Below are 57,216 nucleotides of genomic sequence, written 5' to 3' on the forward strand. Positions count from 1 at the left end.
CTGACGCTGGCGGTGCTGGACGGCATGGTGGTCGGCGCCGATGAGCAGACGCTGGTCGCGCCGCTGGCCGCCATCGTCGAGAGCCTGACGCCGAACGAGGCCGATATCCATTACGTCGGCGGCGTCGATCCGGTGCTGCGCTTCCGCGAGGCCTTCGTGCCGCTGGTGGACGTGGCGCAGGTCATGGGCTTCCGCGACGCGCCGACGCCGCTGAAGGGCGGGGTGGTGATGATCGTCGAGACCGAAAGCCGCCAGCGCGCGGCCCTGCTGGTCGACGCCATCCACGGCCAGCGTCAGGTCGTCATCAAGAGCCTGGAATCCAACTACCGCCACGTCGAGGGCGTGGCTGCGGCCACCATTCTGGGCGACGGCCGCGTGGCCCTGATCCTGGATATCGACGCCCTTGTAACGGCCAAGCGTACCCGAACCCCGTCACGTTCCGACCTGCAGATGGCGAGCTGAGACCATGACCCCGATTGAGCAATCCTTGACCCCCAATGTCGCCGGGACCGATCGCGAGCTGATCGCCTTCCGCATCGGCGAGCAGGAATTCTGCGTCGACATCATGAATGTACGCGAGATCCGCGGCTGGACCCCGGCCACGCCCCTGCCGCGCTCGCCCGTCTATATGAAGGGCGTCATCAACCTGCGCGGCGTGGTGCTGCCGATCATTGATCTGGGCGCGCGTTTCGGTCTGGTCACGACCGAGCCGACCGAGCGTCACGTCATCATGGTGGCCCATGTCGGCTCGCGCCTTGTCGGCCTGCTGGTCGATGCGGTGTCGGACATCGTGCAGTTGTCGGACGCGGCCATCCAGCCGACGCCGGACGTGGCCAGCGATCAGGTGAAGGCCTTCGTGAAGGGCATCTTCGCCGTCGAGGGCGGCCGGATGATCAGCCTGATCGACCTGGATCACGTCCTGCCGGAAAGCGAGGCCGAAGCCGCATGACGACCGTCGCCGGGCGGGAAGCGCTGGTCGAAGGCGAGTTCGTCTTCACCGCCGATGATTTCCGCCACATCGCCCAGACCCTGCACGCCCATGCCGGCATCGCCCTCAGCGAGGGCAAGGCGGCGCTGGTCTATTCGCGGCTGGCCAAGCGGCTGCGCCTGCTGGGGCTGCGCAGTTTCCGTGACTATTGCGCCCTGATCGACGGCGCGGAGGGCGTGGACGAGCGTCAGGCGATGATGGCGGCCCTGACGACCAACGTCACCCGCTTCTACCGCGAGCCGCATCACTTCGATCACCTTCGCGACAGGGTGATGCCGGAACTGGCCGCGCGGGCGCGGGCGGGCGGGCGGGTGCGCCTGTGGTCGGCCGCCTGCTCGAACGGGCAGGAGCCGTATTCGATGGCGATGACCGTGCTGGACGTCCTGCCGGAAGCGGCCGATCTGGACGTGCGCATCCTGGCCACCGACATCGACCCCAACATGGTCGCCGAGGGCGCGGCGGGCGTCTATTCCGAAGACCTGCTGGCCCCGGTCCCGGCGGCGTCGCGCAGGCATTTCGAGCCGGTGGCGGGCGCGCCCGGCCGGTTCAGCGCCGATGCGGCCCTGCGGCGTCTGGTGACGTTCAAGGAGCTGAACCTGATCGGCGACTGGCCGATGCGCGGCCGCTTCGACGTCATCTTCTGCCGCAATGTGGTGATCTATTTCGACGACGCGACGCAGGAGAGGATCTGGAGCCGCTTCGCCCCGATCATGACCCCCGGCGGCGTTCTCTATATCGGCCATTCCGAGCGGGTGACGGGACCGGCGGCGCAGCTGCTGCAGCCTGCGGGCCTGACCACCTACGTCAAGGAGGGGGCGGCATGAGCGCCATTTCCGTCCTGGTGGTGGACGACAGCGCCACCATGCGCAGCCTGATCAGCGCCGTGCTGCGCCGCGATCCTGAGGTCAATGTGGTCGGCACGGCCGCCGATCCGCTGGAGGCGCGCGCGAAGATCAAGGAACTGAACCCCGACGTCATCACCCTGGACGTCGAGATGCCCAATATGAACGGGCTGGAGTTCCTGGAGAAGATCATGCGGCTGCGGCCCATGCCGGTGGTCATGGTCTCGACCCTGACGCAGGCGGGGACCGATGTGACGCTGGCGGCGCTGGAGGTCGGGGCGGTCGACGCCGTGGCCAAGCCCGCGCCGGGCGTGCCCGCCGCCGAGGCCTTCGCCGATCTGGCCGAAAAGGTGAAGATCGCCGCGCGCTCGCGCGTCCGTCCGCTGGAAACGCGCACGGTCAAGGGGCATGAGGGCGCCTATCAGGCCGCGCCCGAACATGTGCTGGCGATCGGTTCGTCGACCGGCGGGGTCGAGGCCCTGCTGACCATACTGTCGGCCTTTCCCGCCGACTGCCCGGCGACGATCATCACCCAGCACATGCCCGCCAGCTTCACCCGCAGTTTCGCCGCGCGTCTGAACAAGGCGTCGGCCGCCACGGTGACGGAGGCCGAGGACGGCGCCCCGCTGAAGCCGGGCCATATCTATCTGGCGCCGGGCGGCGAGACGCATCTGGCCGTATCGGGCGGGCGCTGCCGTCTGGTCGTCGCCGATCCGGTCAACGGACACCGGCCCTCGGTCGATGTGCTGTTCGGCTCGGTCGCCCAGCTGGGCCGTCCGATGACGGGCGTCATCCTGACCGGCATGGGCAAGGACGGGGCCAAGGGGCTGCTGGCCATGCGTCAGGCGGGCGCCCGCACCCTGGGCCAGGACGAGGCGTCCTGCGTCGTCTACGGCATGCCGCGAGCCGCCTTTGAGCTGGGCGCCGTCGAGCGCCAGCTGCCCCTGTCCCGCATGGCCCCGGCCATTCTTGAAAGCTGCGCGGTCCGTGCGGCTTCCTCTTCATCCGTCGCGTAAGGACGATCATGCCCGCCGCCTCCTCCATCCGCACCCTTGTCGTTGATGACCAGCTGACGATGCGTTCCCTTGTCCGCGCCAGTCTGCAGCAGATCGGCGTGCGCGAGATCGAAGAGGCGCCAGACGGCGAGGCGGCCCTGCGTTCGCTGCTGGTCCAGCCGGTGCATCTGGTGATCTCGGACTTCAACATGCCCAATCTGGACGGCCTCAGCCTGCTGCGGGCCATCCGGGCTCACCCGCCGATCTCGAAGACGGCCTTCATCATGCTGACCGGCCGGGCCGACCGCGAACTGGTCCAGCGCGCCGTGCAGTTCGGCGTGAACAACTATCTGGTCAAACCCTTCACCACCGCCCAGCTGAAAGAGAAGCTGGAAGCGGTGTTCGGCCCGCTGACGTGATCGGCGCGGCCGCTCAGCAGCCGGTCGAGCGGCGCGTGCACGTGGGGCAGGGCGATCACTATGTGTCGTCCGATCCCGACGTCGTGCTGACGACGGTTCTGGGCAGCTGCGTGGCCCTGTGCCTGCGGGATCCGGCAGCCGGGGTCGGCGGGATGAACCACTTCCTGCTGCCCGAGGGCGCGGGGGCGGACTCCGGCGCCGGGCACCGCTATGGGGCCTATCTGATGGAAGTCCTCATCAATGACGTGCTGAAGGCGGGCGGTCGGCGCGACCGGCTGGAGGCCAAGCTGTTCGGCGGGGGGCGCATGTTCGACGCCCTGACCGACATCGGCGCGGCCAACGCCGCCTTCGCCGAGCGCTTCATGGCCGATGAGGGCATCGCCGTCGTCGGCGGCAGTCTGAGGGGCGCCGGAGGGCGTCGACTTCATTATTGGCCGGTCAGCGGTCGGGCGCGGCAACGCGCGGTGAGCGATCAGGCGGCCCTGCCGCCCTCGACGCCGCGCACGCCGCCTCTGGCCAGCGCCGGGGATCTGGAGCTGTTCTGAAATGGCCGAGACAGACCATCGCGACCTGCTGACCGCCATGGCGGCGGAACTGGCGGACATCCGCGCCGGAATAGAGGCGGCGGGCGGACTGGTGTCCGAAGTCCTGCGTCAGCTGCCGCCCGGGACGCGGCTGGGCTATCTGACGCGCAGCCAGACGTTCGACGTCCTGACCCAGCGGGTCGAGGCGCTGGCCGGTCTGGCGCAGGCCGTGGCCGAGGATCAGCCGATGGACACCGCCCTGGCCGCCCTGCCGCTGGCCGAGATGGCCGAACGGATGCAGGAGACGGCTCACCGCGCCCGACGCCCCGCCGCCGATGCGGAGCGCGACGAGCCCGCCCGCGCGGCGGGCGAACTGCACCTGTTCTGAGCCATGGCCGAAGACCGCATCAATCTGGAGCAGTCGACGGTCCTGCTGATCGATGACACGCCGCAGGCGCTGGATATGCTGGGCTCGATCTTCCAGGGCTTCGGCGTGCGCGAGCAGGTCAAATGCGCCTCGGCCGTCGAGGCGGTGAAGGTGCTGCAGCAGCGCACGGTCGATCTGATCGTCATCGACTGCGCCGACCCGGAGATGGACGGCTACGCCTTCACCCGCTGGCTGCGGCGCGACACGCCCGCGCCCATGCGCCACACGCCGGTCATCCTGGTGACGGGCCACGCCTCTCAGGCCAAGGTGCAGGAGGGGCGCGACTGCGGCGTCAGCTTCGTCATCACCAAGCCCCTGACGCCTGCGGTGCTGCTGAAGCGCATCCTGTGGCTGGGCGCGGACCAGCGCGAGTTCATCGAGTGCGAGACCTATGTCGGCCCCGACCGGCGCGTGCGTAACTTCGGCCCGCCGGTGGGCATGGCCGGGCGGCGCAAGGGCGACCTGTCCGCCCACGTCGGCCACGCGGTCGAGGAGAATATGGATCAGGCCGACATCGACATGCTGCTGAAGCCGCAGAGGGTGTCGCTGTGATCGACGGGCCGAAGATCGAGAAGGTCACGACCCGTCTGGCGCAGCAGATGGCCCAGCCGGGCGGCCGCACTCTGGTCGATGTCGAACGCCGCGCCAGGGAGCGGCTGGTCCGTCACAAGGGCGAGGTCATGGCCGGGATCGATGCCGCCATCGTCGAGCTGGAGGGCCTGTGCGCCGCCCGGCCGGACGGGGCTGCGGCCGAAGTCTATCGGCTGGCGTCGCGGGTGCTGGATCTGGCGGGGTTCTTTGATACGGGGCCGCTGTTTGAGGCGGGCTACAGTCTGGCCGATGTGGCGGACCGGATGGCCGTCGCCGACGCCTGGGACTGGCCGTCGGTCGAGGTGCATGTCCAGGCCCTGCGTCTGATCCTCAACGGCGGCTGCGAACGCAATGCGGCGACCGACCGGATGCTGGCCGGTCTGAAAGCCGTCGCCGTCAAAACCCGCACCTGAACCCTTCTCCCACAAGGGGAGAAGGATTTAGCGTCCGTAGCGGGCGATGCCGAGGTCGGCGGATTCGATGTCGGGGGTGCGGCCGTCGATGATGTCGGCGATGACGCGGGCCGAGCCGCAGGCCATCGTCCAGCCCAGCGTGCCGTGGCCCGTGTTCAGGAACAGATTGTCCAGCTTAGTCCGGCCGATGACGGGCGTGCCGTCCGGCGTCATCGGGCGCAGGCCGGACCAGAAGGTCGCCGCCTTCAGGTCGCCCGAGCCGGGGAACAGCGAGCCGACCGAATGCTCCAGCGTATTGCGGCGGCGCTCGGGCAGGGCGTCGGAGAAGCCGGCGATCTCGGCCATGCCGCCGACGCGGATGCGGTCGCCCAGACGGGTGATGGCCACCTTGTAGCTCTCGTCCATGATGGTCGAGACGGGGGCGGCGGGCTCATTGATGATCGGGGCGGTGATCGAATAGCCCTTCACCGGATAGACCGGCAGGGTCATGCCCAGCGGCTTGACCATCATCGGCGAATAGGAACCCAGCGCCAGCACATAGGCGTCGGCCGTGACCACGCCCTTGTCCGTCTTGACGCCGGTGATGCGGCCGCTCTCGGCGATCAGGGCCTGAATGGTCGTGCCGTACTGGAACGTCACGCCCTGCGACGCCGCCGCATGATCGGCCACGGCGTTGGTGAATTTGAAGCAGTCGCCCGTTTCGTCGCGCGGCAGGCGCAGGCCGCCGACGAACAGGTCGCGCGTGGCCTTCAGCCCCGGCTCGGCGCGGATGCAGCCGTCCTGATCCAGCACTTCGAACGGCACGCCGCCTTCGCGCAGGACCTCGGTGTCCTTGTAGATGCCGTCCAGCTGTTTCTGCGTGCGGAACAGCTGCAGCGTGCCCTGGGTGCGGTGGTCGTACTCAAGGCCCAGTTCATCGTTCAGTTCGGTCTGCACGACCTGGCTGTATTCGGCCAGACGCACCATCCGCGCCTTGTTCAGCGCATAGCGGCCCGAGGTGCAGTTGCGCAGCAGCGCCAGCAGCCAGCGCACGGTCGGGGCGTTGATCTGGGGGTGCAGGATCAGCGGGGCGTGGCGCATGAACAGCCACTTTACAGCCTTGGCGGGAATGCCCGGCGCCGCCCACGGCGAGGAATAGCCGGGCGAAATCTCGCCCGCATTGGCGAAGCTGGTCTCCAGCGCCGGGCCGCTCTGGCGGTCGATGACGGTGACTTCATGCCCCTGGCGGGCCAGGTAGTGGGCGGTGGTCACGCCGATGACGCCGGCGCCGAGGATTGCGATCTTCATATACTTGACCTTACGCGAACCAGACGCGTGGCCTCCTAGAACAGATTTTGCAGCCCTTGTGCAAGTCGCAGTTTGTGTGCGCCGCAGTATTGGCCGAGGGCGCACGGACCCGCTGTGACTAACCGGCCACGGTCGATTATTTGCTCATGATATCAGGCAGGCGTGAAAACCCGCCTATGAAGACCGTGTGGGGTCGGTCAAAGGCTCTCCGAAATGGCGGTCGCCGTGCAGATTCGCGGCCAGGGGCGCGGTGGTGCGCTCGATCATGCGATGGACGACGGGCTTGTCCGGCCCTTGATGCAGGGCGCGGATGCTTTCGTTGACGGCGGCGTCGGCGTGGGTGATCCGCTGGTTGTGCCGGATGTAGTCCAGCCAGGTCGGCGTCTGGTATTTTTCAACCCAGACGTCAGGCTCGGCCAGATCGCGCATCAGATGCCACTGGCGCGCGCCGTCGCGGCGGCGGATGCGGCGCCGCTCGTCCATCAGGGCCAGGAAGGCGTCGATGTCCTCTTCGCGGATACGGTAGGCGATGGTGACGACCACGGGGCCGCTGCGGGGTTCGATCGCCAGCGTCGTCTGCGGCTCGGTCCAGCGGCGCAGCAGGTCCATGTTCAGATTGGCGGTCGAGGGCAGGGGCACCTTCAGCCCGATCAGCACGCACAGCGTCAGCACGCCCGCCGACACGGCCAGCGCCGTCTCAACGCCATAGGTCTGGGCCAGACCGCCCCACAGCCAGCTGCCGCCCGCCATGCCGCCGAAGGCCGCCATCTGATAAAGCGCCAGCGCCCGCGCCACGACCCAGCGCGGCACCGACATCTGCACCGTGACATTGAAGCTGGACAGCACCAGCACCCAGCCCGCCCCGGCGATCATCAGCGCAGGCAGCGTCACCACCAGCCAGGGCGCATAGCCCAGCCCCAGCGCCGCCGCCGCAAAGGCCAGCGCGGCGACGCGGACGATGGTCTCCGTCTCATATTTCGCACGCAGCTGGCCGACGAACAGGGCGCCGCCCACGGCGCCGACGCCGAACGATCCCAGCAGCAGACCGAACACCAGCGGTCCGCCGCCGCTCTCACGCGCGACCACGGGCATCAGGGCCTGTATGGCGCTGGCCCCCACGCCGAACACCACGGCGCGCAGCAGCACCGCCGTCACGCGCGGCGACAGGAAGGCGTAGCGCACCCCGCCCGCCATCGCGGGCAGCAGACGCTCGCGCGGCAGGGTCTGTTTGGGGCGCTCGGGCTTCCAGCGGAACAGGACGATCAGCAGGCCCAGATAACTGAAGGCGTTGACGGCGAAGGCCGCCGCCGCGCCCGCTGCGGCCACGATCAGGCCGCCCAGCGCCGGGCCGACGCTGCGGGCCATGTTGAAGCCCATGGAGTTCAGGGTCACGGCCCCGGCCAGATCCTGACGCGGGACCATGTCGCCGACCGACGCCTGCCATGCCGGGCCGTTGAAGGCCGTGCCGCAGCCGATCAGGAAGGTGAAGGTCAGCAGCACCCACGGCGTGATCCAGCCCATCCACGTCATCGCCGCCAGGCCCGCCGAAACCAGCAGCATGAAGGTCTGGGCCGCCAGCATGATCTTGCGTCGGTCCACCGTGTCGGCCAGCGCCCCGGCCGCCAGCGACAGCAGCATGATCGGCAGGGTGACGGACGCCTGCACCAGAGCCGTCATCTGGGCCGAGGCGATGGAAGTCATCATCCACGCCGCGCCGACCGACTGGATCAGACCGCCGAAATTGGTGATCAGGCTGGTGATCCACACCGCCCGGAAGATCGGGTGCCGCAACGGCGCCAGGGCCGAAACCCGTGCGGGCGGGGGTGGAGGCGTGGATGTAGCGGCGTCGGTCGAACTCATGCGGGGCGCGTCCTCGCACGGACGATACGGAGCGAACGGGAACCGACAACGACCATCTGGCCAATCCACACGGCTTCGACGCCGGACGCAAGCGATGACACGGTCACTCTCGGTTCCATATTATTGGCGTCGCAGGAGACGGCGCCCGGGGCTATAGGAAGGCCGTGACCGCATCCGATGTTCCCGCCATGACGCCTTTCACCGTCGCCGCCCTGTATCGTTTCGCCCCCGTGGCCGACCCGGCGGCGCTGCGCCTGCACCTGCTGGACCTGTGCGGGGATGATGTGCGCGGCACGCTTCTGGTGGCGCATGAGGGCATAAACGGCACCATCGCCGGGCCGGAAGCCGACATCGCCCGCGTCATCGACGGCGTGCGCGCCCTGCCGGGCTTCGAGCGGCTGGAGCTGAAATATTCGACCGCCTCGGCCATGCCCTTCCACCGCATGAAGGTGCGGGTGAAGGCCGAGATCGTCACCATGGGCCAGCCGGACATCGACCCGGTCGAGGGCGTCGGAACCTATGTCTCGGCTCAGGACTGGAACGCCCTGATCGCCGACCCGGACACGGTCGTCATCGACACCCGCAACGACTATGAGGGCGAGATCGGCGCCTTTGCCGGCGCGGTCCAGCCCAACACCCGCACCTTCCGCGAGTTCGCCGACTGGTTCCGCACCGAGGGCCGCGCCCTGCTGGACCGACCGACCCCGCCCAAGGTCGCTATGTACTGCACCGGGGGCATCCGCTGCGAAAAGGCGACCGCCTTCCTGAAGGCCGAGGGGGTGCGCGACGTGCATCACCTTGAGGGCGGCATCCTGAAATATCTGGAGACGGTGCCGGAGCCGGAAAGCCTGTGGCGCGGCGAATGCTTCGTCTTCGACGAGCGGGTGTCCGTGGGCCATGGACTGGTCGAGGGCGACCACGCCCTGTGCCGCGCCTGCCGGATGCCGGTCAGCCCCGAGGGCCGCCGTTCGCCGCGCTATGTCGAAGGCGTATCCTGCGACCGCTGCCACGACAGCCGTGACGCGGCACAGCGCGAGGGTTACGCCGAGCGGCAGAAGCAGATGGAGATCGCCCGCGCCCGCGGCGTGGCGCATGTGGGAAACAGGCAATAAAAAAGCCCCCGCGCGATGCGCGAGGGCTTTTTCCCGGTCATAGGGGGCTGGCTTACCGCGCGGGGCGGATGCGCATGACCGAGTCGTTGCCGTCGGTGGTCCAGCCGGACTTGACGGCGACATAGACGTTGCCGCGACCGTCGGTCGAGACGTGGTTGGCCACCGGCGGAGCCGGCAGGTTGGCGACGATGCGGCCGTCGACGTCCGTGACCGGCACCGTGCCTGCGCCGAAGGTGCTGATGAAGACGCGACGCGACTTCGGCTCGAACACCACGTTCAGGGCGCCTGCGCCGACCGGCGTGTCGGCCACGACCGAGCCGTCCGAACCGTTCAGCACTACCAGGTTGTCGGAGCCCTGGCCGACGGCGAAGATGCGGTCGGTCTGCGGGTCGTGCGAGACGCCGATCACGGCGCGCGCGCCCGGCACGGGGAAGACGTTCAGGACGGTGTCGTTGGCGGCGTCGATGACCGCGACCTCATTGGTCGAGTTCGAGGCCACATACAGACGACGCGACGCCGGATCATAGGAGACGCTGGCGGCCGAGAAGTTGCCGCCGCGAACGGTCGAGTCGATCTTGATGCGCTTGGCGACGCTCAGGGAGGCGGTGTCGAACACCACGACTTCCGGCTGGAAGGTGGCGCTGACGTAGGCCTTGCCGTGCTCCTGGTCGATGACGACGTCGCGGGCGTGGTTGACCGTGCCCGGCTCGAACTGGCGCACCAGGGCCAGGTCCGACTGACGATAGACGGCGACCGTGTTCTGGCGGCTGTTCGTCACCCAGACGGTGTCGTTGGCGTCATCGACGCCGACGCCGTAGACGGCGAAGACGCCGCCGTCCTGAACCTGGCCGTCACGGCCCGGGCGGCCCGGCGCGGCGGCCGGGGTGATGCGGGCTTCGACCGCCAGGGTGTCGGCGTTCAGGCGCAGCAGTTCCGACTGGCTGACCGGCGGACGGCCGACGGCCGAGGCGGCGAAGACGGCGTTGCGCTTGGCGCTGTAGGCGGTCTGATACAGGCCGCGCGTCGGCTGGACGCTGGTGATCCGATAGGCCGACTGGTTCGACAGCGGCACGTCCGGCGAGATCTTCAGATTGGCCAGGACGGCGTTGTAGGGCGATTGCGACACCGCCACGATCGGGTGGTTGCCCGGCTGGGCGCTGGCCGGGATCGTCAGGCGGGTTTCAAACCCGCCCTCGGCATTGGCCGTGATCGCGCCGGTCGACAGGGCGGTCTGGCCGTACATCAGCACGACGCTCTGGCCCGGACGGAAGCCGCGGCCGGTGGCGACGACGTCGCTGCCCGGAACGACAGGCTTGCCGCGCTCGGCGCCGGCGAAGCTGACCTGGCCCTCCTGGGTGCGCTCGGGCGCCGAGAAGAGGGCCTGGGCCGAAGCGACCGCCGGAACCGCAGCAGCCGAGGCCGCCAGAAGGGCGCCGAAAGCGGCGCCGCGAAGGGATTTGCTCGAGATGGTCATGATCGCAGTTTCTCCGGATCAGAAGCGGGTGGTCAGGCCAACGAAGAAGCGGCGGCCGGGAGCGTAGTAGCCATCGCCGTTGCTGCCGGTGATGGTTTCAGAGAACAGGTTGGTGATGCCGGCCCGCAGCGTCACCGATTCCGAAGCGTCAAACGCAGCGGTCAGATCGAACTCGGTGTGATCGTTGGTGATCGTCGATCCTCCGCCCAGTTGTTCCCCGGTGTACTGGCCCGAGAGCATGATGCCCAGACGCTCGGTCGCACGCCAGTCCAGAGAGGCGTAGGCCGACCATTCAGGCGTGGTGATCAGGGTCGCGCCAGTATCGAGGTTCTTGGCCTCGATCATCCACGTGGCGTTTCCGCGCAGGGTCAGGTCATAGGGCAGCTTGGCCAGGCCGGTCAGTTCCAGCCCCTGGGTGCGAGCCTTTTCGACGTTTTCGTTCTTCGTCCACCAGCGGCCTTCATAGTAGCCGAGCGGCGCGTATTGGATCTTGTTCTTGAAGTCCGTGTAGAAATAGGTCGCCCCGAAACGATAGTTGTCGGTGTCGTACGAGAAGCCGATTTCGTAGCTGGTGCTTTCTTCCGGGCTCAGATCGGGGTTGCCGGCCATCCAGCAGCCGCCGGTCTTGTAGGTCATGGGCAGGCCGTCGGCGTCCAGGATGACGTTGCCGTTCTTGTCCTTGGCGATCAGGCCCTTCAGGCCATTACAGCCGTTCCCGCGCGAGTTCGTCGCGGCGCCGGGGCTGTTTTCCTTCAGCGAAGGCGCACGGAAGCCTTGCGAAATGCCGCCGCGGATCGTCCAGGTTTCGGCCGGGTGCCAGACCAGATAGGCGCGGGGGCTGAAGTGCTCGCCGTATTTGTGGTGGCTGTCGAGACGGCCGCCCAGGGTCAGCAGCAGGTTTTCACGCAGCGTGATCTGATCTTCGGCGAACAGGGCGGCGGTGTCGCCCTTCAGCGTCGCGCCATCAACCACATGACCTTCATAGTCGACCGGAATGGTGCCGATCGTCTGGGTGTTGGTCAGTTCTTCTTCGCGATACTGCGCGCCGATGGCGAACTTATGATCCCAGATGAAGTTCTTTTCGAACTTCAGCAGGCCGTCGATGATGAGCTCTTCGAACTCTGCGGTGCCGCCGCCCGAGGCCTGATCCTTGTTGGTGAAGGCGTTTTTGTAGATGTCGATGCGGGATTCCCCGAACGACCATTTGCCTTCATGGCCCAGACGATAGGAGGTGCGTTCCGTCTCGGCGCCCCAGCTGGACTGATCGCCGCCGGTGGCCGTCTTGGCGCTGGGCGCGATGGGATCTTCGAGGCCGTAGCTGCCTTCCAGCGAGAAGCTGTGGTCAGCGACGGGCGCCCAGGTCAGCACGCCGTTCAGATTCTTGGAGGTGACGCCGGCCGTGCCGTTGTTGCTGCCGATGACGACTTCGTCAGGGTTGGAGCGGGCATAGGTGGCGCCCAGGCGCAGGCCCAGGGTGTCGGTGATCGGTCCGGCCGCATTGACGCCGAACTGATAGGCGTCGCCGCGATTGGAGTTTTCGTCCCACGTATAGCTGGTGTTGGCCGAGCCGCGCCACGTCGGGGCGATCTTGCGGGTGATGATGTTGATGACGCCGCCCATGGCGTCAGAACCGTACAGCGACGACATCGGGCCACGCACCACTTCGATGCGCTCGATCATGTCGGGCGAGATCCAGTTCAGATCCTGGCGGCCCAGGTCGGGACGGTAGCTGATGTCGCGGGCGTTGCCGATGCGGCGCCCGTCGACCAGGATCAGGGTGTAGTTGTCCGGCAGGCCGCGGATGGTGATCTTCGACATGGCGCCGGTAGGGCTGATGCCGCCCGTTACGCCCGGCAGGCGACCCAGCAGTTCGCCCAGGCTCTGGACCGGCTGGCGCTCGATCTCGTCGCGGGTGATGACGCTGACCGAGGCGGGCGCGTCACGCACATCGACGCCCGTGGCGGATGCAGTGACGACGACGTCGTTGACCGAGGTCGCCTGCGGATCGACGCTCGATGCGTCCGGCAGGACCGTCTCGGCCAGAACCGGCGAGGTGGCGAGGAGGGTGGATGTCATCAGGCCCAGCCCGATGCTGCGTTTCGATATGTGCATCTGCGCCCCCAAAGGCGTACGGTTAGGCGGGCGACGAGCGCCCGGGAGGGGAGGAAAGCTCGACCGTGCGAGCGACGGCGCTCCTAATAATCATTCGCATTATTGTCTCAATGCCGATTACGACATGAGGCGCATTCGCAATTGGGCATGATGTTGGCGCTGCGGCGGCCGACAGGCGGCCGGGCGCTCGGACCTTGCGAAAGGTTCGACGCAAGTGTTGCAATTAAGATGCGTTCTTAATACTTCCGGGGCGGCGCGTCGGGGCGTCACTCAAGGCGTCCGCCTGGGGCGTCATGCAGCGAGGCCTTATGCCGGGGCGGTTTCTCAATCGCGTTGATTTCACCCTGCTCCAGCATCTTCAGGTGCTGATCGAGCAGCGCAGCGTCTCGCGCGCGGCGGAAAAGCTGGGCATCGGCCAGCCCGCCATGAGCCGCATTCTGGCGCGCCTGCGCGATCAGTTCGACGATCCGCTGCTGGTGCGCGGTCCGCGCGGCATGATGCCGACCCCGCGCGCCGAGGCCCTTTACGCCCCGCTGCGGGCCTGGCTGGAGGCGGGCGAGAGCCTGCTGCGCGATCCGGTCGAGGATGTGGGCCGGATGAAGCGGATGTTCCGCATGGCCTCGACCGACTACGGCCTGCTCAGCGTCCTGGCGCCCGCCATCGCCCGCATCGGGCAGGAGGCCACAGGCGTCGGCCTATCGGTCGAACCCCTGTCCGACATGAGCTTGAGACGGCTGGAGGACGGCCGTCTGGATCTGGTGCTGACGGGCTGGAGCCCAGAGGGCTCGGGGCTGAAGTCGCGCTGGCTGTTTCAGGAGACGCAACTGGGCCTGGCGCGGGCGGATCATCCCGTGCATCAGGCGCGGCCGACGCATTCAGACCTGTTGCAATGGCCGCATGTCGTCTGTTCAGCGGGCGACGGTTTCGGCGACTGGGTGGCCGAAGACCTGCCGGACATGGCCGAGCGCCGCGTTCTGGTGCGCGCCGAGAGCTTCTCGCTGGCGCCCTATCTGTTGCATGAGGGGGATGCGGTCGCCCTGTTGCCGCGCCGCGCCGCGCGCCGGTTCGCCGCGACGCACGGCCTGCGCACCTTTCCTGCGCCCGAAGGAATGAAGCCCTTCGACTATCATCTGGTGTGGCACGAACGCTCTGACGGCGACGTGGGCACCCGGTGGCTGGTCGACGCCCTGTCTGCGGCCTTCGAGGCAGAGCAGGGCGACGCCGCCTTCGCCTGACGCGGTTTATTATTCAGCCGAGGCGCGTTCTGCCGACAGTCGCGTGGCGGGCCACAGGGCGGCGATCAGGATCATCACCGCCGACAGCGCATAGGGCGCGCCGTGGGCCACCTGATAGGCCAGGGTGGCGCCCAGCGGGCCGATGACCGCGCCCAGACCCTGGGCCGCGCCCACGGCGCCGGCGGCGGCGCCCTGTTCATGGGCCTCGACGGCATTGGCGGCCAGGGCCGATTGCGACGGATAGACCCAGCCCATGCCCGCCGCGATGACGCCATAGGCCGCCCACAGCTGCAGCGGGGTGGCGGCGAAGACGGCGCAGACGAAGCCGACGGCGGCGATGCTTCCTCCGATGCGGATGAAGCGCGAGGGCGGCCAGTTCAGGCGGCGCAACACCATCTGGGCCGAGAACAGCACCACTCCGACGACGGCCAGGGCGATGCCCGCCGTGCGCGCGGCTTCGTTCGGCGACAGGCCGAACCGGTCCAGCGCCAGGAAGCCGACCACCACCTGACAGACCACGACGCCGCACATGGCGAAGAAGGCGGTGGCGACGGCGCGGCGGATGCGGACGTCCGACAGCTTCAGCATGGATTTCTTGCGCGTTTCATGCGGCGCGTCCGTCGGCAGGAAGCGCCACACGGCGATGAAGGCCAGCACCGGCAGGGCCGAGATGATCAGCAGGGAGGCGCTGAGGCTCCAGCCGGCCAGCAGGCCCGCGGCGCCGGGCCCGAAGACGATGCCCAGAGAACTGGCGGCGCCGACGGCGCCCATGGCGCGGGCGCGCTCGTGCGGGGCGGTGTTGTCGGCGACCACGGCGGCGCAGATCGGCGGCACGGCGGCGTAGAAGGCTCCGGCGGCGGTGCGCGCCGCCGTCATGCCGACAAAGCTGATGATGGCCGCGGGAACCAGCGCCAGCGCCGCGCTCATGAACAAGCCCAGGAAGGCGTAGCTGACGGCGAAACCGGCCAGGGCGGTCAACAGCACCCGGCGCCGTCCGATCTCATCGCTGCGCGCGCCCCAGAAGCGGGCCATCAGCATCCACGCCAGACCCGCCGCCGTCACCGCGGCGCCGACGTGCCACGGCTGCAGGCCCAGGACGCGCGCCATCGGCCCGACAACGGCGACGAAGGCCATCATCGACATGCTGCCCACGCCCGCCGTGAACAGCAGGGGCTTCAGGCTGAAGGCGCCGCCGGGCGCCGCCTCGGTCGCGGATACAGTGGTCATGGGCGGCTCCTGAAAGACGTGAGGCGGCTTACTCAACCAAGTGCGAATGAATTGCAACAAGGCGCCTGTTGGCCTTCGTCGTCCTTACGCGCGCGTTGCAGGCAGGAGTCAGGCGCCCGGCAGGGTCAGTTCCACCGCCAGTCCCGGCTGGTTGTCGTCCAGCCGCAGCGACCCGCCATGCGCCCGGACCACGGCGGCGACCATGGCCAGACCCAGACCGGCCCCCTTGGTGCGCTCGCTCCCGTCCTGATCCAGCCGATAGAAGCGGCGCAGCACCTTTTCACGCTCGGCCTCCGGCACGCCAGGGCCGTGGTCGGCGACGCGGATGACGGCCTGTGCGTTCTCGCGGCCGGTGGAGAGGCTGATCCGGCCGCCGCCGTGGAAGACGGCGTTCTCGATCAGATTGGCCAGCGCCTGCTGCAACAGGGCGGGGTCGGCCTCGACCGTGCCGGTGGGATTGAGGGCGAGCGTCAGCTGTCCGCCCGCCTCCTCGACGAAGGGGGCGTAGATGTCGGCCACGGCGCCGGTCAGGGCGGCCAGGTCCAGCGGCTCGGTCTTCAGGGCCGCGTCGCCGCTTTCGATCCGCGCCAGCGTCAGCAGGGCCTCGAACAGGGCGCTGACCTGATCGGTTTCTTCCAGCGCGCGCTCGACGGCGGCATCGCGCGATGCGGCGTCGTCCATGTCGGCGGCCAGATTCTCCAGCCGGTTGCGGACCCGGTTCAGCGGCGCGCGCAGTTCGTGGGCCACGCCCTCGGACAGGGTCTTCAGCGTCGTCAGCGCCGCCTCCTGCCGGTCCAGCATCCGGTTCAGATTGGCTGACAGCTCATCGAACTCGCGCCCCAGGCCGACAGCGGGCAGGCGGGTTGAATCCTGACCGGCGATGATGCGGCCGACCGCATGGTTGACTCCCTCCAGTCGTCGCAGGAACAGCCGCCCGGCGGCCCAGCCCCCGGCCAGCGCCAGCAGGATCAGGGCGATCCCGCTCATCAGGGCGTAGCGGCGGATGCCGCCGCGCAGTTCGTCCAGATGCTGGATGTCGCGCCCCACCGCCAGCAGGCCGCCGTCGGACGCCTGGGCGCTGAGCACCAGCATATTGGGCGTCTGGTCGGGCCAGCGCGCGGGCCGCGCCTTGTTGGGCAGATTGCGCCGGAAACCGCTCTGGTTCACCGCCAGCCGCGTCAGGCCGTTGGAGAAGCTGCTGCCGTCCGGCGCCTCGACCAGCAGCAGATAGCGGCGGGCGTCGCGGTTGCGGGCCTCGGCGTTCAGTTCGTCGACCAGCTGGGCCGTGCCGTGCCGGTTGGCGTCGGCGCGCATGACGTCCATCTGGTGGCTCAGCCCTTCGCGGACCTCGGCCTCGGCGAAGCGCATCAGCCCATAGTCCACGCCCGCGATCATCACCGCCGCGCCCAGCCCGAACAGGGCCGAAAAGGCGACGGCGTAGCGCAGGCTGGCCGTGGTCCAGACGGACGGGCGCTTGGGCTCAGTCCGGGGCCTTGAGGACATAGCCCACCCCCCGGATGGTGTGGATCAGCTCCTGATCGAAACCGCGATCGACCTTGGCGCGCAGGCGGCTGATGTGGGCGTCGATCAGATTGGCGCGCGGGTCGAAGTGAAAGCCCCACAGGCTTTCCAGCAGCATGGTGCGCGTCACGGCGTGACCGGCGTTGCGGGCCAGCCGCTCCAGCAGTTTGAACTCATGCGGGGTCAGGTCCAGCGTCTGGCCCGCGCGGGTCGCCCGGTGGGCGGCCACGTCGACTTCCAGATCAGCGACCCGATGCCGCGTCGTCGCCTCGGCCAGCGGCGGGCGCCGCACCAGCGCCTGCAAGCGCGCGCTCAGTTCGCTGAAGGCGAAGGGCTTGACCAGATAGTCGTCGGCGCCCGCGTTCAGCCCCGCCACCCGGTCGTCGACCGAGCCCAGCGCCGTCAGCATCAGCACCGGCGTCTTCAGCCCGCTCGCGCGCATGGCCTGCACGGTTTCGATGCCGGGCAGGCCGGGCATCATGCGGTCGACCACGATGGCGTCGTATTCGCCCTCCATCGCCATGTGCAGGCCGGCCTCGCCGTCGCCCGCCTCATCGACCGTATGCCCCTGCTGGCGCAGGCCGTCGGCCACGAAGGCGCGGGTTCGGGCATCATCGTCAATGACAAGCATTCGCATGAGCGCCCTTCTAAACCTCTGCGGCGAAACGACCAGACCGGGCTTGGAATTAATCTCGCCGCAAGACAACGCGAAGGTTGCTCGGCTATAGGCCGGTTGTTGCGAATGATATGCAACAGCTTGAGCGCGACAGGGATCGTCATGGAGTCGAGAGTAGCGGAGTTCTGGGGCGCGCCCGATCTGTCGGTTCAGATCGGCGGCAAAAGCGTATCCGAACGCCATGAGGCCGCTGCGCCGAAGAATGAGATGGATTGGGCGTTCGGACTCAGCACGCCGGAACTGCGGCTGTTCACCACGGGCCTGAAGCAGCGCCTGACGCCGGGACCGGCGGCGACGCTGGGCGCGCGGGTGCGCGGTTTCTTCGCCGATCTGCCGGTCGCCCCCGAAACCGATGAGCCGTCGCCGCGCCTGCTGGTCGGCGCCCTGCCGTTCGACCGCCGCGCCGACGACTGCCTGTTCCTGCCCGAGCGGGCGGCCAACCGCATCTGGGACATGCCTTCGGGCGCGCACCGGCCCGCGATCCGCGCCCTGACGCCCGAGCCGTCGCGCGCGGCCTATGAGGCGGCGGTGACGCAGGCGCTTGAGGCCATGCGCGCCTCTCAGGGCGGCGCCGAGCCGGTCGACAAGGTGGTGCTGTCGCGCAGCCTGAAGGTTCAGGGCGACGGCGCGATCGACCCCTTCGCCCTGTGGCGCGACCTGAAGGCCGACCCGACCGCCGCCCGTTTCCTGACGCCGCTGGGCGAGGGCCAACAAACTGGACAGGGCGGCGCCATGCGCCGTCTGGTCGGCGCCACGCCGGAACTGCTGGCGTCCAAGCGCGGCCCGGCCGTCTTTTCTCACCCGCTGGCCGGATCGGCCCGCCGCAGCACCGACGTGGTGCAGGACGAGGCGGCGGCGCAGAGCCTGCTGTCCTCCGACAAGGATCGCCGCGAGCACGCCCTGGTGGTCGAGGCCATCATGGACCTGCTGGCGCCCTGGTGCAGCGACCTGCGCGCGCCTCCGGGACCGGCCCTCGTCTCGACCCGGACCATGTGGCACCTGGGCACCCGTATCGAGGGGCGGCTGCATCGTCCCGATGAAACCTCCGCCGCCGAACTGGCCGCCCTGCTGCATCCGACGCCTGCCGTCTGCGGCTCGCCGCGCGACCGGGCGGCCGAGATGATCCACGCGCTTGAAGGCTATGACCGGGCCTTTTATGCCGGGGCCGTGGGCTGGACCAACGCCTTCGGCGACGGGGCGTGGTACGTCTCGCTGCGCTGCGCCGAGACGTGCGGCGATCAGGCGCGTCTCTATGCCGGGGCGGGCATTGTCGAAGGCTCCGACCCCGCCGCCGAGGCGGACGAGACGTCAGGTAAGTTCCAGGCCGTCCTGCGCGCCCTGGGCGTGGATGAGGCGAGCGTATGATTCCCCTGCAACAGATCTGGCCGGACGACATGGCGGCGCGTTATCGGGCCAAGGGCTATTGGCGCGGCGAGACCTTCTCCCAACTGCTGCGCAGCCGCGCAGAGGCGCAGGGCGACGCCGTCGCCGTGGTCGGCATGGACAAGCGCTGGACCTATGGCGAACTGCTGGAAAAGGCCGAGACGGCCGCCGCCGGTTTCCTGGCGCTTGGGCTGAAGCCCGGCGACCGGGTGGTGGTGCAACTGCCCAATCTGCCCGAGTTCCTCAGCGTGGTGTTCGGCCTGTTCCGGGCCAAGCTGATCCCCGTCTATGCGCTGCCCGCGCACCGTTCCAGCGAGATCGTCCACTTCCTGACGCGGGCCGAGGCCTCGGCCTATGTGGTGGCTGACCGGCATGAAGGCTTCGACTATCGCGCCCTGGCCCGCGCCGTTCAGGCCGAGGTTCCGAACCTGCGCCATGTGGTCGTGGTGGGCGAGGCCGAAGAGTTCGCCTCCTTCGACGGTTTCCGCTCTGATCCGGCCTCCCTGCCGACGGATGATGTCGATCCGTCCGACGTGGCCTTCCTGCAGATTTCGGGCGGGTCGACCGGCCTGTCCAAGCTGATCCCGCGCACCCACGACGACTATCTCTACAGCGTGCGTGAAAGCGCCGACATCTCGGGGCTGGAGCCGGAGAGCGTCTATATGACGGCTCTGCCCGCCGCGCATAATTTCCCGATGAGCTCGCCCGGCTATCTGGGCGCCCTCTATGTCGGGGCGACGGTGGTGATGGCGCCCTCGCCGTCGCCGGACGTCTGCTTTCCCCTGATCGAGCGCGAGGGGGTGACGATCACCGGCGTGGTGCCGCCTCTGGCCCTGCTGTGGATGCAGGCGGCGGCCAAGAAGACCCACGACCTGTCCAGCCTTCAGGTGCTGCTGGTCGGCGGGGCCAAGTTCCTGCCCGAGGCGGCGCGGCGCGTGCGCGCCGAACTGGGCTGCACCCTGCAACAGGTGTTCGGCATGGCCGAGGGGCTGGTCAACTACACCCGGCTGGACGACCCCGAGAGCCTGATCGTCGAGACGCAAGGACGCCCCATCAGCCCCGATGATGAAATCATGATCGTCGACGACGCGGGCGCGCCGGTGGCCGAGGGCGAGCCGGGCAATCTGCTGACGCGCGGGCCCTATACGATCCGGGCCTATCACAACGAACCGGCGGCCAATGCGCGGTCCTTCACCGACGACGGCTTCTATCGCACCGGCGACGTGGTGCGCCGCACGCCCGAGGGCTACCTCGTGGTCATGGGCCGGGCCACCGACCACATCAACCGCGCGGGCGAGAAAATCTCGGCCGAGGAGGTCGAGGATCATCTGCTGGCCCACCCGGCCGTGTTCGACGCCGCCGTGGTGTCGGTGCCCGACGACTATCTGGGCGAGAGGATCTGCGCCTTCGTCATCCCCAACGGCGCCCCGCCGCGCGGCGTCGAGCTGAAGGCCTGGATGCGCAAGCGCGACATCGCCGACTTCAAGGTTCCGGACCAGATCGTCTTCGTCGACGACTTCGCCGTGACCGCTGTGGGCAAGGTCAGCCGCCGCGAACTGCGCGCGGCGCTTCGCCAGCGCATTCTGGAAGACGAGGGCAAGGCGTGAGCGCATCCTCTGAAGAATCTGGCAAAGGCCTCCCCACCGTCCCGGCCTACGCCCTGCCGACCGAGGCGGATATCCCCGCTTCGCGCGCCCAGTGGACGCTGGAGCGGGATCGCGCCGCCCTGCTGGTCCACGACATGCAGCGCTATTTCATGCGCCCCTATGCGCCGGGCGCCGAGCCGCTGCCCGGCCTGATCGCCAACATCGCCCGCCTGATCGCGGCGGCGCGGGCGGCGGGCGTTCCGGTCTTCTATACCGCCCAGCATGGCGATCAGGATCGCCGCGACCGGGGTCTTCAAGCCGACCTGTGGGGGCCGGGCATGAGCCGCGCGCCCGAGCACGAAGAGATTTTGCCCGAACTGGCCCCGGCGCCGGGCGACTTCCCTCTGGTCAAGCACCGCTACAGCGCCTTTCAGCGCAGCAACCTCGAGACGCTGATGCGCGTGCGGGGGCGGGACCAGCTGATCGTCTGCGGCGTCTACGCCCACATCGGCTGTCAGCTGACGGCCGCCGAGGCGTTTCAGCGCGACATTGAACCCTTCTTCGTCGCCGATGCGCTTGGCGACTTCTCGCGCGACAAGCATATGGGCGCAGTGGCCTGGGCCGCCGACACCTGCGCCGTGGCCCTTTCGACGGCGCGCGTTCTGGAACGACTGACATGACCAAGCTGACCCCGCAGGATCTGACGCTGGAACGGATGCGCGCCGATGTCGCCGCCGTGCTGCACGAAACGCCGGACTCCATTCTGGACGACGACAATCTGATGGACCTGGGCGTCGATTCCTTGCGCGCCCTCAACCTGTCGCTGGCGTGGAGCGAGGCCGTGCCGCTGGAGTTCAGCGAACTGGCCGAACACACCACGCTCGCAGGCTGGTGGAGCGTGGTTCAGGCGCGCCTGCGCGCCGCCGGTCACGACGCCTGACCTGACATCATGGACGACGGACGCATGGCGGCGGCGCTGGAATACCCGCTGACGGAAGCTCAATCCGGCCTGTGGTTCGCCCAGAGGCTGGACCCGGCCAATCCGATCTTCAACACGGCCCACTATCTCGACATCCGGGGCGATCTGGACGTTGAAGCCTTCCGCGCCGCTGTCGATCAGACCGCCGCCGAGGCCGAGGCCCTGTCGCTGCGTTTCGTCGAGAAGAACGGCGAGGTCGTCCAAACCCTCGACCCGACCCATCGGCCGCTGCTTCAAATCGTGGACGTGTCCGCCTCCGCCGATCCGGTCGCTGAGGCCATGGCCGCCATGCGCCGCGACCATGAGACGCCGCTGGACCCGACGCGCGATCCGCTGGCCGCCAACATCCTGTTCCGCATGGGGCCGCAACGCTTCCTTTGGAGCCTGCGCGTTCACCATCTGGCCACCGACGGCTTCGGCATGGCCCTGTTGACCAACCGCGTGGCGGAACTCTACAACGCCGCGCGCGGCGGCCCGGCGCCCGGCCCGGTCTTCAACCCCATCGCCAAGGTGTGGGACGAAGACGCCGCCTATCGCGCCTCGGACAAGCGCACGGCCGACGCCGCCTACTGGCGCGACATCATGGGCGACGCGCCCGAGGTCGCCTCCCTGGCGCCCGGCAAGGCCACGACCGCCCACCGCTTCCATCGCATCGAGCGCGCCCTGCCGCCTGAGGTCACGGCCCGCCTGCGCGCCCGCGCCGACGCCGGGCGCCTGTCCTGGCCCGACGTGCTGACGGCCATCGGCGCCGCCTATGTCCGCCGTTTCTCGGGCGCGGAAGAGGCCGTGATCGGCGTGCCGTGGATGGGCCGTATGGGCAGCGCCTCGGCGCGCACGCCGGCCATGATCATGAACGTCCCGCCGCTGCGCCTGACGCTGGACGAGGACGCGCCGCTGGACGAACAGCTGATCGCGGCCTCCAAGGCTCTGATCAAGACCCGCCGCCACGGCCGTTACCGCAGCGAGCAACTGCGGCGCGACCTGGGCCTGATCGGCGGGGCGCGGCGTCTGTATGGGCCGCTGGTCAACGTCCTGCCGTTCGACCTGCCGCCGCGCTTTGCCGGGCTGGACACGACGCTGAAGGTGCTGGGCACCGGCCCGGTGGACGACATCAGCTTCACCTTCCGTGGCGACGCCGCCCCGGCCCTGACGTTGGAGGTCGACGCCAACCCCGACCTCTACACGCTGGAGGAGGCTGCCGCCCACGCAGAGCGTCTGGCCGCCTTCCTGACGAACGCGCTGGACGCCGAGACGCTGGGCGAGGTTCCCATCGCCACGCCGGGCGAAGCCGCGCGCGAACTGGAAGCCTTCAACGCCACCGCCCATCCGGTGCCCGACACGACGCTGACGGCCCTGCTGGAGGCGGCGATAAAGGCGACGCCGGACGCCCCAGCGCTGACCTTCGGCGAGCAGACCCTGACCTACGCCGAGCTGGACCGCCGCACGGCGGGGCTGGCCTCGTCGCTGGCGGCGCGCGGCGTGGGGCGTGAAAGCCTCGTCGCCGTAGCCCTGCCGCGTTCGCTGGAACTGGTCATCGCGCTCGTCGCGACCCTGCGCGCAGGCGGCGCCTATCTGCCGCTGGATCTGGAGCATCCGGCCGAGCGCATCGCCGCCATCGTCCGCGCCGCCGGGCCGGGCGTCGTGCTGGCTCATGAAGACATCGGCGGCGCGTTTGGCGAAACCCTGCTCGCGCCCGCTGAGTGGCCCCTGGAGTGCGCGTCGCCGGTCGTCTATCAGGCGGGCGAGGACGCCGCCTATGTCATCTACACCTCGGGGTCGACCGGCGATCCCAAGGGGGTGCTGGTCGAGCATCGCGCCATCGTCAATCGCCTGCTGTGGATGCAGGCCGAGTACGGCATCGGCGCCCAGACCCGCATCCTGCAGAAGACACCCGCCACCTTCGACGTGTCGGTATGGGAGTTCTTCCTGGCCCTGATTTCGGGCGGCGAACTGGTCGTGGCCCCGCCCGGCGCGCACCGCGATCCGGCGGCTATCGCCGGGCTGATCCGCCGCCATGCGATCACCGATCTGCACTTCGTCCCCTCCATGCTGTCGGCCTTTCTGGCCGACCCGGCGGCCAAGGGAATCGCGGTCGCCCACGTCTTCTGCAGCGGAGAGGAACTGCCCGCCGAGCTGCGCGACCGTTTCCACCAGACGGTGAGCGCCGAACTGCACAACCTCTACGGCCCGACCGAGGCGGCGGTGGACGTCAGCTATTGGGCCGCCGGGCCGGACGATACGTCCCGCCCCATGCCGATCGGCTGGCCGGTATGGAACACGCGGCTGGTCATTCTGGACGAGCGCCTGCGCCCCGTGGCGCCCGGCATGGGCGGCCATCTGCATCTGGGCGGGGTGCAGCTGGCGCGCGGTTATCTGAACCGGCCCGACCTGACCGAGGACCGCTTCATCCCCGACCCGCACCATCCGGGCCAGCGCCTGTATCGCACCGGCGACGTGGCGCGCAGGCGGGCCGACGGCGCGGTGGTCTATCTGGGCCGCAGCGACCATCAGGTGAAGATCCGCGGCCTGCGCATCGAACTGGGCGAGATCGAAGCCGCCGTCATCGCCAGCGGTCTGGCGCGCGAGACGGTGGTGCTGGCGCGCGAAGACCGCCCCGGCGAGCGCCGTCTGGTCGCCTATCTGGTCCCGGCCGAGGGCTATGACCCCGCCGCCCTGAAGGCGAAACTGGCCGCGCGCCTGCCCGACTACATGGTGCCTGCCGCCATCGTGGCGCTGGACGCCCTGCCGACGACCTCCAACGGCAAGCTGGACCGCAAGGCGTTGCCTGCCCCGGTGTTCGAGGCTGCTGCAGGCCGTGCGGCCGAGACGCCGACCGAGAAAATCATCGCCGAACTGTTCGCCGAGACGCTGGGCCGGGCCGAACCGGCGGGCGCCGACGACGACTTCTTCACGCTGGGCGGCGACTCCCTGCTGGCGGTGCATCTGATGATGCTGATCCGCGAGCGGCTGGGGCGCGATCCGGGGCTGGGCGCTCTGTTCGACCGGCCGCGCGTGGCTGAACTGGCCGCCCTGATCGACGCCGAGGCGCTGGACTTCGACAACGGGCTGGGCGTGCTGATCCGTCTGGCCGAGGGCGATGCGGCCCTGCCGCCGCTGTTCCTGATCCACCCGGCGGGGGGGCTGTCGTGGGGCTATCGCACCCTGGCGCGCGCCCTGTCGCCGCGCCGCACGGTGTGGGGCGTGCAGTCGCCCGCGCTGGACCCGCAGAACGCCCTGCCGGACGGGATCGACGCGCTGGCGTCCGTCTATGTCGATCATATTCTGGCCTTGGGCGCGCCCGGTCCGGTCCACATCGCGGGCTGGTCCGTCGGCGGCATCATCGCCCAGGCGGCGGCGGTCGAGCTGGAGCGGCGCGGCGTCAAGGTCGGGCTGATGGCCATGCTGGACTCCTATCCGGCCGAGTGCTGGCGCGCCGAGCCGGACCCGGATCCGGTCGACGCCATGCGGGCCCTTCTGGCCATCGCCGGATACGATCCGACCCAGTATCCCGAGCTGCGCAGCCGCGCGGCCATTGTCGCCTTCCTGAAGGCGGGCGACAGCGCTCTGGGCGGCCTGCCCGAGGCGGCGCTGGACGGGGTGATCCGCGTGGTGCTGGACACCAACCGCCTGGTGCGTGAACACCATCATAAGGCTTTCGGCGGCCGCACCACCCACGTCCGCGCGGCGCTGGATCACAAGGAGCGCGACCTGACGCCCGGCCTGTGGCGCGCTTACGCCGCCGATCTGGACGTGGTCGAGGTTCCCTTCCTTCACCCGCAACTGACCGGCCCGGCGGCGACGGCTCTGATCGCCCCGGCTCTGGACGCCCGCATGACCGCTTTCGAGGAGACCGCACGATGAGAGACAGCGGACTGTCCGGCCGTCTGGCCCTGGTCACGGGCGCGGGCGGCGGCATCGGCGCCGCCGTGGTGCGGCTGCTGGTCGAGGAGGGCGCGCGCGTGGTGGCGACCGACCTGCCGTCGACGGCCCTGTCGGGTCTGGCCTTCCTGAACGGCGTGCGGGTCGAGCCGCTCGACGTGTCCGACGGCGCGGCGGTTGAGGCCCTGTTCGACCGCATCGAGGCCGAGGACGGCCCGATCGACTTTGTGGCCAGCGTCGCGGGCGTCCTGTCCAATGTGACGGTGGATCAGACTTCCGACGCCGAATGGCGCCGCGTCTTCGCGGTCAATACGGACGGGCCTTTCCACCTGGGCCGCGAGGTTTCGCGCCGGATGGGCGGGAGGGGCAAGGGCGCCTTCGTCACCGTCAGCTCCAACGCGGCGGGCGTGCCGCGTCATGCGATGGCGGCCTATGCCGCGTCCAAGGCGGCGGCGACCATGTTCACCCGCTGTCTGGGGATTGAGCTGGGACCCAAGGGCGTCCGCTGCAACATCGTCGCCCCCGGCTCGACCCTGACGTCGATGCAGACCGGCATGTGGGCTGACGAAGACGGCGCCGCCCGCGTCATCGCCGGCTCGCCCGAGACGTTCAAGGCGGGCATTCCGCTGCAGAAGCTGGCGACGCCAGAAGACATCGCCGAGGCGGTGGTCTTCCTGCTGTCCGACCGCGCCGCCCACATCACCATGACGGACCTGTATGTCGACGGCGGGGCCACGCTGCGCGCCTGATCCCGCCGCCTGTGACTGCCTTTAAGACAGCTTCGCCTCGACGATCCGGGCGAAGACCGAGGCCACGTTCGGCAGCAGGTCGTCGTTGAAGTCATAGGCGGTCTGGTGGACCATCGTCCCGCCCTGGCCGACGAAGAAGTAAGCGCCCGGCGCGATCTGCAACATGTAGGCGAAGTCGTCGGTGAACGGATACGGCTTCAGGTCGCGATGCACCTTGTCCGCGCCGAACACGCCGCCCGCCGCAGCCGCCGCCACATCGGCCTGAGCGGCGGCGTTGAAGACAGGGGGCACGCCCGCCGTCTCGCGCACCGTGACGGTGCAGCCGGTCATGACGCCGACGCCCGCACAGATGTCCTGAAGCTTCTGCCACATCGTCTCGATCACCTCGGACGAGGTGGCGCGCAGGGTGCCCGCCAGACTGGCTTCGTGCGGCACGACGTTGTGCGACGATCCGGCCTGAAGCTTGGTCACGGTGATCAGGGCGGGCTCCATCGGGTCGACGTGACGGCCGACGATGGACGAGATTTCCGAGGCCACGCGCACGGCGGCCTGAACGGGGTCTTTCGTCTTGTGCGGAGCGGCGCCGTGGCCGCCGACGCCCTGAATCTCGATCTCCCACACCTTATAGCCGTTCATGGTCGGGCCGGTGTGGACCGCCGCCTCGCCCAGCGGCAGCAATGGCATGTTGTGATAGCCATAGACCTCGTCGCACGGATAGCGGTCGAACAGGCCGTCCCTGATCATGGCGACGGCGCCCAGACCCGTCTCTTCCGCGGGTTGGAAGATCAGCACCACGCGGCCGCGCGGGGGCGGGTTGGCGGCCAGATGGCGCGCGACGCCCAGCAGGGTCGCCGTATGGCCGTCGTGGCCGCAGGCGTGCGAGACGCCGGGCTTTGTCGAGGCGTGGGGGGCGTTGCTGTCGTCGTTCATGGGCAGGGCGTCCATGTCGGCGCGCAGGCCGATGGACGGGCCGGGCTCGCACCCTTCGACGACGGCGACCACGCCTTCACCGCCGATGCCGCCCTCGGGCTTCAGGCCCAGCCCTTCCAGCACCTCGAACACCAGCCTGGCCGTGCGCGATTCCTCGCCGGACAGTTCCGGGTGGGCGTGGATGTCCCGGCGCCAGGCGGTCATTTCGGGGGCCAGGGCGGCGAGGGCGGGCAGGGGCGTCATGGGGGGCTCACGCATCCGTCGAACAGGGGAGGCGACGAGGTTAGCATCGCCGCCTCCGAAACGACATAGCGGGCCGAAACGCCCCCTTCGCCTGCGCCTTACAGGGTGCCGGTGACGGTGGAGCCGCCGTCGATCACCAGCGTATGGCCGCTGACATAGGCGCCTGCCTGAGAGGCGAGGAAGACGGCGGCCCCGGCGATGTCTTCCGGCTCGCCGATCCGGCCCAGAGGCGTGGCGCCCTGCAGGCGCTTTTCGGCCTTGGGGTCTTCCCACAGGGCGCGGGCGAAGTCGGTGCGGACCACGCCGGGCGCGATGGCGTTGACCCGCACATTGTGGCGGCCCAGCTCGACCGACAGATTGCGCACCAGCTGAAGGTCGGCGGCCTTGGAGATGTTGTAGGCGCCGATCACGTCCGAGCCGATCAGGGCGCCGATGGACGAGACGATGATGATGGCGCCGTCCTTCTTCTCGATCATCTCGGGGGCGACCATGTTGATCAGCCAGTGGTTGGACAGGACGTTGTTCTCGAAAATCTTGCGGAAGTGCGAGTCTTCCAGCCCCAGCATCGGGCCATAGGCGCTGTTGGTCGCGGCGTTGCAGACCAGGATGTCGACGCCGCCGAAACGCTCGCGCGTCTGGGCGACCAGATTTTCCAGCGCCGCCTTGTCCGAGATGCTGGCGGCGATGGCCACGGCCTGTTCGCGGCCGCGGCTTTCGTTGATGGCGGCGGCGACGGCGTCGCAGGCGTCCTGTTTGCGGCTGGAGATGACGACATTGGCGCCCGCCTCGGCCAGGGCCTCGGCGATGGCCCGGCCGATGCCGCGCGACGAGCCGGTGACGATGGCGGTCTTGCCGCTCAGATCAAACATACGCATGGGCGAAGGGGTCCTTATTCTTCGGCGCCGGCCAGGCGGGCTTCACGCCAGGCGGCCTTGGTCAGGGGTTCCAGCATGGCCACGGCGTCGGCGGCCTTGGCGCTGGAGGCGTTGCCCGACAGCATCCGCTTCTTCACGCCCTGGATGATGCCGATCAGACGGAACAGGTTGAAGGCGAAGTGCCAGTGCAGGTCCGGCAGGTCATCGCGGCCGGTGGCGGCGCAATAGCGCCGGGCCATGTCGTCCAGCGACGGAATGCCCGCGGCCTCAAGGTCCAGCCCGTTCAGACCGGCGCGGCCGTCGGCGGGCAGGATCCAGTTCATCGCCAGATACGCGAAGTCGGCCAGCGGATCGCCCAGCGTCGCCAGCTCCCAGTCCAGCACGGCGCGCACCGTCATGGAGTCCGGCGCATAGATCAGATTGTCGATGCGATAGTCGCCGTGGATGATGGCGGTGCGGGTCTGTTCCGGCGCGGTGCGCGGCAGGAAGTCGATCAGGCGCTCGACCTCGCGCAGGTCGTCGGTCTGGGCGGCGCGATACTGCTTGGTCCAGCGGGCGACCTGACGCTCGAAATAGTTGCCGGGGCGGCCGAAGTCCTCCAGCCCCACGGCGACCGGATCGACGCTGTGCAACTGGGCCAGGGTATCGACCATGGCCTCATAGGCGGCGCGACGCTCAGGCGGCGACAGGTCGGGCAGGGCGCCGTTCCAGAAGGTGCGCCCCTCGACCAGCTCCATCACATAGAAGGCCGAGCCGATGACGGCGTCGTCCTGACACAGGGCCAGCGGCGCAGGCACGGGAAAGCCGGTCGGATGCAGGGCGCTGATCAGCCGATATTCGCGCTCGACCGCATGGGCCGAGGGAAGCAGGGGGCCGAAGGGCCGACGGCGCAGGACATAGTCCCGGCCGTCGAGCGTCATCCGATAGGTCGGGTTCGACTGGCCGCCGGGAAACTTCTCCAGACGGATGTCGGCGGGCGCGGCGGGCAGGACGCCCGCCAGCCATTGCCCCAGACGCGCGACGTCCAGATCGCTCATCGGGCCGCCTCCGCGTGGCGGGCGAACTCGGACCGGGCGATGGCGCGGGCGTGGACCTCGTCCGGGCCGTCGGCGAAGCGCAGGGTGCGGATGCCCGCCCAGGCCGCCGCCAGTTCAAAGTCCTGGGAGACGCCGCCGCCGCCGTGGGCCTGAATGGCGTCGTCGATGATGCGCAGGGCCATCATCGGCGCCTGGACCTTGATCATGGCGATCTCGTCCTTGGCCGCCTTATTGCCCGCACGGTCCATCATGTCGGCGGCCTTCAGGCACAGCAGGCGCGTCATCTCGATGTCGATGCGGGCGCGGGCGACGCGCTCTTCCCAGACCGAATGCTCGCCGATCCGCTTGCCGAAGGCGACGCGCGTCATCAGGCGGCGGGCCATCGCCTCCAGCGCCTCTTCGGCCGCGCCGATGGTGCGCATGCAGTGGTGGATGCGGCCCGGCCCCAGGCGCCCCTGCGCGATCTCGAAGCCGCGCCCTTCGCCCAGCAGGATGTTCTCGACCGGCACGCGCACGTCGGTCAGGCTGACCTCCATGTGGCCGTGCGGGGCGTGGTCATAGCCATAGACGCTCAGCGGCCGCTCGATCTTCACGCCCGGCGCATCCATCGGGACCAGGATCATCGACTGCTGGCGATAGGTCTTCGCGTCCGGGTCGGTCTTGCCCATGACGATGGCGATGCGACAGCGCGGATCGCCCGCCCCGGACGACCACCATTTGCGGCCGTTGATGACGTAATGGTCGCCGTCGCGACGGATCTCGGTCTGGATATTGGTGGCGTCGGACGAGGCGACGGCCGGTTCGGTCATCAGGAAGGCCGAGCGGATCTCGCCGTTCATCAGCGGCGTCAGCCATTTCGCCTTCTGCGCCGGCGTGCCGTAGCGGTGCAGCACCTCCATGTTGCCGGTGTCGGGCGCCGAACAGTTGAAGACCTCGCTGGCCCATTCGATGCGGCCCATCTCTTCGGCGCACAGGGCGTATTCGAGGTTGGTCAGGCGCTCGCCCGTGAACTCGAAATCGTCCGGCTCAGTCATGCCTTCGGGCGCGGGCGGCATGAACAGGTTCCACAGCCCGGCGGCGCGCGCCTCGCCCTTCAGCGCCTCGATCGAGGGCAGGGGCGCGGCCCAGCGTTCGCCTTCAGCCACCTCGGCGTGGACGGCGGCGATGCGCGGGCGCACCTTCTCGGCCATGAAGGCCCGGACGCGCGCCTGGAACGACCGTTCGCGTTCCGTCAGGGTGAAATCCATCGCTTAACTCTCCTTAAGTCAGGCCACGACGCCGAGTTGGTCTTCCCACTGGCCGAGGGTTCGGTCGACACGCTCCATCATGTCGGACAGTTCGTCATCTGAAATCACGAAGGCCGGGGCGATCCACATCGGCAGACCGCGTTGCAGCACCGGACGGCGCCGCTGGCCGTAGAGAGTGGAATAGAGGGCGACGCCGTTGTCCAGTGCGGCGCGCTGGAACTTCTGTTCGGCCTCTGCCTCGGGGTCGAAGAAGGCGCGGCCCTCAGTAGAGGGTTTGACCAGCTCCATCACCATGAACAGACCCCAGCCGCGCACATCGGCCACGCACGGGTGGGCCAGCAGTCGCTCGCGCCATGAGAACAGCTGGACGTTGCGGTCGCGCACGGCCTGCAGCAGATCATCTTCACGGATGGCGTCGATGACGGCGCAGCCGACCGCGCAGGCCAGGGCGTTGCCGCCATTGGTGAAGCCGTGAACGAAGGCGGCGCCCTCGCGATAGGGGGCGTTGACCCGGTCGCTGACGATCACCCCGCCCAGCGGCACGTAACAGGACGAAAAACCCTTGGCGACGGTGATGATGTCGGGTTTGACCGAATAGTGGTCCATGCCGAACCACTGGCCCGTGCGGCCGAAGCCGGTGACGACTTCATCGCTGATGAACAGGACGTCGTTGTCGTCGCAGATGCGGCGGATCTCGGCCCAGTAGCTATCGGGCGGCACCACGCCATAGTCAGGCCCGCAGCCGTGCGGAGTGGCGATGAAGGCGGCGATGACGTGGGCGCCGTGGAACTGGATGACCTTGTCCAGCTCGCGCGCGGACTGCACGCCCCATTCGTCGCGCGTCAGATGGGCGGGCTTCTGATAGTCGCTGTATTGCGCGATCTTGGGCCACTGGAAAGTCATCGGGTCATAGTGGCGCGTCGTGCCGGGATTGCCCGACAGGCTCATCGTGGCCAGCGTCATGCCGTGATAGGATTCATAGCAGCTGACGATCTTGTGCTTGCCGACGGCGCCGCGGGCCACGTGATACTGGCGGGCGATCTTCATGGCCGTCTCGACCGCCTCCGACCCGCCGGACACCAGATAGGTGGCGTTGAAGCCCTCGGGCGCGACCTCGGCGACCTTTTCGCACAGGTCGGCGCGGCGTCGGTTGGCCAGCATCGGGTGGACGTAGCAATAGGCGTCCAGCTGACTGCGCACCGCTTCGGTAAGGCGCGGGTGGCTGTGGCCCATATTGACCGCGAACGGCCCGCCCGAGGCGTCGTAGTAGCGCCGCCCTTGGGTGTCATGGATGAAGACGCCCTCGGCGCGGGCGACCTCGACCGGCAGGGAATGATCGGAAAAGGCCTTGTCCCAGCCGGACCCTTCGGGGGTTGACGCGGTCATGAATGCAACTCCGAAATCATAACAGTTGTGATCTAAAAAGCCTGCCTGAACCAAGGGGCGTTCTGACGCAGCCTTCGCCGCGTCTTCAGTCGGCGGGGATCAGGGTTTCAGGCGGTTGAAATGGGTTCTGAGCAGGCGGCGCTGGCGCTCGACCGTCAGATAGGCGGGGGAGATCAGCACCTGCACGCCCAGCCCGTCGATGACGGCCAGCAGCAGGTCGGCCTCGTCCTCGGGGTTCAGGTCGCTGCGGATGCAGCCGCCGGCGATCAGCTTGCGGAAGGTCGCGCTCCAGCTGGAACGGATGGCTTCATAGAAGCGGTGGTTCTCGCCCGACTGGCGCTGTTTGACGAAGGAAGAAGTGGTGAAGGCCAGCCACACCTTCCACCAGCGGACCTGCGCCTCGGTGTTCGGCAGCAGGCCGCAGACGTATTCGATGTAGCGTTCCAGATCCATTTCGCCGAGGTGGAACTCGCTGCGCTGTTCCTCGATGGCGGCGATCAGCTCGGTCAGGACGACGTCGAGCATTTCCTCCTTGTCGCGGAAATAGTGGGTCAGGACGCCGGTGGTGCAGCCCAGTTCCTGGGCGATGGCGCGCATCGAGGCCTTGTCCAGTCCGTCGCGCGCGATGACGCGCAAGGTGGCGGCGACCACATCGGACCGTTTGTCCTGTCCGCGATCGGATCTGCTGCGTGTCGCCGCCACCATGTCGTCCCCTTAGATCCAGGTTGATCCTGTATCGGATCGCTTACCAGCTGGCCTTGACCCCTACAGTGATGCGGCGAGGCTCGGCGTACATCGCCTGGGAGAAGCCCAGGGCGTTCACATCGACCGCATACATACGATACCTTTTATCGAAAAGGTTGCTGGCCGAGACATAGAGTTCCGGCCCCGCGTCCTTCAGTCGATAGGCGATGCGGGCGTCGGCCAGACCATAGCCGTCTTCCTGCGCCACCGGCGAGTTGTTGATGTCGAAATACTGCGACGTGACATAGCGGCCGCTGAGGCTGAACAGCATGGCGTTCTCGCCGACCGGCAGCTCATAGTTGACGCCCAGATTGGCCGAGAAGCGCGGGGCGTTGGCCAGACGGCGGTCCGCCTTGCCGCCCGTGGGCGTGTCGATGTCATAGGCGCGGGCGCTCAGGACCTCGAACCCGCCCGAGATATCCAGCCCTTGCGTGACGCGGGCCGCCAGTTCCACATCGATGCCGTTGATCTTGGCGTCGGCGTTGGACAGGAAGCTGCTCAGCCCCTCGGTGCGGAAGGCCTGGAAGTCCCTGTAGTCATAGTGGAAGGCGTTGGCGTTGGCGCGGATGCGGCCGTTCATCCACTCGGTCTTCACTCCGACATCATAGCTGTTCAGCGTCTCGGGCTCATAGGGCATCTGCTGCGGCGTGATGTGCGAGGCGTCCAGCGGATTGTTGAAGCCGCCCGACTTGAACCCGCGGTTATAGGAGGCATAGGCCAGAATGCCCTTCTGGGGCCGCCACTCGATGCGGGCGCGGCCGCTCATCTGGCTGTTCTTCTGGCGGGCCACGTCGCCGTTCAGATCGCGGCTGAAGGCGAAGATGCGCTCGACATAGTTGGTCGGCGAATACAGGCCCGAACCGTCCACGTCGAAATACAGGTCCTGGGTGAAGTCGATGGTCCGGCGCTCATCGGTCCAGCGCAGGCCGCCGATCACGGTCCAGGTCGGGGTGATCTTGTACGACGCTTCGCCGAACAGGGCGTAGGACTCGACCGTCAGGTTGAAGTCGGAATCAAAGGCCGCATCCGAGGCGTAGACGTTGAACTGACGCCCGTTCCAGACCTCGTTGTGGAAATAATAGGCGCCCGCCAGCCAGTTGAAGCGGTCGCCCGTTCCGGCCAGTCGGAACTCCTGCGAATACTGTTTGGTGCGGCTGTCGGACGCGATCTCGGCGATCTGCAGCGGGGTGACGTCGGTGTCTTCGATATAGTTGGTGGCGTTGCGGGTGTAGTCGCTCACCGAGACGAACTCGATATTGTCCGTCAGATCGGCCCGCAGGCGCAGGGTGGTGGCGAAGTTGTCGCGCTTGTCATGCCCCGGATTATCGACCGCGCCGGAATAGGGATCGCCGTCGTCCAGCACGGACAGGCTGGGCGTGTTCGGCACGCCGAAGATCTGGTGCGCGGGAATGTCGACGGCATAGCCCATGCCGTCGGCGTTGGTCGCGGTCGGCACGAAGGTCGCCTGATTACGCGAGGTGCTGTGCCCGCCGCGCGCGATCAGGTCCAGATCGAAGCGCGCGCCGGAATAGGCCAGACGGAACCGCCCGGCCGAACGGTCGACGCCGCCGCCGTCGGGGCCGTCGGCGTTCTTCATATAGGGGTCGACCTGCTCGACCACGCCGGATAGGCGCGCGGCCCAGCCGCCGCCCAGCGGCGCATTGACGGCGCCTTCCATATAGGAGCTGTCGCTCCCGGCGCGCAGGTCGATCTTGCCGCCGAACTCATCATAGGGGCGGGTGGTGATGAAGTGGACCAGACCGCCGGTGGCGTTGCGCCCGAACAGCGTCCCCTGCGGCCCGCGCAGCACCTCGACCTGCTGGATGTCGAAGATGGGCGATGCGCCCGAGTTCATCGACGCCTGATAGACGTCGTCGACATAGACGGCGACCGGGCCTTCATTGCCGACGCCGAAGTCGTTCAGGCCGACGCCGCGCAGGTTGAAGACGACGGTGCCGCTGCTGCCGGTCGGGGCGGTGAAGTTCAGGCCCGGCGTCGCCTTGACCAGGTCGCGGCCCGAGGTCACGCCCAGATCGGACAGCTTGTCCGCCGAATAGGCCGAGACGGCGATGCCGACGTCCTGCATCCGCTCGGAGCGGCGCGTGGCGGTGACGATGATGTCGTCCACGGCGGCGGCCCCGCCCTGTGTCGAGGCGTCCTGCGCCGGCGCATCCTGAGCGGCGGCGGGCGCGGCCAGTCCGGCCGTCAGACTGGCGGCCAGGGCGATGGCGACCCAGGACGCGGCGTTCAAAAGCGTATTGTTTTTATTATGCATTGATCTTCCCTCCCTTGTTTTTATCTGTTGTTTCAGACGTTTGAATCTGGCGCCGGAGTGGAAACCGGCGGTGTCAGGCCTTGCGTCCGGCGACGCATCAGCAGCGGTATGACCGAGGCGGCCAGCGCCGCGCCGCTGAACAGGACGATGGATTGCAGGCCGTGGTTCTCGGCGATCCAGCCCGCGACATAGGGGCTGACGGCGCCCAGCAGCATGGCCAGCCCTGTGCCGTTCGCCGCCGTGCGCCCGCCGTCGTTCTCTTCCAGGGCGATGGCCGTCAGGAAGGGCAGGGTGAAGGTCAGGGCGAAGGCCTGACCCAGCAGGGCCACCGCATAGACCGGCATATTGCCCGCCGCCACGATCGACAGGTTCGACAGGCCGAACACCAGCAGGCCGATGACCGCCAGCGGCCGACGCATGTGCAGGCGCGACAGGCCCGCCGCGCAGGCCGCGCCGACGATGGCCGAGACGGCTGTGGCCGCCAGAATGGTTCCGATGGTGGCGGTCGGAATGCCCAGATGGTGGCCGACCCGCTCGGTAAAGGCCCAGACGGCCATGCCGCCGACCTGCATGAAGACCATCGACAGGATGACCAGCGGGAAACCGCGCGCGCCTGCCTTGGCCGCGCCGGGCTTTTCCGCCGCCTGCGGCGCGGTCCCGGCCGGAATGCAGAAGCTGAGCAGGAACTGCATGACGGGGATGACGGCCAGCCCGCCGAACAGCGCCTTCAGCGACAGACCCGGCGCCATGCTGGCGAAGACGATGGTCAGGGCGGCGATGATGAAGGACGCGGCGACCACGGCGATGGCGTACAGCCGCTCGGCGTTTTCATGGCGCGACAGCAGGGCGGCGACACAGGCCATCTGCACCCCGATGCCGACGCCCGCCGCGCCGAAGCACAGGGCCAGAAGGGCCGGGGTCTGCGCATGGCCGGTGGCGATATAGGCGACGCCGACGGCCACGGCCGAAATCATCGCCGCGCGCCGGATGTTCAGCTTCTGCAACAGGCGCGCCGTCAGCATGGTCGAGACGGCCATCAGGGCGAACTGGGCGCTGATGACCAGACCGGCCTGACTGGGCGCCAGGCCCAGACGCTCGGTCCACAGGCCGTTGATGATCGGCGTGATGTTCAGGCCCAGATTATAGGCGAACAGCAATCCCACCAGAGCCAGCACGGCCAGGCTTGTCTTGCCGGCGCCGCTCTTATCTGAACGGTCAGCCTGCACTGCAGACGCAGTCGGATCGGACATGGTCCATCCCTCCCCGATGTTTCTTCCCGTCCCGCTTTTCCCCTCCAGGAAAGACTGGACCTTCTTGACGTAACAACTGTTGTGATTTTTGTATAGGGACGATTTCCGGTCCTCTTTGCAAGGGTGTTGTCGATGCGGGTTCTGTTCTTGGGCGCGGGTGAAATGGGAGCGGCGGCGGCGCTGGCCTCCCTGAACACGCCGTCGCTGACGTCGATCGTCATCGCCGACCGTGATGAGCCGAGGGCGCGCGCCCTGGCCGATTCCCTGATCCCCGCCGCGCCGTCCGGCGTGACGGTCAGCGCCCGCGCCGTCGATGCGACCGACGCCGCCAGCCTGAAGGGCGCCCTGTCAGAAGCCGATGTGGTGATGAATGCGGCGGGGCCCTTCTACCGCTTCGGCGCCTCCATCCTGCAGGCGGCGATCGAGACGGGCACGCACTACGTCGACATATGCGACGACTGGGAGCCGACCCTGTCCATGCTGGAGCTGGACGCCGCCGCGCGCGAGGCGGGCGTGGTCGCCCTGGTCGGCATGGGCGCCAGCCCCGGCGCCTCCAACCTGCTGGCCATGCTGGCGGTCGAGGGGCTGGATGAGGTCGAGAACCTCTACACCTGCTGGGGCGTCGATCTGGACGATGAAGACCGCAGCCAGCCGGTCTCAGCGGCGACCATCCACTGGATTCACCAACTGGCGGGCGACATCCGCATCGCCGACGGCGGGCGCCTGGCGGACACTCAGCCGCTGGAAGGCGTTGAACTGGACTATCCCGGCGTCGGGACCGGCACGGTCTACACCGTCGGCCATCCAGAGCCTGTCACCCTGGTCAACACGGTCAAGGCGGGCGGGCGCATCCTGAACGCGATGGTGATGCCGACCACGGTGATCGCCGCCATCGGCACGGTGCGCCACGATATTCAGGCGGGGGCGCTGACGATCGAGGACGGCGCTCGCGCCCTGTTCAACGTCGATGAGGCCCGCCACGCGCGCATCGTCGAGGCGCTTCCGGCGCTAGGCGAGCCGGGGCCGCTGCCGCACTTCTTCGCCCTGGCGACGGGGCGCCGCGACGGCCAGCGCGTCGTCTCGGCCTGCCGCCCGGCCGCCATGCCGGACGGCATGGCCAAGGCGACGGGCATCCCCATGAGCATCGGCCTGCGCTTCATCATCGAGCAGAAGGGCCGCCCCGGCGTCCATGCGCCGGAACAGGCGGTCGACCCGCGCTGGTTCTTCGAGGCGCTGGCGCCGCACTGCGAACCGCCGGTGGCGGACGCCGCCGCCATGGTGATCCGCACCGAGGCGCCGCAGGTCTGAAAATAGGTTGGGCGGAAGGCGCGGGATGAGCGCCTTCCGCCGCCTGAACTCTGAAAACGCGGGGGATCAACGCTTCCAGAGGCAGTCGTAGACGTGGGTGACGTCGTCAAAGGTCGTTCGCGACGGCGTTCCCGCAAAATCGTCCGGCCGGTAGAGGGCGCTGGTCAGTCCGCCGGCGACCGGATCGGGGATCCTGTCCGTATTCCACCCCAGCAGAAGCAGGCCGCCTGGCTTCAGCACGCGCGCCATGGACGTCAGGCTTTGTCTTTGCATCTCGACCGTGTCGATGCCGAAGCCGAAGACGCCGTTACTGATCACCGCGTCGAACATGATGTCAGGAAAGACCCGATCAATAGCGCAGGCGTCACCCGGCCGGTGGCGCGTCCTGTGTCCCCAGCGGGCGGCCTTCGGTTCGATGTCGGTTGTCCAGACCGTTGCGCCGTTGCGCTCAAGCGCAGCGTAATCGTCGGCCGTATAGACGCGAGTCCCGATCCACAGCAGCGTCCCGCCTGTGGCGGCCAGCGCGGGAATAAAGCTGCTGGCCATGAGCTGACGATCAGGCAGGGCGCGGATGCGGGCGGTTTCCTTACGGGTGCGTATGCGGGAAATGAAGTTGCGGAGGCTCATGCGCGAAGCATTTCCATGGTCAGGGCGGGACGGCGGGCGGCGCGGGATGTGGCGTTGCTGATGAGGCTCTGCCGGTATTCGTCCAACTCGCTGGCGCGCACGACCGGGTCATGGGTTCGCGCGACATAGGCCTGACCCTGACGCGCCAGGGTTTGGCGGGTCTGCTCATCTCGTATGAGCGCCAGCATGGCCTGCGCCAGCGGGGGCGCTTCCGGCGGGTCGACATAGATGGCGTAAACGCCGCTGGCTTCACGCAGTCCGCCGCGACCGGACGAGATCAGGGCGGCGCCGCTGGCCAGGGCCTCCATGGCGGTCAGACCCATGGCCTCTTTCACGCGTGAGGGGGTGACGGCGATGGCTGCGCGCCGGTTCATGGTCTGAACGGCGCTGAGGGATGCTGAGCGGTGGATTTCGACCCGATCGCCGAACCGTTCCAGAGGCCGGATGCAGGCGTCCGCCCAGGCGGCGCTGCGCTCCCATTCGCCCAGGGCCAAGGCGGCGCGCCATCCGGGCGCCTGATCCAGTACGATCGACAGCGCCTGGCAGAAGGCGTCCAGTCCCTTTTCAGGCAGGGCGCGACCCGAGAACAGGAGCAACTGCTCCTTGCGGTCGGCGTTTCCGCGCCATGTGGCCATATCGATCGAGTTGGCGATGGCGATGGTGCGGTCCGCCAGGTCGGGATAGTCCGCCAGGAACTCTTCCTTCGCTGTACGGCTGACCAGGACAATGTGATCGAAGAGGCGCAGCGTTACCCGGCGACGCAGGCGTCTCAATGGATTGCGCGGCCTTGTCACGCTGGTGTGGCGGAAGAACAGACTGCGGGCGTTCGGCAGACGTTTGGCGACATAGGCGGCGCTGCACAGCTGCTGGTGAAATTCCACAATGTCTGGCTGCCAGGCCTTCAGGACCTTGAGCACGGCGGCGGCGTGGGCGCGTCGGCTCAATCCGGCCGGAACGCAAAGGGTGGCGTCCGGTTCGGCCAGAGCTTCGGCGCCTTCCTCGCAGACGAAGACCGTCGAGTTCCGATAGGCGCTGAACCGGTTCAGGGTCAGGGCGACCGTTTCCATCGAGTTGAGGCGCTTGGCTTCCATGCGTCCGCCGCGCGGCATGACGATGGCGATACGAGGGGCGGCGTTTAGCATATCAGGCGATCCTCGGTGGTTGGGGCCGCCGCGGCCCGTCCAGCCTGAACAGGCGGCGGAGCTTGTAGATTCGGGTGATGAGCGCTTCGCGGCGCGAAGACCGCAGCCCCTTGACGTCGAGAAAGGTCAGCGGGCCGCCGGACAGGGTGTGCAGGCCATCCATGAAGCCCTCGGCCAGACCGCCCGGCGCCAGGCGGCGCACAGGGGTGGCGGCGAATGTCGTCGGCGTCAGGTCATTGATCCGCAACAGATGGATCGCGCGGCCATAACCGCCGTCGCAATCCTGGACCGGCAGGTGCAGCAGCCCCTTGTGCACGAAGGGCGTGCCGCCGGGCCGCGAGTCCGCCAGGTTGCTGCGGACAGGGTTGTTTTCATGCTGGCGCCACGGGCCGGTCAGGCTATCGGCCCAGGCGATGTGGAGCTCGCGCATTGACCGATCGTTCGGTCCGGGCAGGGCGTAGAACATCCACCAGCGCCCGTCATGGCGCGTGACCGTTGCGTCGATGGCGGGCAGGTCCAGCAGGCGGGCGCACGGGCGCCAGCGGTCGGGGAAGCGCTCGCACTCATACAGGGTCAGGGCGCCGCTCTTGTGCCCCTCGGGCAGCATGAACAGCCGCCCGTCATCCTCGATCAGCGCGGGATAGGACAGGTGGAAAGGCTCGGCCAGGGCCACGCCCTGTCCGGTCAGGCGGTCGCCTTCATATTGATAATAGCGGATGTCGCCGCATCGCGTGCGATAGTCATAGAACTCGGCGAAGACGGTCAGGACGCCGTCGCGTTCAATGCCGAACGGATCAGCCACATACTGGAAACTGCGAGGGAGGGGCGGCAGCCAGACGATATCGTCCGGGTGAGGCAGGCCTGCTTCCATGACAGCAGCAAGCGGCCGACGCGCGAACCCTGCGCGCCAATCGTCATACATGGCGAACTCCAGCGTCGGGAAAACTATACATGTGAATCAACGCAACTCCGGGAGCCGCCTCAGCAGCGATTGCTTCAGCCGACGTCCGCGCTCGGCTACGGTTTTGGGTTCGACGCGTTCGCGCGGCTCTTCGCCGGCGGCCCAGTGCGCATGGGTTGCGCTGGCCAGATGCGGGTGCCGGTCGTGCTGATGCACGATGGGGCTGGCGCCGCCGTCGGGGTTGGTGACGCGGTCGTTAACGAAGCCCAGAAGGCTTCCGTCGGTCATGCCCAGGGTCGCGACCCGGCCGAAATTCCTGCGCACGGACGCCGGTATCAGGCCCAGATGCACCGCCAGATTACAGGCCGCTTGATCGGCGCCGAAGGCTCCCCCGATTTCTGAACGGGGAATGGCCGCCAGTATCAGCAGGATGCGGCAGAACCGGATGATCTCCTCGCGCGGGCCCATGACGGTGCCGACGCAGATACAGGGCTTGGCCTTCAGCAGTTCGGCCAGGTCTTCGCCAACCAGGGCGGTCAGATACTTCATGTTGAAGGCGTGATCGCCCAACCGGCCTTCTTCGTATTCGACGAAGACCTCCAGACGACTGGAGCGGGGCTGAAAAGGATCGGCCTGAAAAATTACGTCGCGAACGTCGGTCAGCAGGACATTGGCGGCGTGGGGCCAGCGCTCGACCAATCGGGCGTAAAGGCCAAAGCGCGCCATGACGGGATGCGGCGCCCAGCCATCGACTTTATCGATGAAGACGGCCTCTACGGCATGTTCATCCAGCAGTTTCAGGACATCCGGACGCTTATCGACCACAAGGGCGGCAGGCCCGTCGAAATGCGCGCGCAGCGACCGAACGAAGGGCGTGATCGTGACCGCATCATAGCCGGTGGCGTAGCCCAGAACGAGGTCATCGGGCGGGCGCGTCGTCGGCTGGGGCTCTTCCCCCACGCGCAGGGTCTCGGCGAGCCAGTTCAGATAGGCGGATCGAGGCGCAAACGGCTTCATGCCGGGAACTCTGGTGAAAACGCAGCACCAAACGCGATGCTTCGTTTCTTAAGACGGCGTCCTCGCCCGCTTGCCTCATCGAATAGCGCGAGGCATGAACTGACGGATGATGGGAGCCACGCTGAAAATCATGAAGCGGCGCCTGCCCCTGTTGTGGGCGGAGGCGGGCCGTTGAGCAGCCGCGCCCATGGCGAAGACCTTTTTGCGGTCTATCTTGAACAGCGTGACGCGCTGAGCCGTTTCTTCCGGGCGCGTCTGGGGACGCAGGCTGATGTCGAAGACCTGCTTCAGGAGCTGTATCTGAAGCTTCAGGCGGCGCCGGACGTCGAGGTGCGCGAGCCCAAGGCCTATCTGTACCGGCTGGCGTCAAACCTGATGATGGACCGCTGGCGCTCGGGCATGCGTTCGGCGGCCCGTGACAGCGCCTGGGCGGCCCTGCACCAGGGGGAGGCCGATGAGACGCCGTCAGCGGAAAAGGTCGTGGCGGCACGTCAGGGCCTGGCCGCCGTCTCGGCTGCGCTGGCGGACCTGCCCGAGGGAACACAGACCGTCTTCCGCCTGCATAAGTTCGAGGAGCTAAGCTACGCCGAGGTGGCGGCTCGGCTTGGCGTATCGCGCAGCACCGTTGAGAAACGCATGATGCAGGCCTTGAAGGCGCTGGCGACGAGGCGTGGGCGATGAGGGCGCAATGGAAGCAGGCGACTGCCCGACAGGATCGCAGAGGTGGGCGAGGGGCTGTGAACGGTTTCTTTGAGGCGTTCGCCGCTCCGCGTCGTCAAAAGGTTGGAGGCGTTTCAGAACGGACGCCGGACGTGACGCGATGACCGACAGGACGCAGATCATGCAGGAGGCCGTCGCCTGGTTCGCCAGGCTGCGCGACCTTGATGCGAGCGAGGCCGACTGGCTGGCCTTCATCGACTGGATCGAAGCCGATCCAGAGCGACGGCTGGCCTATGATGCGGTCGAACAGGCGTGGGTCGATGCTGATGAAGATTCACCTGAAGATAGGTCTGAAGACGTCCCTGGTCGTCTGAAACCCGCCAATGACGATCGTCCGGTTCGTGGCGCTAGGCGGCGCTGGATGTATGGGGTCGCGGCGACTGCGGCCTGCGCTGTGTTGGCGCTGGGCGTGTGGACGCAGACCATGCGCCCTCAGGTCGAAAGGCACGCCACGGGCGACAGGGCCGAAACCATAACCCTCGCGGATGGGTCGGAAGTTTGGCTGAACCGTCACACGACGCTCGAAGCGAGGATCGGACGGCGTCAGCGCGATATTCTTCTGGGCGGCGGCGAAGCGGCCTTTGACGTGACCCATGATGCGGCCCGACCCTTTATCGTCCACGCGGGAGATCGCAACGTCCGCGTATTGGGCACGGCGTTCGACGTCATCCATCAGGGCGAACGCTTTGTTGTTCAGGTCGAGCGCGGACGGGTCGCCGTCACCCCTTCGGGCGCCGCCCGACCGACGGACCTGTCTGCGGGGCAGAGCCTGCGCCAGTCGGGCCGGGGCGCTGTTTCCGTCGCGACCGAGGACCCGGAAACGATCGGCGTGCGTCGTGACGGCATTCTGGTTTATCATGAGGCCCGTCTGGCGGAGGTCGTTGATGACCTGTCGCTCTATCTGGACAAGGCGGTTATAGCAGACGATGCGGCGCGCGAACTGCGATTCAGCGGCGTATTGAAAGCTGATGATGAAGTGAACGTCCTTGGGCAACTCGAAGCTTTTGCCCCAGTCAGGATTGAACGCGCCTCAAACGAGGTTCGCATCACCGCGCGCTAGACGGTTCGGCGTCTGCACGGGGATCGCCTTGACCTGCGCCGCAAGTCTGTCGGCGACGGACGTGTCCGCATTCGACCGCACATTTCGTTTCAATGTGCCGCCGCAACGCCGGTCTGAGGCCCTGCTTGAGGTCGCCATTCAGGCTCGGACACCGTTGGGCGGGGATCTTGGCGCCTGTCGGGGACGGTCGGTGCGCCTGCAGGGCGTGATGTCGCTGGAAGCCGCCCTGAATGTGGTTCTGGCGGACAGCGGGTGCGACTATGCGCATGGGCCGAACCGCAGCATCGTCATCCGCCGGGCCTCGGTCCGTGCCGCCGCACCGACGGCACGGCCGATCCCGGCGCCGCCCGCACCGCCTGAAGTTATGGTCACTCAACTCAGCGACGTGATCGTCACAGCCGAGCGTCGAACCGGCTCGCCCCAGTCCGCCTCATCCGCAATCACCGCCCTGTCCGACGCTCAGATTGAGGACGCTGGCGCAGAAGGCGCCAATGGTCTCAGCGCCCTGATTGCAGGCATGACGGTGACGAATCTAGGGTCGGGTCGTAACAAGATTCTGCTGCGAGGCATGTCGGACGGCGCGTTCACCGGCCAGACGCAATCGACGGTGGGTATCTATTTCAACCGCTCGCCTTTGACCTACAGCGCGCCTGACCCGGACCTTAAGCTGGTCGATCTGGATCGCGTCGAGGTTCTGCGCGGACCGCAGGGCGCTCTCTATGGCACCGGGCCGATCGGCGGCATCGTGCGCATTGTTCCGATGGCGCCTGATACCGTGAATGAGCAGTTGGAGATGAGCGCCTCCCTGTCCAAGATCGAAGGCGGCGGTCAAAATACGGACTTCTCTTTGATGGCCAACGCGCCCTTGCCAGGTCAGGCAGGCGCGATCCGGGGCGTTGTCTATGCTGAAGAGAACGGCGGCTATCTGAACGACGCCAGTCAGAGCCGCAGGCATGTGAACAGCGGCCAGCGGCGCGGCGGGCGGCTCGCAGCCTCATTGAACCTTGGCGGCGGGTGGACTTTGAGCGCCGGCGGCATTCGGCAGCGGATCGAGACAGAAGATACACACTATGTTCATCGGACGTCAGGCGGCCATAAGCGCAGCAGACTGGTCCGTGAACCGCATGACAATGACTTCCGCGAAGTGCACCTGTCGGTCGAGGGCACGGGCGACTGGGGCAGTCTTGAAACGACCCTGTCTCGGGTCAACCATGATTTCACCAGCCGGTATGACGCCTCTGCGGGCCTGGCTTTCTTCGGCTCCCATGGCCTCATCGGTGCTCTGGATGACGCCAAGAGGATAAACCTGACGATTTTCGAGACGGTCTACAGTTCGCCGCAACAGGGGCGTCTGCGGTGGTTGGCCGGAGTGTTCGCCTCGACCGGCGAGACGCGAAGTGATGCAGAGCTTTGGACTTTGTGGCCATATCGTGAACTGACCTACACTGAAGAACGCCAGGACGAGCGCTATGAACTCGCCGTTTTCGGCGAGGCGGGTTACGACCTGACGCCAAGCCTGAACCTGGCTGTCGGCGGGCGTTATTATCGGGGTGTGGATCGTACGCGGTCGCTGGTGCGCCAAGGGACGGAGACGCGGCCTTTTGATGGTGAAGGCGAAGACAGGGGGTTTTCGCCCCGCGTGACGCTGGCCTATCAGCCGATAGGTTCATGGTCCTATTATGCACAGGTCGCCAGGGGGCACCGGGCGGGCGGGTTCAATACTGCTGGTCCGATCGAGTGGGGCTTTGAGGGCAAATACAGCGAGCCGGAACAGTTCTATTCCGGCGATGTCCTGTGGAACTATGAGATCGGGGCTAAAGGCCTTTTGTGGAATGGTCGGGTGCAGACGCGCGTCGCCCTTTTTCACGCCGACTGGACGGATATCCAAAGCGACCAGTTCCTGCCTAGCGGTCTGGTTTACGCCGTTAATGTTGGTGATGGCGTTAATACGGGGCTGGAGCTTGAAACCAATTGGCGCCTGACTTCAGAACTGGAGCTGAAGGCGAACGCGCTCATTTCAAGGCCGAAGTTGACGCAGCCGAGTTTTGATTTCGATGCGCGTCCGCGCACAAGCCTGCCTGGCGTTCCTGCCGTTTCGGCCAATGTCCATCTGAATTGGAAACGCCAGATCGGCCCCGACCTGATTGTTTTCAGTTCGGCTAACGTCGCCTATGTCGGGCCATCCCGTCTGACGTTTGACGCTGAGCCACGAAACAAAATGGGCGACTACGTCACAGGTCGTATCTCTGCGGGGCTGGCTATGCGGCGCTGGCGCCTGACGGCCTATGTCGACAATCCATTCAATACATCGGCCAACACTTTCGCCTTTGGCGACCCCTTCAGTCTGCCTGAAGCCTTGACCACCACGCCGATCCGCCCGCGTACCGGTGGCGTAATCCTGTCATGGCGGCCGGGTCGTTTTTGACATACGTCTGTGCCGCCTGATGCCCTAAGGCAAGGTCGTACGAACTATTTTGACAGTATTAAATACCGGTAGTTTGGCATATTATTGTAAATCATCATAATTATTAGTTGTCGCCTAGGTGGTTGTCCTGATGTTTTGTTCTGAGATTGCGATATTTGGGTGCGCTGCTATGCGCGTTTGAGATCTCGGACTCTCTAGGTGGGCGCGATTTAGGCCATTTGACTCGATCCGATGGAGCAATCTTTTCCAAAAACCATCGTTCGTATTTGCAAATATGGACAGCTTTGATATCTATATCTCAACTATATGATCGTTGTTTTTGTATTATAAATACTTAAATATGGCAAGCTAGGTGTATTTACGTAGTAAATTTGTGTCATTCATGCTTCATGTACGGTAGGAAGTCGGCTTATTTGAGTTAATAATATTGCTGATCTGTAATTTGAAGTTAGACCTCAATGTCTTCGGAGCTGGGCGCGGTGCGTTCTGGTTAGCCGGTATGGCGATAGATGTTGAGGTCTATACCTATGAATTCGAAAAGAAATTATCTTTTTGGCACGACTGTTCTGGCAGGTGTCATTGCCGTGTCGGGTCCAGCTTTTGCGCAAGTCGCAGAGCCGCCCAACGATCAGCGCGCGACCGAAGTTTCTGAAGTTGTTGTAACAGGGTCGCGTATTCGGCGTAATGACCTGACGTCAGCTTCACCTTTGACGGTCGTGTCGTCAGAGACAATTGATAATAAGGGCTTCGCCAATGTGGCGCAGGCGCTGCATCAGCAGCCAGTTTCTGGTGTTCCGATCACTCCAGATGGTGATCAGGCAGGTTTCGGCGTCGGGCGAAGCTTCGTCAATCTGTTCAATCTTGGCACAAACCGCACGCTGGTTCTGGTAAATGGCCGCCGCTTCGTTGGCGGCAATGTTTCTTCGATTTTCTCGGGGGCTAGTGCGGGTGGACAGGTCGATTTTTCATCGATTCCTACGGCCCTTATTGATCGAGTCGAGACGGTCCAGGCGACGGGCGGCGCGGTCTATGGTTCAGACGCTGTTGCTGGCGTTATCAATGTCATCACAAAGAAGAACTTCGAAGGACTCGAGTTAAACGCTGAGTATGGAATTTCCGATCGCAGCGACGGCGATCAGGTGCGCCTGCGTCTGACCGGTGGAAAGACCTTGCTGGATGATCGTTTGAGTGTGGCCGGTAGTTATGAATACGCGGAAACAGATTCGCTCGGTTATAAGGATCGAGATCGTACCGCGTTGCAGATGATTAGAGGTAATAACCCAGAGAATACCAGTCCTAATGATGGAATTCCTGCTCAGATATGGTATTTTAACCGCCGCTTGCCTGAGCTGACGCAGGGCGGTCTGCCTTTCCGTACCTCAGGTATCGGTTTGGCGAATGTTCTTACGATTGCTGATCCGAACAATGCGGGGCGCCGCGTGATGGCTCAGTTTGCACCAGATGGTTCGTTGGTGCCCTATGATGCCGGAAAATTTGTGCAGCAGTCTATCTCTTCTGGTGGAGACGGATTGAATCTGGCGGAGCTTACATCGTTACAGGCACCTGTGAAGCGCCATAACGCCACCTTCTTCAGTACATATGAATTTACACCGCGCATCCGCTTGGACGCTGAGGTGTTTTACAACCATACAGAGGCATCCGAAGATTATAATCAGCCTATCTACAATAGTGGAATTTTCGGTGGGACATCTGGTGCTCTGCGGTTCTCGACCGCGAACCCATTTCTTTCGGCGGCTACTCGCGCAGCCATTTTAAGTCAGCCTGTACCGTTGCCGATGGATGCTAATAATCCAGGCGAACGATTGTTCTGGGTTCATCGTGCATCTACAGATTTGGTTAAGCCAAAAAATTATGCAGAGTCAGATACAATACGAGCGGTACTCAATCTTAACGGTGACTTTGAGGCTGTTGGGCGTACCTTTTTCTGGAATATTGCAGCCAATCATGGTCGCAATGAAGGGTTTTTCCGGCAGGACAATATTGTCCAGTCGCGTTTTGCAGAGGCGATCAACGTCAACCGAGCGTCAAATGGCGATCCTCAATGTGCTGATCCGGTTGCTCGCGCCGCAGGCTGCGTGCCTTTGAATCTGTTCGGCAAAGGCGCGCGTAGTCAGGCGGCATTGGATTACATCGGAACGACATTCCGTCAGGACTACACGATTAAGCAGGCGACCTATGAAGCGAACTTCGGCGGTGATCTGTACAGGCTACCAGCAGGACCTGTGGCGTTCAATGTAGGGTATGAGTATCGCAAGGAGGAGTCAGAGTTTCAGCCGAATGAAGCTTCGCGTCTTGGTGTTGGACGTACGGCGCCTATCAGTCCTATGAAGGGGGAATACAGCACCAATGAGTGGTACGGTGAGCTATCGGTTCCAGTCTTTGGTGGAGACTTCACCTTCCCGCTGCTGAGGGAGCTGGCGCTCGATGGTTCGTATCGTTCAGTCGACAATTCCATCGCAGGCAAGGACGAAGCATGGGCTGCCGGGCTGCGCTGGCGCCCCATTGATGATTTGTTGATCCGAGGCAGCATTAGTCGCTCATTCCGGGCGCCGGCGATCACTGAGTTGTTCACGCCGGAGTCGACCAGCTTCATGAGCGCGACTGATCCGTGTGATTATCGGAACATTAATAGCGGTCCAAATCCGGCAGCGCGTAAAGCGAATTGCCAGCAGGAGTTTAAGCGCCTAGGTCTTCCGGAAGATTTTCAACTAACCTCTATAATTCAGTCTGCTACGCAACGTGGTACGACGTCGGGTAATCCGAACCTCAAAAATGAAGTCGCGGATCAAGAAACATACGGTTTTGTCTACCAACCTAAGTTTATACCTAATCTTGCAATCTCGTTTGATTGGGTGAAGATTGATTTGACCAATGCCATAGCCAATTTCACGCTTACTTCAATTCTTCAGGTTTGCTACGATGTTCCTAATCCTGATCCGGCGGTATGCGGCCGGTTTCAGCGTGGGAATAAAGAGTTGATGAACGGCGATACCAGCTTGGCGGGCCAGATTTTGGGGGCCGACATGGCGCCCAACGGCGTCGGGCCGAAATCTGGTTTTGTTAATGCGGGCTATCTGAATTTCTCTGGTTGGGCCGGGGGAGTTGAGTATGCGATTAATCTTGATGAATATCAGTCTCTGTCAGGTTTGGGGGGGCGTATAAGTTGGGATTTAGATATTTTCCGTACTGAGACCTATGAGTCTTCAGTGACGGGTTTGGGTTTCGATCTGGCAAATTCCGCCAACACTATCGGTACGCCTGAGACCCGTTGGAAATTGGATACGGCCTATACCCGAGGCGGCTTTGGGGCTCAGTGGACTGTAAGATATACTGGAGAAAGTAAGTTTAGTAACACTGCAACGATAGAGAATTATACACCTCTAACCGTTCGTGAATATTATCTGAACGATCTCTCCCTAGCCTATCGGTTTGATACTAACCGCCTGGGGATGAGCGGTGTTACGGCTAGATTGCAGGTCCGTAACGTCTTTGATGTCGAACCGCCATTGGGCACCACCGGCATCGGTGTTTACGATTTGATCGGCCGCTACTATCAGATCGGTGTTTCAGCCCGTTTCTGACTATCTATAGTTAGATGTTGGACGAGAAGGGTGCGGTTGTGGCCGCGCCCTTTTTGTTGTCTCCAGGCGAGCGGCTCTGCTCTTAAAGGGGTGGTCAGAAGTCCGACTCGCGTTAGTCATGGTAACCCTTCGTTAACGCAGTCGGGGTTTTCCTTAACGCGCTCATAACCAATGCGATTCGGCGGGGAGTTCGCATCGGGGACGAAGGGCAGGGTCCTTAGGTCGGAATTGTATTATGTCTCTCTCGCTGGTCAGGCCGGAAGCCACGGAATTGAAGCCCCGCATCGTCGTCTTCGGCGTAGGCGGAGCGGGCGGAAACGCGGTCAACAACATGATCGACTCCGGCCTTGAGGGCGTGGAGTTCGTTGTCGCCAACACCGACGCCCAGCACTTGAGTTTCGCCAAGACCGACCGCCGCATTCAACTGGGTGAGACGATCACTCAAGGGTTGGGCGCGGGCGCTCACCCTGAAGTCGGCATGAACGCCGCCGAGGAGAGCGCGGACGAGATTCATGCGCACCTGGAAGGCGCGCACATGGTCTTCATCACCTGCGGCATGGGCGGCGGCACCGGCACCGGCGCGGCGCCGGTCATTGCCAAATGCGCGCGCGATCGCGGCATCCTGACCGTCGGCGTTGTGACCAAGCCCTTCACCTTTGAAGGTCGTCACCGGATGCGTCTGGCCGATGCGGGCGTGGCCGAGCTGCAGCGTTATGTCGACACCCTGATCGTCATCCCGAACCAGAACCTGTTCCGCGTCGCCAACGAACGCACCACCTTCTCCGACGCCTTTGGCATGGCCGACCAGGTGCTGCACTCGGGCGTGCGTTCGATCACCGACCTGATGATCCTGCCGGGCCTGATCAACCTCGACTTCGCCGACGTCCGCGCCGTGATGAGCGAGATGGGCAAGGCCATGATGGGCACGGGCGAGGCCACGGGCGACGACCGCGCCCTGCTGGCGGCCCAGAACGCTATCGCCAACCCGCTGCTGGACGAGACAAGCCTGAAGGGCGCCAAGGCCGTGCTGGTGAACATCACCGGCGGCATGGACATGACCCTGCTGGAAGTCGACGAGGCCGCCAACGCCATCGCCGGCGAAGTGGACGGCGACGCCAACATCATCTTCGGCGCGGCCTTCGATCCGGCGCTGGACGGCAAGATCCGCGTCTCGGTCGTCGCGACCGGCATGGATGAGGCCGTCATCCAGCAGATCGAACCGCAGGGGCAGAACTTCACCCGCACCGGCGGTCTGCCGAACTCGGCGCCGCGTCAGCCGGAAGTCCGCATCGACCCGGTGCGCGACGCCGCCCCGCAACCCGCGCCGGCTCCGGTCTATGAGGCTCCGGCCGCGCGCGCGCCTGAGCCCAAGATTGAAGCCAAGCCCGAACCGGTCATCCGTGACGCGCCGCGCAATCTGGAGCCGATCGTCGATCCGTGGGTCGAGGAATATGAGCAGGGCGCCGGCCGCGCCCAGCCTGCGGCGTCTTCGGAGCAGGGCGATCTCTATTTCGACCGCGCGCAGCAGCGTCAGCAACCGGCGCCGCAACAGCCGGTCCAGCGCCCTGCCGCCCGTCATGAAGAGCCCGTCGACGAGCCCTTCTATGACGAGCGCGATCATCGCCGCAGCGGCTGGAGCCTGTTCGGCCGCAAGCGTCAGCAGCCGCAACAGCAGCAGTCCTATGCGCCGCCGCCGTCGTCGAACCGCACCACCCAGCAACTGCGCCAGACGCAGTCGATGCAGCCGCAACAGCAGGATCCGCAGGTGGGCCAGTCCGACGATGACGATCTGGAGATCCCCTCCTTTCTTCGCCGCCTCGCGAACTGATCGACCCAAAAAGCCCTGATACAGAAACGCCCCGGAGCCGACCTCCGGGGCGTTTTTGCGTGTGGAGGCGGGCGGGCCCGCGCGTCGCCGAACCGAAACAATCCGAAACCCGACTTTCATTTCGGGCTTGAGCCGGGGGGCGTAAACGACAGGCGAGGCGAAGACCGTCCCGTTCGGGGCGGGTCGCGCAACAGAGAGTTTCCGAGTGACGGTCCGCAACGACCAGTACGAACAGACCATCGTCGCCCCGGCCATCTGCGCCGGCGTCGGCGTGCACACCGGCCGCCGCGTGCGTCTGGTCGTGCGCCCGGCTGCGCCCGGCCACGGCATCGTCTTCGTGCGCACGGATGTGACTGACCGCGACAACCGTATCCCGGTCTCGGGCGATGCGGTCGTGGATGCGCGCCTGAACACCATGATCGAGAACGCGGCGGGCGTGCGCCTGTCGACGATCGAGCATCTGATGGCGGCGCTGTCGGCGCTGGGGGTCTCGAACGCCGTGATCGAGGTGGACGGGCCGGAACTGCCGATTCTGGACGGCTCGGCGCTGCCGTTCGTGCAACTGCTGGACCGCGCGGGTTTCCGTCGTCAGGAAGCGCCCCAGACCTATATCGAAATCCTGAAGCCGATCCGGGTGGAGGAGGGCGACAAGTCCGCTGTCCTTCTGCCCTGCGACCGCTATGAGATGCGTTTCGAGATCGACTTCCCGACGCCGGTCATCGGCAATCAGGTGGTGGATTTCGTCGTCGACGAGGCGACCTTCCGCTCGGACATCATGGCGGCCCGGACCTTCGGCTTCGCCCATGAGGTCGAGGCCCTGCGTCAGGCGGGGCTGGCCCGCGGCGGCTCGCTGGAGAACGCCGTGGTCATCGACGGCGACCAGATCCTGAACCCCGGCGGCCTGCGCATGGAACGCGAGTTCGTGCGTCACAAGGCGCTGGACGCCATCGGCGACCTGTATGTGCTCGGCGCGCCGCTGCTGGGCCGCTATGAAGGCGTCAAGGCGGGCCACGCCCTGAACAACAAGCTGGTCCGCGCCCTGCTGGCCCAGCCGGATGCGTGGCGCGAAACGGTGCGCGTGCCCGACATGGCGATGGCGGGCTGACCGCTTCCTTCTCCCCTTGTGGGAGAAGGTGGCAGGCGGAACCTGACGGATGAGGGGGGCGATCGCCCCGGCGTCCGGATGGGCGCATCGCTTGCCGAGATGATTTCCGAATGCCGCGCTGGCCCCCTCATCCGAGCGCCTTCGGCGCCCACCTTCTCCCACAAGGGGAGAAGGGTCAGGTGAGGGTGATTGCTGAGATCAACCGCCCGAAGTCCGGTTCGCCCGTCAGATAGGCGCGGCGGTTGGAGTAGAAGCGCCCTTCATCCGCGCGCGTGTCGTCGCCCGTCCATGCCGCCTCGCCTACGCCTGCCTGCTCCAGTCGCCACAGGACGAAGCCGGGCAGGTCGAACTGGCGTTTGTCGTCGGTCGCGCCGGGGGCGAAGAAGCGTTCGCTGCCGGGGTCGTGGTGGGCGAAGCGGTCCTGATAGTCGGCGCCGACCTCGTATGAGCCTTGAGCGATGCAGGGGCCGACGACGGCGACGATGCGCGATGGTTCGGCGCCCAGCGCCTGCATGGCTGTGACGGTCGAATGGATGATCCCGCCAAGGGCGCCCTTCCAGCCCGCGTGGGCGGCGCCGATGACGCCCGCCTCGGCGTCGGCGAACAGCGCGGGCGCGCAGTCGGCGGTCAGGACGGTCAGCACCGGCCCCTTGACGCCCGCGACCACGGCGTCGCCTTCGGGGCGGTCGCCGGCCCAGCCGCTTTCGGCCACGCGGGCGACGGCGGAGTGGACCTGATAACAGCCGCACAGATCGTCGGCGGCGCCGCCCATCCATTCGGCGACGCGGCGGCGGTTCTCGGCGACGTGGGCCGGGTCGTCCTTTGATCCTACGCCCGCGTTCAGGCCGGAATAGATGCCCTCTGATACGCCGCCCGCGCGGGTGAAGAAGCCGTGGCGCACCCCGGCCCTGGTCAGCAGCGGATGGGTGACGGGGTTCAGGCTCATGCGGCGCCCTCCAGTTCGTTGCGGGCAGCGTCGATGGCGGCCTGAACGGCCTTGCGGGCCTGCGGGCTGTTCTTCCAGCAGGTTGAGCCGACGCTGGCGGCGGCGCCCGCGCAGACGACCGCCGCGTCGGCCTGGGCCAGACGGACGAAACCGCCGACGCCCAGTTCTTCCAGCCGTTCGATCACCTTGGGGCCGACGCCCTTGGTCGCCAGCAGGATCTGGCGCTCGTGCTCGGTGAAGGTCATGGCTGCATCCGTCTCCATCTTCGGGCAGGCTCCGTCAGAAGCCCGGCAGGGCCAGCGAGCGCGGCGAGAAGATCGCCGCCGCCTTGAAAAGTTCGCCCATCTGGTCCGGCGCGGTCAGGCGGTCCAGCTGGCGCTGGATGACCGGGGCGGCCTCGGGGCGTCCCTGCATCAACCGCTGGGCGCGGGCTTCGATCCCCAGCGCCTTGAGGAAGGCGCCCTGGCCGACGCAGCCGGTGACGTCGGCGCCGCCGCGCACGGCGGCCTCCAGCACCAGCGGGAAGTCGGCCCATTGCGTCAGGTCGGCCTCGCCGGGCGTCGACAGGGGATCGACCTTCTGATGCCGTCGCAGGGCCTGAAGCGTGTCGCCCGCCTCGGGTCTGCTGCGGCCGTAGTCGATCAGCAGGGCGGCGCCGGATGCGGCGCGGATCATGGTCGCCAGATCACGGCCGAAGGCGGCCTGCTGTTCGGAAATCTCGATGATCTGACCCGGCTCGACGTCGAAGCCGGGCGTTTCGAAGCCGTCGGCGATGGCGGTCAGGCCGAAGGTCAGCTCATTGTCGTCGGTGACGCCGATGCGGCGCTCGGCCCAGCCGCCCTCGGTCTTGATGAACTGGCGCGCGGGCAGGCAGTCCAGCACCTCATTGGCGATCAGGATGACCGGGGCGTCCGTCTCGATCTTGTGCAGGGCGCTGAGCCAGCGCGGATGCACGTCGGCGTCGGCCAGCCGCCGCGCCTGTTCGGCGCGTAAGGGGGCGCTGGGCTCGATCAGGATCAGGTCGACCGCCTGCAGGAAGCCGGGGACCAGCCGCGCCGCGCGCAGCACGTCAGACATCAGCGTGCCGTCGCCGGGGCCCACCTCGACCAGCCGCACACGCTCAGGCGCGCCCAGACGGGTCCAGGTCTCGACCGCCCACAGGCCGATCAGTTCGCCGAACATCTGGCTGACCATAGGCGCGGTGATGAAGTCGCCGCGTTCGCCCAGCGCTGGGCGGGTGGCGTAATAGCCGCCCTTGGGGTCGTGCAGGCAGCGGGTGACGTAGTCCGTCACCGTCATCGGCCCGGTCAGCACGATCTCGCGGACCAGCCGGTCCTTGAGCGTCTCCGCCATGATGGTCTTACGCCTCCGCGACTTCCGGTTTCTTCAGCGCGCGCCAGATCAGCCAGGCGCCGACCAGCATCATCGGGATCGACAGGATCATGCCCATGGTCAGGCCCAGCGGCAGGTTCTCCAGCCCGGCGTCGGGTTGGCGCACATTCTCCAGCGCGGCGCGGCAGACGCCGTAGCCCAGCAGGAACAGGCCGGTGACGAAGCCCGGACGCTTCAGCATCCGCCACTTCCAGATCGCCAGCGACAGGACGATGAACAGCAGCAGGCCCTCAAGCCCGGCCTCATAAAGCTGGCTGGGGTGGCGCGGCTCGTTGCCGGCGGGGCAGAAGCCATACATCTGCTGGATGCGCTCGTTGCAGAAGCGGATGGCCCAGGGAACCGTCGTCTCGCGGCCCCACAGTTCGCCGTTGATGAAGTTGGCGATGCGGCCGAAGAACAGGCCCAGCGGCGCGACCGGGGCGATCAGATCGCCAAGGCTGAGCGGGTTCACCTTCTGGCGGCGGGCGTAAAGGGCGATGGCGATGACGACGCCGAGGAAGCCGCCGTGGAAGCTCATGCCCCCGGTCCACAGCTGCAGCAGCTCCAGTCGCTCGCCCAGACTGTCGCCGGTGAACAACTGGGCGAACATCGCCGGCTTGTAGAAGAGGGCGTAGCCGAGGCGGCCGCCCAGAATGACGCCCAGCGTGATCCACAGCACCAGATCGTCCAATTGCTGTCCGCCGACGGGCGACCGGCCCGGCGCCCACAGCCGTTCGGTCTTGGCCAGACGCGAGGCGTACCACCAGCCCAGCACGATCCCGGCCACATAGGCCAGGGCGTACCAGCGGATGGGCAAGGGGCCGAGGTGGATCAGGACGGGATCGAATTCGGGAAAGGGCACGGGGCCTCCGTCTGCGCCTTCAGAAGTTGTCCATGGTCTAGCAAGGGCGACTGCATTCGTCGCGCGCTTTTCCCGCGAAGCAGTCTATAGGCCGCAGACAGGTAAGGTTTGGTTTACCCAAATCAATGCACCGTTAACCACGTTCGGGCCGATGGTCCGGGAGTTCTCAAGAGGCCGCACATGCAGACGCGCAATCCCCTCCTTGATGAGTTCGCCAAGCTGACGACCGGCGCCATGGGGCTGGCTCAGGCTGCGGGTGAAGAGGCCAAGGCCGCCTGGCGCGCACAGGCCGACCGCTTCGTCGCCGAAATGGATCTGGTCCGCCGCGACGAGTTCGACGTGCTGAAGGACGAGATCGCCGCCCTGCGCGCTGAGATCGCAGCGTTGAAGGCCGCTCCTTCAAGTCCTGGGCCCGCGCCGAAGAAGGCCGCCAAGGGATCGTCCACAGACGCCGCCTCGACCCCGGATTCAGCCGGTTGAGCCGAATCTGCGAACACGCCTACCGTCCTCGAAAGCGCTCATTTGAGTCGCTGCCGCTGCTGAAGAAGTTGAACGCCTGATGGATGCTGTGAGACCCGAAGAGGTCGACCTGCCCTTTGATCCGCTGGATGTGGTCGAACACGTCCTGACGGCGGAGAACCTGCCGTTCGACCGCACGGACGAGGGCGATCTGGCCTTCGCCCTGGCCGGCGACTGGAAGGACTACGAACTCTGGTTCGCCTGGCGGCCCGAGGGCGACTGCCTTCAGCTGTGTCTGGCGCTGGACCTGCGGGTGGCCAAGACGCGCCGCGCGGCGGCCTATGAACTGGTGTCGATGATCAATCAGCGCACCTGGCTGGGCCATTTCGAGATCTGGCCGGACGAGGGCGAGATCGTCTTCCGTCACGCCCTGGCCCTGCCGCACACCGAGCGCCCGACGCTGGCGCAGGCCGCGTCCATGATCGACGCGGCGGTCGAGGCGGCGGACCGCTATTATCCGGCCTTCGACTTCATGGTGCGCGGCTCCAAGAAACCGCAGGAGGCGATCGACGCCTGCCTGTTCGAGACCGTGGGCAACGCCTGATGAGCGGCAACGGACATCCGGTCGTGCTTCAGGGCGTGGGACGCCTGGGCTCGGCCATTCTGGAAGGCTGGCTGGCGACGGGCGCCGTCGATCCGGCCGATCTGATCATTCTAACGCCGTCTGAAAAGCCGGTCGCCGAGGCGGCGCGGGCCAAGGGCGCGCGGATCAATCCGCCGCTGGAGGAACTGGCCAAGGCCCGCGCCTTCGTCATCGGTGTCAAGCCCGCCAAATGGCTGGAGGCCGCGCAGGCGGTGCTGCCGCATCTGGCGGCGGACGCCGTCATCGTCTCGGTCATGGCCGGGGTGCGCGGTGAAACGATCTCTGACGGTTATGACGGCCGCCCGGTCGTGCGCGTCATGCCGACGACCGGCGTGGCTCAGGCGCGCGGCGTGGCGACGTTGTGGTCGGCTGATCCCGATGCCCTGAAGGTCGGGCGGTCCCTGTTCGAGCCGATCGCCGAGACGGTTCTTCTGGACGAAGAAGCCCTGATGCACGCCGCGACGGCGGTGTCCGGCTGCGGCCCGGCCTATTTCTTCGCCTTCACGCGGGCTCTGGCCGAGGCCGGAGAGGCCGAGGGCCTGTCGCCCGACGCCGCGGCCCGTCTGGCGCGCGCCACCCTGCGTTCGGCTGCGGCGGGCGTAGAGGGCGACGAGGCGCTGAACGCCCTGATCGACCGCGTGGCCTCGCCCGGCGGCGTAACCGAGGCGGGCCTGATCGCCCTCAATGAAAACGGCGCCCTCGACCATTCTGTCGAAAGCGCCGTGAAAGCTGCGGTCGCCAAGTCCACTGAACTCAGCGGCTAAGCTTCCCCTCTCCCGGCGGGAGAGGGTTTGAGCGCACGAGAGCGGAGCGATCGTTCTTGCGCGAAAGGGTGAGGGGCTTGTCCTGTCCTTCGGCGTCAGCCGTCGCATAGCCGATCAGCTACGGCCTTCGACCGACTTCAACCGCGAACCCTCACCCTTTGGCTGCTACG

The 57,216-nt window shown here is 66.6% G+C and carries 50 protein-coding genes (1 of these 50 running past the window's edge); 27 read left to right on the top strand and 23 right to left on the bottom strand.

The genetic code is table 11. From position 1 onward, the window contains the following. The 9 genes in view from ABE454_RS02760 to ABE454_RS02800 are tightly spaced (at most 25 nt apart) and all read left to right on the top strand, a layout consistent with a single transcriptional unit that may run on beyond the window. On the top strand, positions 1-462 hold the end of the coding sequence (locus ABE454_RS02760; RefSeq protein ID WP_346528803.1) for a chemotaxis protein CheA. The gene continues 1,854 nt to the left of window position 1, outside the view; only the last 462 of its 2,316 coding nucleotides appear in the window; its start codon lies beyond the left edge, outside the window; it ends in the stop codon at positions 460-462. Positions 463-487: 25 nt separating this feature from the next. Beyond that, a complete protein-coding gene (locus ABE454_RS02765) occupies positions 488-949 on the top strand; it encodes a chemotaxis protein CheW (protein ID WP_430825498.1) in 462 nt (153 codons plus the stop codon). Beyond that, positions 946-1,812 (top strand): CheR family methyltransferase, encoded by an 867-nt coding sequence (locus tag ABE454_RS02770; protein WP_346528806.1) that lies wholly within the window; start codon positions 946-948, stop codon positions 1,810-1,812. The genes ABE454_RS02765 and ABE454_RS02770 overlap by 4 nt, the downstream gene beginning before the upstream one ends. Continuing rightward, positions 1,809-2,846, top strand: a complete 1,038-nt coding sequence (locus ABE454_RS02775; protein WP_346528807.1) for a protein-glutamate methylesterase/protein-glutamine glutaminase — start codon at positions 1,809-1,811, stop codon at positions 2,844-2,846. Before ABE454_RS02770 ends, ABE454_RS02775 begins: the two co-directional genes overlap by 4 nt. Before the next feature lie 8 nt (positions 2,847-2,854). Further along, positions 2,855-3,244 carry a response regulator gene (locus tag ABE454_RS02780; RefSeq protein WP_346528810.1) on the top strand — a complete coding sequence of 130 codons (390 nt, stop codon included), beginning with the start codon at positions 2,855-2,857 and terminating at the stop codon, positions 3,242-3,244. Continuing rightward, positions 3,241-3,789, top strand: coding sequence for a chemotaxis protein CheD (locus tag ABE454_RS02785; RefSeq protein ID WP_346528813.1), 549 nt, complete (start codon positions 3,241-3,243; stop codon positions 3,787-3,789). Before ABE454_RS02780 ends, ABE454_RS02785 begins: the two co-directional genes overlap by 4 nt. 1 nt (position 3,790) lies before the next feature. Then, on the top strand, positions 3,791-4,156 hold the full coding sequence (locus ABE454_RS02790; RefSeq protein WP_346528815.1) for a hypothetical protein: 366 nt from the start codon (positions 3,791-3,793) through the stop codon (positions 4,154-4,156). Between the two features lie 3 nt (positions 4,157-4,159). Next, the gene (locus ABE454_RS02795) at positions 4,160-4,747 is read left to right on the top strand and encodes a response regulator (protein WP_346528817.1); all 588 of its coding nucleotides are present in this window, start codon (positions 4,160-4,162) and stop codon (positions 4,745-4,747) included. Continuing rightward, positions 4,744-5,199: a chemotaxis protein CheE gene (locus tag ABE454_RS02800; protein WP_346528819.1), complete on the top strand. Its 456-nt coding sequence runs from the start codon at positions 4,744-4,746 to the stop codon at positions 5,197-5,199. The genes ABE454_RS02795 and ABE454_RS02800 overlap by 4 nt, the downstream gene beginning before the upstream one ends. Before the next feature lie 27 nt (positions 5,200-5,226). Here ABE454_RS02800 and ABE454_RS02805 read toward each other — a convergent pair whose 3' ends face one another. Next, the gene (locus tag ABE454_RS02805) at positions 5,227-6,486 is read right to left on the bottom strand and encodes a D-amino acid dehydrogenase (RefSeq protein WP_346528822.1); all 1,260 of its coding nucleotides are present in this window, start codon (positions 6,484-6,486) and stop codon (positions 5,227-5,229) included. A gap of 174 nt (positions 6,487-6,660) precedes the next feature. After that, positions 6,661-8,346 carry an MFS transporter gene (locus ABE454_RS02810; protein ID WP_346528825.1) on the bottom strand — a complete coding sequence of 562 codons (1,686 nt, stop codon included), beginning with the start codon at positions 8,344-8,346 and terminating at the stop codon, positions 6,661-6,663. A 188-nt stretch (positions 8,347-8,534) separates the two neighbouring features. Between ABE454_RS02810 and ABE454_RS02815 the strand changes: the two genes are divergently transcribed. Beyond that, positions 8,535-9,458, top strand: coding sequence for a rhodanese-related sulfurtransferase (locus ABE454_RS02815; protein ID WP_346529090.1), 924 nt, complete (start codon positions 8,535-8,537; stop codon positions 9,456-9,458). A 52-nt stretch (positions 9,459-9,510) separates the two neighbouring features. Here the strand turns inward: ABE454_RS02815 and ABE454_RS02820 are convergent, their stop codons facing one another. Further along, positions 9,511-10,932 carry a YncE family protein gene (locus tag ABE454_RS02820; RefSeq protein WP_346528827.1) on the bottom strand — a complete coding sequence of 474 codons (1,422 nt, stop codon included), beginning with the start codon at positions 10,930-10,932 and terminating at the stop codon, positions 9,511-9,513. 18 nt (positions 10,933-10,950) lie between these two features. Next, a complete protein-coding gene (locus ABE454_RS02825; RefSeq protein WP_346528828.1) occupies positions 10,951-13,044 on the bottom strand; it encodes a TonB-dependent receptor domain-containing protein in 2,094 nt (697 codons plus the stop codon). A gap of 308 nt (positions 13,045-13,352) precedes the next feature. On the opposite strand from ABE454_RS02825, the gene ABE454_RS02830 reads away from it, so the two are divergent. Further along, complete coding sequence (locus ABE454_RS02830; RefSeq protein WP_346528831.1) at positions 13,353-14,279, top strand: LysR family transcriptional regulator; 927 nt, start codon at positions 13,353-13,355, stop codon at positions 14,277-14,279. Positions 14,280-14,288: 9 nt separating this feature from the next. Here the strand turns inward: ABE454_RS02830 and ABE454_RS02835 are convergent, their stop codons facing one another. From ABE454_RS02835 to ABE454_RS02845, 3 genes are all read right to left on the bottom strand, one after another. Further along, complete coding sequence (locus tag ABE454_RS02835) at positions 14,289-15,506, bottom strand: MFS transporter (RefSeq protein WP_346528834.1); 1,218 nt, start codon at positions 15,504-15,506, stop codon at positions 14,289-14,291. Between the two features lie 108 nt (positions 15,507-15,614). Beyond that, positions 15,615-17,009, bottom strand: coding sequence for a sensor histidine kinase (locus tag ABE454_RS02840; RefSeq protein ID WP_346528835.1), 1,395 nt, complete (start codon positions 17,007-17,009; stop codon positions 15,615-15,617). Next, positions 16,987-17,664, bottom strand: coding sequence for a response regulator transcription factor (locus ABE454_RS02845; RefSeq protein WP_346528837.1), 678 nt, complete (start codon positions 17,662-17,664; stop codon positions 16,987-16,989). The genes ABE454_RS02840 and ABE454_RS02845 overlap by 23 nt, the downstream gene beginning before the upstream one ends. Positions 17,665-17,784: 120 nt before the next feature. Here ABE454_RS02845 and ABE454_RS02850 point away from each other — a divergent pair, with 120 nt between their 5' ends. The 6 genes from ABE454_RS02850 to ABE454_RS02875 are packed head-to-tail and all read left to right on the top strand — an operon-like array spanning position 17,785 to position 26,279. After that, positions 17,785-19,068 (top strand): isochorismate synthase, encoded by a 1,284-nt coding sequence (locus ABE454_RS02850; RefSeq protein WP_346528839.1) that lies wholly within the window; start codon positions 17,785-17,787, stop codon positions 19,066-19,068. Further along, positions 19,065-20,693 carry a (2,3-dihydroxybenzoyl)adenylate synthase gene (locus ABE454_RS02855; RefSeq protein ID WP_346528841.1) on the top strand — a complete coding sequence of 543 codons (1,629 nt, stop codon included), beginning with the start codon at positions 19,065-19,067 and terminating at the stop codon, positions 20,691-20,693. Before ABE454_RS02850 ends, ABE454_RS02855 begins: the two co-directional genes overlap by 4 nt. Then, positions 20,690-21,352 carry an isochorismatase family protein gene (locus tag ABE454_RS02860; RefSeq protein WP_346528844.1) on the top strand — a complete coding sequence of 221 codons (663 nt, stop codon included), beginning with the start codon at positions 20,690-20,692 and terminating at the stop codon, positions 21,350-21,352. The genes ABE454_RS02855 and ABE454_RS02860 overlap by 4 nt, the downstream gene beginning before the upstream one ends. Further along, positions 21,349-21,612, top strand: a complete 264-nt coding sequence (locus ABE454_RS02865) for a phosphopantetheine-binding protein (protein ID WP_024353927.1) — start codon at positions 21,349-21,351, stop codon at positions 21,610-21,612. The genes ABE454_RS02860 and ABE454_RS02865 overlap by 4 nt, the downstream gene beginning before the upstream one ends. Before the next feature lie 9 nt (positions 21,613-21,621). Then, complete coding sequence (locus ABE454_RS02870; RefSeq protein WP_346528845.1) at positions 21,622-25,512, top strand: amino acid adenylation domain-containing protein; 3,891 nt, start codon at positions 21,622-21,624, stop codon at positions 25,510-25,512. Beyond that, entirely contained in the window at positions 25,509-26,279 is a 771-nt protein-coding gene (locus ABE454_RS02875) for a 2,3-dihydro-2,3-dihydroxybenzoate dehydrogenase (protein ID WP_346528846.1), read from the top strand. The genes ABE454_RS02870 and ABE454_RS02875 overlap by 4 nt, the downstream gene beginning before the upstream one ends. 21 nt (positions 26,280-26,300) lie before the next feature. Here ABE454_RS02875 and ABE454_RS02880 read toward each other — a convergent pair whose 3' ends face one another. The 8 genes from ABE454_RS02880 to ABE454_RS02915 form a co-directional block, all read right to left on the bottom strand. Continuing rightward, complete coding sequence (locus tag ABE454_RS02880; protein ID WP_346528849.1) at positions 26,301-27,452, bottom strand: amidohydrolase; 1,152 nt, start codon at positions 27,450-27,452, stop codon at positions 26,301-26,303. A gap of 98 nt (positions 27,453-27,550) precedes the next feature. Beyond that, positions 27,551-28,327 (bottom strand): SDR family oxidoreductase, encoded by a 777-nt coding sequence (locus ABE454_RS02885; protein ID WP_346528852.1) that lies wholly within the window; start codon positions 28,325-28,327, stop codon positions 27,551-27,553. Positions 28,328-28,341: 14 nt separating this feature from the next. Further along, positions 28,342-29,364: a phosphotransferase family protein gene (locus tag ABE454_RS02890; protein ID WP_346528855.1), complete on the bottom strand. Its 1,023-nt coding sequence runs from the start codon at positions 29,362-29,364 to the stop codon at positions 28,342-28,344. Then, positions 29,361-30,611: an acyl-CoA dehydrogenase family protein gene (locus tag ABE454_RS02895; protein ID WP_346528858.1), complete on the bottom strand. Its 1,251-nt coding sequence runs from the start codon at positions 30,609-30,611 to the stop codon at positions 29,361-29,363. The genes ABE454_RS02890 and ABE454_RS02895 overlap by 4 nt, the downstream gene beginning before the upstream one ends. An 18-nt stretch (positions 30,612-30,629) precedes the next feature. Beyond that, positions 30,630-31,997 carry an aspartate aminotransferase family protein gene (locus ABE454_RS02900; protein WP_346528859.1) on the bottom strand — a complete coding sequence of 456 codons (1,368 nt, stop codon included), beginning with the start codon at positions 31,995-31,997 and terminating at the stop codon, positions 30,630-30,632. A gap of 99 nt (positions 31,998-32,096) precedes the next feature. After that, the gene (locus ABE454_RS02905) at positions 32,097-32,702 is read right to left on the bottom strand and encodes a TetR/AcrR family transcriptional regulator (RefSeq protein WP_346528861.1); all 606 of its coding nucleotides are present in this window, start codon (positions 32,700-32,702) and stop codon (positions 32,097-32,099) included. Positions 32,703-32,742: 40 nt separating this feature from the next. Next, positions 32,743-35,016 (bottom strand): TonB-dependent receptor, encoded by a 2,274-nt coding sequence (locus ABE454_RS02910; protein WP_346528863.1) that lies wholly within the window; start codon positions 35,014-35,016, stop codon positions 32,743-32,745. A gap of 32 nt (positions 35,017-35,048) precedes the next feature. Then, a complete protein-coding gene (locus ABE454_RS02915) occupies positions 35,049-36,266 on the bottom strand; it encodes an MFS transporter (RefSeq protein WP_346528866.1) in 1,218 nt (405 codons plus the stop codon). Positions 36,267-36,398: 132 nt separating this feature from the next. Here ABE454_RS02915 and ABE454_RS02920 point away from each other — a divergent pair, with 132 nt between their 5' ends. Continuing rightward, positions 36,399-37,574: a saccharopine dehydrogenase family protein gene (locus tag ABE454_RS02920; RefSeq protein WP_346528867.1), complete on the top strand. Its 1,176-nt coding sequence runs from the start codon at positions 36,399-36,401 to the stop codon at positions 37,572-37,574. A 66-nt stretch (positions 37,575-37,640) separates the two neighbouring features. Here the strand turns inward: ABE454_RS02920 and ABE454_RS02925 are convergent, their stop codons facing one another. The 4 genes from ABE454_RS02925 to ABE454_RS02940 are packed head-to-tail and all read right to left on the bottom strand — an operon-like array spanning position 37,641 to position 41,261. Continuing rightward, a complete protein-coding gene (locus ABE454_RS02925; RefSeq protein ID WP_346528870.1) occupies positions 37,641-38,201 on the bottom strand; it encodes a class I SAM-dependent methyltransferase in 561 nt (186 codons plus the stop codon). Beyond that, on the bottom strand, positions 38,198-39,343 hold the full coding sequence (locus tag ABE454_RS02930) for a glycosyltransferase family 4 protein (RefSeq protein WP_346528872.1): 1,146 nt from the start codon (positions 39,341-39,343) through the stop codon (positions 38,198-38,200). The genes ABE454_RS02925 and ABE454_RS02930 overlap by 4 nt, the downstream gene beginning before the upstream one ends. Position 39,344: 1 nt before the next feature. Next, positions 39,345-40,265, bottom strand: a complete 921-nt coding sequence (locus ABE454_RS02935) for a glucosamine inositolphosphorylceramide transferase family protein (protein WP_346528874.1) — start codon at positions 40,263-40,265, stop codon at positions 39,345-39,347. Positions 40,266-40,301: 36 nt separating this feature from the next. Then, positions 40,302-41,261 carry a hypothetical protein gene (locus tag ABE454_RS02940; RefSeq protein WP_346528876.1) on the bottom strand — a complete coding sequence of 320 codons (960 nt, stop codon included), beginning with the start codon at positions 41,259-41,261 and terminating at the stop codon, positions 40,302-40,304. Between the two features lie 171 nt (positions 41,262-41,432). On the opposite strand from ABE454_RS02940, the gene ABE454_RS02945 reads away from it, so the two are divergent. The 6 genes from ABE454_RS02945 to lpxC all read left to right on the top strand — a co-directional run bounded on the left by ABE454_RS02945 (position 41,433) and on the right by lpxC (position 52,001). Beyond that, positions 41,433-41,942, top strand: coding sequence for an RNA polymerase sigma factor (locus ABE454_RS02945; RefSeq protein ID WP_346528877.1), 510 nt, complete (start codon positions 41,433-41,435; stop codon positions 41,940-41,942). Positions 41,943-42,081: 139 nt separating this feature from the next. Continuing rightward, positions 42,082-43,041, top strand: a complete 960-nt coding sequence (locus ABE454_RS02950; RefSeq protein WP_346528879.1) for a FecR family protein — start codon at positions 42,082-42,084, stop codon at positions 43,039-43,041. A gap of 61 nt (positions 43,042-43,102) precedes the next feature. Beyond that, positions 43,103-45,466, top strand: coding sequence for a TonB-dependent receptor (locus tag ABE454_RS02955; protein ID WP_346528881.1), 2,364 nt, complete (start codon positions 43,103-43,105; stop codon positions 45,464-45,466). A 527-nt stretch (positions 45,467-45,993) separates the two neighbouring features. Then, positions 45,994-49,068, top strand: coding sequence for a TonB-dependent receptor domain-containing protein (locus ABE454_RS02960; RefSeq protein WP_346528883.1), 3,075 nt, complete (start codon positions 45,994-45,996; stop codon positions 49,066-49,068). A 235-nt stretch (positions 49,069-49,303) separates the two neighbouring features. Next, positions 49,304-50,896, top strand: coding sequence for a cell division protein FtsZ (gene ftsZ / locus ABE454_RS02965; protein WP_346528885.1), 1,593 nt, complete (start codon positions 49,304-49,306; stop codon positions 50,894-50,896). A 205-nt stretch (positions 50,897-51,101) separates the two neighbouring features. Then, on the top strand, positions 51,102-52,001 hold the full coding sequence (gene lpxC / locus ABE454_RS02970) for a UDP-3-O-acyl-N-acetylglucosamine deacetylase (protein WP_346528887.1): 900 nt from the start codon (positions 51,102-51,104) through the stop codon (positions 51,999-52,001). Positions 52,002-52,176: 175 nt separating this feature from the next. Here the strand turns inward: lpxC and pgeF are convergent, their stop codons facing one another. The 4 genes from pgeF to lgt are packed head-to-tail and all read right to left on the bottom strand — an operon-like array spanning position 52,177 to position 55,180. Beyond that, positions 52,177-52,947 carry a peptidoglycan editing factor PgeF gene (gene pgeF, locus ABE454_RS02975; RefSeq protein WP_346528888.1) on the bottom strand — a complete coding sequence of 257 codons (771 nt, stop codon included), beginning with the start codon at positions 52,945-52,947 and terminating at the stop codon, positions 52,177-52,179. Further along, a complete protein-coding gene (locus ABE454_RS02980; RefSeq protein WP_346528889.1) occupies positions 52,944-53,210 on the bottom strand; it encodes a helix-hairpin-helix domain-containing protein in 267 nt (88 codons plus the stop codon). The genes pgeF and ABE454_RS02980 overlap by 4 nt, the downstream gene beginning before the upstream one ends. Before the next feature lie 16 nt (positions 53,211-53,226). Continuing rightward, positions 53,227-54,300, bottom strand: a complete 1,074-nt coding sequence (locus ABE454_RS02985) for a class I SAM-dependent methyltransferase (protein WP_346528892.1) — start codon at positions 54,298-54,300, stop codon at positions 53,227-53,229. Between the two features lie 7 nt (positions 54,301-54,307). Next, on the bottom strand, positions 54,308-55,180 hold the full coding sequence (gene lgt / locus ABE454_RS02990) for a prolipoprotein diacylglyceryl transferase (RefSeq protein ID WP_346528894.1): 873 nt from the start codon (positions 55,178-55,180) through the stop codon (positions 54,308-54,310). Positions 55,181-55,360: 180 nt separating this feature from the next. On the opposite strand from lgt, the gene ABE454_RS02995 reads away from it, so the two are divergent. From ABE454_RS02995 to ABE454_RS03005, 3 genes are all read left to right on the top strand, one after another. Beyond that, the gene (locus tag ABE454_RS02995) at positions 55,361-55,660 is read left to right on the top strand and encodes an accessory factor UbiK family protein (RefSeq protein WP_346528896.1); all 300 of its coding nucleotides are present in this window, start codon (positions 55,361-55,363) and stop codon (positions 55,658-55,660) included. A 79-nt stretch (positions 55,661-55,739) separates the two neighbouring features. Further along, entirely contained in the window at positions 55,740-56,243 is a 504-nt protein-coding gene (locus ABE454_RS03000; RefSeq protein WP_024354764.1) for a YbjN domain-containing protein, read from the top strand. Further along, on the top strand, positions 56,243-57,046 hold the full coding sequence (locus ABE454_RS03005; protein ID WP_346528898.1) for a pyrroline-5-carboxylate reductase family protein: 804 nt from the start codon (positions 56,243-56,245) through the stop codon (positions 57,044-57,046). The genes ABE454_RS03000 and ABE454_RS03005 overlap by 1 nt, the downstream gene beginning before the upstream one ends. Positions 57,047-57,216: the final 170 nt, after the last annotated feature.

The sequence above is a fragment of the Brevundimonas diminuta genome (assembly GCF_039673845.1).
In the GTDB taxonomy this organism is placed as follows: Bacteria; Pseudomonadota; Alphaproteobacteria; order Caulobacterales; family Caulobacteraceae; genus Brevundimonas; species Brevundimonas diminuta_E.

Bases quoted from the DNA above. Each gene is read 5' to 3' on its own strand.
- ABE454_RS02770 (WP_346528806.1), top strand. From the start codon at position 946: ATGACGACCGTCGCCGGGCGGGAAGCGCTGGTCGAAGGCGAGTTCGTC.
- ABE454_RS02810 (WP_346528825.1), bottom strand. From the start codon at position 8,346: ATGAGTTCGACCGACGCCGCTACATCCACGCCTCCACCCCCGCCCGCA.
- ABE454_RS02980 (WP_346528889.1), bottom strand. From the start codon at position 53,210: ATGGAGACGGATGCAGCCATGACCTTCACCGAGCACGAGCGCCAGATC.
- ABE454_RS02855 (WP_346528841.1), top strand. From the start codon at position 19,065: ATGATTCCCCTGCAACAGATCTGGCCGGACGACATGGCGGCGCGTTAT.
- ABE454_RS02910 (WP_346528863.1), bottom strand. From the start codon at position 35,016: ATGCATAATAAAAACAATACGCTTTTGAACGCCGCGTCCTGGGTCGCC.
- ftsZ (WP_346528885.1), top strand. From the start codon at position 49,304: ATGTCTCTCTCGCTGGTCAGGCCGGAAGCCACGGAATTGAAGCCCCGC.
- ABE454_RS02825 (WP_346528828.1), bottom strand. From the start codon at position 13,044: ATGCACATATCGAAACGCAGCATCGGGCTGGGCCTGATGACATCCACC.
- ABE454_RS03000 (WP_024354764.1), top strand. From the start codon at position 55,740: ATGGATGCTGTGAGACCCGAAGAGGTCGACCTGCCCTTTGATCCGCTG.
- ABE454_RS02935 (WP_346528874.1), bottom strand. From the start codon at position 40,265: ATGTATGACGATTGGCGCGCAGGGTTCGCGCGTCGGCCGCTTGCTGCT.
- ABE454_RS02870 (WP_346528845.1), top strand. From the start codon at position 21,622: ATGGACGACGGACGCATGGCGGCGGCGCTGGAATACCCGCTGACGGAA.
- ABE454_RS02915 (WP_346528866.1), bottom strand. From the start codon at position 36,266: ATGTCCGATCCGACTGCGTCTGCAGTGCAGGCTGACCGTTCAGATAAG.
- ABE454_RS02820 (WP_346528827.1), bottom strand. From the start codon at position 10,932: ATGACCATCTCGAGCAAATCCCTTCGCGGCGCCGCTTTCGGCGCCCTT.
- ABE454_RS02780 (WP_346528810.1), top strand. From the start codon at position 2,855: ATGCCCGCCGCCTCCTCCATCCGCACCCTTGTCGTTGATGACCAGCTG.
- ABE454_RS02815 (WP_346529090.1), top strand. From the start codon at position 8,535: ATGACGCCTTTCACCGTCGCCGCCCTGTATCGTTTCGCCCCCGTGGCC.
- ABE454_RS02895 (WP_346528858.1), bottom strand. From the start codon at position 30,611: ATGGATTTCACCCTGACGGAACGCGAACGGTCGTTCCAGGCGCGCGTC.
- ABE454_RS02790 (WP_346528815.1), top strand. From the start codon at position 3,791: ATGGCCGAGACAGACCATCGCGACCTGCTGACCGCCATGGCGGCGGAA.
- ABE454_RS02885 (WP_346528852.1), bottom strand. From the start codon at position 28,327: ATGCGTATGTTTGATCTGAGCGGCAAGACCGCCATCGTCACCGGCTCG.
- ABE454_RS02920 (WP_346528867.1), top strand. From the start codon at position 36,399: ATGCGGGTTCTGTTCTTGGGCGCGGGTGAAATGGGAGCGGCGGCGGCG.
- ABE454_RS02880 (WP_346528849.1), bottom strand. From the start codon at position 27,452: ATGACGCCCCTGCCCGCCCTCGCCGCCCTGGCCCCCGAAATGACCGCC.
- ABE454_RS02900 (WP_346528859.1), bottom strand. From the start codon at position 31,997: ATGACCGCGTCAACCCCCGAAGGGTCCGGCTGGGACAAGGCCTTTTCC.
- ABE454_RS02930 (WP_346528872.1), bottom strand. From the start codon at position 39,343: ATGCTAAACGCCGCCCCTCGTATCGCCATCGTCATGCCGCGCGGCGGA.
- ABE454_RS02950 (WP_346528879.1), top strand. From the start codon at position 42,082: ATGACCGACAGGACGCAGATCATGCAGGAGGCCGTCGCCTGGTTCGCC.
- ABE454_RS02775 (WP_346528807.1), top strand. From the start codon at position 1,809: ATGAGCGCCATTTCCGTCCTGGTGGTGGACGACAGCGCCACCATGCGC.
- ABE454_RS02840 (WP_346528835.1), bottom strand. From the start codon at position 17,009: ATGTCCTCAAGGCCCCGGACTGAGCCCAAGCGCCCGTCCGTCTGGACC.
- ABE454_RS02865 (WP_024353927.1), top strand. From the start codon at position 21,349: ATGACCAAGCTGACCCCGCAGGATCTGACGCTGGAACGGATGCGCGCC.
- ABE454_RS02795 (WP_346528817.1), top strand. From the start codon at position 4,160: ATGGCCGAAGACCGCATCAATCTGGAGCAGTCGACGGTCCTGCTGATC.
- ABE454_RS02845 (WP_346528837.1), bottom strand. From the start codon at position 17,664: ATGCGAATGCTTGTCATTGACGATGATGCCCGAACCCGCGCCTTCGTG.
- ABE454_RS02995 (WP_346528896.1), top strand. From the start codon at position 55,361: ATGCAGACGCGCAATCCCCTCCTTGATGAGTTCGCCAAGCTGACGACC.
- ABE454_RS02805 (WP_346528822.1), bottom strand. From the start codon at position 6,486: ATGAAGATCGCAATCCTCGGCGCCGGCGTCATCGGCGTGACCACCGCC.
- ABE454_RS02905 (WP_346528861.1), bottom strand. From the start codon at position 32,702: ATGGTGGCGGCGACACGCAGCAGATCCGATCGCGGACAGGACAAACGG.
- ABE454_RS02835 (WP_346528834.1), bottom strand. From the start codon at position 15,506: ATGACCACTGTATCCGCGACCGAGGCGGCGCCCGGCGGCGCCTTCAGC.
- ABE454_RS02890 (WP_346528855.1), bottom strand. From the start codon at position 29,364: ATGAGCGATCTGGACGTCGCGCGTCTGGGGCAATGGCTGGCGGGCGTC.
- ABE454_RS02830 (WP_346528831.1), top strand. From the start codon at position 13,353: ATGCCGGGGCGGTTTCTCAATCGCGTTGATTTCACCCTGCTCCAGCAT.
- ABE454_RS02925 (WP_346528870.1), bottom strand. From the start codon at position 38,201: ATGAGCCTCCGCAACTTCATTTCCCGCATACGCACCCGTAAGGAAACC.
- ABE454_RS02940 (WP_346528876.1), bottom strand. From the start codon at position 41,261: ATGAAGCCGTTTGCGCCTCGATCCGCCTATCTGAACTGGCTCGCCGAG.
- pgeF (WP_346528888.1), bottom strand. From the start codon at position 52,947: ATGAGCCTGAACCCCGTCACCCATCCGCTGCTGACCAGGGCCGGGGTG.
- ABE454_RS02960 (WP_346528883.1), top strand. From the start codon at position 45,994: ATGAATTCGAAAAGAAATTATCTTTTTGGCACGACTGTTCTGGCAGGT.
- ABE454_RS02875 (WP_346528846.1), top strand. From the start codon at position 25,509: ATGAGAGACAGCGGACTGTCCGGCCGTCTGGCCCTGGTCACGGGCGCG.
- ABE454_RS03005 (WP_346528898.1), top strand. From the start codon at position 56,243: ATGAGCGGCAACGGACATCCGGTCGTGCTTCAGGGCGTGGGACGCCTG.
- ABE454_RS02985 (WP_346528892.1), bottom strand. From the start codon at position 54,300: ATGGCGGAGACGCTCAAGGACCGGCTGGTCCGCGAGATCGTGCTGACC.